The 57,671-nt window shown below is 33.6% G+C and carries 48 protein-coding genes and 1 tRNA gene (1 of these 49 running past the window's edge); 26 read left to right on the forward strand and 23 right to left on the reverse strand.

Annotation, left to right across the window (positions count from 1 at the left end):
- Nucleotides 1–237 precede the first annotated feature (237 nt).
- The gene (locus tag EM932_RS04560; protein WP_135875966.1) at nt 238–1,686 is read left to right on the forward strand and encodes a T9SS type A sorting domain-containing protein; all 1,449 of its coding nucleotides are present in this window, start codon (nt 238–240) and stop codon (nt 1,684–1,686) included.
- Between the two features lie 57 nt (nt 1,687–1,743).
- Nucleotides 1,744–2,760, forward strand: a complete 1,017-nt coding sequence (locus EM932_RS04565) for a T9SS type A sorting domain-containing protein (RefSeq protein ID WP_135875968.1) — start codon at nt 1,744–1,746, stop codon at nt 2,758–2,760.
- 72 nt (nt 2,761–2,832) lie between these two features.
- Here the strand turns inward: EM932_RS04565 and EM932_RS04570 are convergent, their stop codons facing one another.
- Complete coding sequence (locus tag EM932_RS04570) at nt 2,833–3,246, reverse strand: helix-turn-helix domain-containing protein (protein WP_135875969.1); 414 nt, start codon at nt 3,244–3,246, stop codon at nt 2,833–2,835.
- Nucleotides 3,247–3,648: 402 nt separating this feature from the next.
- Here EM932_RS04570 and EM932_RS04575 point away from each other — a divergent pair, with 402 nt between their 5' ends.
- The 15 genes from EM932_RS04575 (at nt 3,649) to EM932_RS04645 (ending at nt 29,792) form a co-directional block, all read left to right on the forward strand.
- Nucleotides 3,649–3,981: a hypothetical protein gene (locus EM932_RS04575; protein WP_135875971.1), complete on the forward strand. Its 333-nt coding sequence runs from the start codon at nt 3,649–3,651 to the stop codon at nt 3,979–3,981.
- Nucleotides 3,982–4,432: 451 nt separating this feature from the next.
- The gene (locus EM932_RS04580) at nt 4,433–6,676 is read left to right on the forward strand and encodes a ribonuclease R family protein (protein WP_135875973.1); all 2,244 of its coding nucleotides are present in this window, start codon (nt 4,433–4,435) and stop codon (nt 6,674–6,676) included.
- A gap of 138 nt (nt 6,677–6,814) precedes the next feature.
- A complete protein-coding gene (locus EM932_RS04585; RefSeq protein WP_246040893.1) occupies nt 6,815–7,033 on the forward strand; it encodes a heavy metal-binding domain-containing protein in 219 nt (72 codons plus the stop codon).
- A 239-nt stretch (nt 7,034–7,272) separates the two neighbouring features.
- A complete protein-coding gene (locus tag EM932_RS04590) occupies nt 7,273–7,947 on the forward strand; it encodes a head GIN domain-containing protein (RefSeq protein WP_135875975.1) in 675 nt (224 codons plus the stop codon).
- Nucleotides 7,948–8,093: 146 nt separating this feature from the next.
- Nucleotides 8,094–10,898, forward strand: a complete 2,805-nt coding sequence (locus EM932_RS04595) for a helix-turn-helix and ligand-binding sensor domain-containing protein (protein WP_135875977.1) — start codon at nt 8,094–8,096, stop codon at nt 10,896–10,898.
- A gap of 303 nt (nt 10,899–11,201) precedes the next feature.
- Nucleotides 11,202–14,390, forward strand: coding sequence for a glycoside hydrolase family 2 TIM barrel-domain containing protein (locus tag EM932_RS04600; RefSeq protein ID WP_135875979.1), 3,189 nt, complete (start codon nt 11,202–11,204; stop codon nt 14,388–14,390).
- 13 nt (nt 14,391–14,403) lie between these two features.
- Nucleotides 14,404–15,831, forward strand: coding sequence for a glycosyl hydrolase family 16 (locus EM932_RS04605; RefSeq protein ID WP_170179724.1), 1,428 nt, complete (start codon nt 14,404–14,406; stop codon nt 15,829–15,831).
- 57 nt (nt 15,832–15,888) lie between these two features.
- The gene (locus EM932_RS04610) at nt 15,889–16,713 is read left to right on the forward strand and encodes a glycoside hydrolase family 16 protein (protein WP_246040895.1); all 825 of its coding nucleotides are present in this window, start codon (nt 15,889–15,891) and stop codon (nt 16,711–16,713) included.
- 16 nt (nt 16,714–16,729) lie between these two features.
- Complete coding sequence (locus EM932_RS04615) at nt 16,730–20,026, forward strand: PKD domain-containing protein (protein WP_135875983.1); 3,297 nt, start codon at nt 16,730–16,732, stop codon at nt 20,024–20,026.
- A 107-nt stretch (nt 20,027–20,133) separates the two neighbouring features.
- The gene (locus tag EM932_RS04620) at nt 20,134–23,592 is read left to right on the forward strand and encodes a hypothetical protein (protein WP_407925211.1); all 3,459 of its coding nucleotides are present in this window, start codon (nt 20,134–20,136) and stop codon (nt 23,590–23,592) included.
- Between the two features lie 10 nt (nt 23,593–23,602).
- Nucleotides 23,603–24,892 carry a glycoside hydrolase family 17 protein gene (locus tag EM932_RS04625; protein ID WP_135875986.1) on the forward strand — a complete coding sequence of 430 codons (1,290 nt, stop codon included), beginning with the start codon at nt 23,603–23,605 and terminating at the stop codon, nt 24,890–24,892.
- A gap of 18 nt (nt 24,893–24,910) precedes the next feature.
- Nucleotides 24,911–26,398: a glycoside hydrolase family 30 protein gene (locus EM932_RS04630; protein WP_135875988.1), complete on the forward strand. Its 1,488-nt coding sequence runs from the start codon at nt 24,911–24,913 to the stop codon at nt 26,396–26,398.
- 31 nt (nt 26,399–26,429) lie between these two features.
- The gene (locus tag EM932_RS04635; protein WP_135875990.1) at nt 26,430–27,992 is read left to right on the forward strand and encodes an MFS transporter; all 1,563 of its coding nucleotides are present in this window, start codon (nt 26,430–26,432) and stop codon (nt 27,990–27,992) included.
- Nucleotides 27,993–28,011: 19 nt separating this feature from the next.
- Nucleotides 28,012–28,938 carry a glycoside hydrolase family 17 protein gene (locus tag EM932_RS04640; protein WP_135875991.1) on the forward strand — a complete coding sequence of 309 codons (927 nt, stop codon included), beginning with the start codon at nt 28,012–28,014 and terminating at the stop codon, nt 28,936–28,938.
- A 158-nt stretch (nt 28,939–29,096) separates the two neighbouring features.
- On the forward strand, nt 29,097–29,792 hold the full coding sequence (locus tag EM932_RS04645; protein WP_135875993.1) for a LysE family translocator: 696 nt from the start codon (nt 29,097–29,099) through the stop codon (nt 29,790–29,792).
- 437 nt (nt 29,793–30,229) lie between these two features.
- On the opposite strand, the gene EM932_RS04650 is transcribed toward EM932_RS04645, so the two are convergent.
- From EM932_RS04650 to EM932_RS04660, 3 genes are all read right to left on the reverse strand, one after another.
- Nucleotides 30,230–30,300, reverse strand: a tRNA-Cys gene (locus tag EM932_RS04650).
- 53 nt (nt 30,301–30,353) lie between these two features.
- The gene (gene folB, locus EM932_RS04655) at nt 30,354–30,716 is read right to left on the reverse strand and encodes a dihydroneopterin aldolase (protein WP_135875995.1); all 363 of its coding nucleotides are present in this window, start codon (nt 30,714–30,716) and stop codon (nt 30,354–30,356) included.
- Complete coding sequence (locus EM932_RS04660; protein ID WP_135875997.1) at nt 30,716–30,925, reverse strand: zinc ribbon domain-containing protein; 210 nt, start codon at nt 30,923–30,925, stop codon at nt 30,716–30,718. The genes folB and EM932_RS04660 overlap by 1 nt, the downstream gene beginning before the upstream one ends.
- Before the next feature lie 177 nt (nt 30,926–31,102).
- On the opposite strand from EM932_RS04660, the gene EM932_RS04665 reads away from it, so the two are divergent.
- The 4 genes from EM932_RS04665 (at nt 31,103) to EM932_RS04680 (ending at nt 35,500) form a co-directional block, all read left to right on the forward strand.
- On the forward strand, nt 31,103–33,139 hold the full coding sequence (locus EM932_RS04665) for a glutamine--tRNA ligase/YqeY domain fusion protein (protein ID WP_135875999.1): 2,037 nt from the start codon (nt 31,103–31,105) through the stop codon (nt 33,137–33,139).
- A gap of 77 nt (nt 33,140–33,216) precedes the next feature.
- Nucleotides 33,217–33,702 carry a DUF1761 domain-containing protein gene (locus tag EM932_RS04670; protein WP_135876000.1) on the forward strand — a complete coding sequence of 162 codons (486 nt, stop codon included), beginning with the start codon at nt 33,217–33,219 and terminating at the stop codon, nt 33,700–33,702.
- A gap of 70 nt (nt 33,703–33,772) precedes the next feature.
- Nucleotides 33,773–34,933, forward strand: a complete 1,161-nt coding sequence (locus EM932_RS04675; RefSeq protein ID WP_170179725.1) for a GNAT family N-acetyltransferase — start codon at nt 33,773–33,775, stop codon at nt 34,931–34,933.
- Nucleotides 34,934–34,996: 63 nt separating this feature from the next.
- The gene (locus tag EM932_RS04680; protein ID WP_211344255.1) at nt 34,997–35,500 is read left to right on the forward strand and encodes a hypothetical protein; all 504 of its coding nucleotides are present in this window, start codon (nt 34,997–34,999) and stop codon (nt 35,498–35,500) included.
- A 224-nt stretch (nt 35,501–35,724) separates the two neighbouring features.
- Here EM932_RS04680 and EM932_RS04685 read toward each other — a convergent pair whose 3' ends face one another.
- On the reverse strand, nt 35,725–36,252 hold the full coding sequence (locus EM932_RS04685; RefSeq protein ID WP_246040897.1) for a hypothetical protein: 528 nt from the start codon (nt 36,250–36,252) through the stop codon (nt 35,725–35,727).
- On the reverse strand, nt 36,245–37,174 hold the full coding sequence (locus EM932_RS04690; RefSeq protein WP_135876002.1) for an SPFH domain-containing protein: 930 nt from the start codon (nt 37,172–37,174) through the stop codon (nt 36,245–36,247). Before EM932_RS04690 ends, EM932_RS04685 begins: the two co-directional genes overlap by 8 nt.
- Nucleotides 37,175–37,252: 78 nt before the next feature.
- On the opposite strand from EM932_RS04690, the gene EM932_RS04695 reads away from it, so the two are divergent.
- Nucleotides 37,253–37,933, forward strand: coding sequence for an outer membrane beta-barrel protein (locus EM932_RS04695; RefSeq protein ID WP_135876004.1), 681 nt, complete (start codon nt 37,253–37,255; stop codon nt 37,931–37,933).
- A gap of 467 nt (nt 37,934–38,400) precedes the next feature.
- Here the strand turns inward: EM932_RS04695 and EM932_RS04700 are convergent, their stop codons facing one another.
- From EM932_RS04700 to EM932_RS04745, 11 genes are all read right to left on the reverse strand, one after another.
- Entirely contained in the window at nt 38,401–39,606 is a 1,206-nt protein-coding gene (locus tag EM932_RS04700; RefSeq protein WP_135876006.1) for a hypothetical protein, read from the reverse strand.
- 128 nt (nt 39,607–39,734) lie between these two features.
- The gene (locus EM932_RS04705) at nt 39,735–40,499 is read right to left on the reverse strand and encodes an outer membrane lipoprotein-sorting protein (RefSeq protein ID WP_170179726.1); all 765 of its coding nucleotides are present in this window, start codon (nt 40,497–40,499) and stop codon (nt 39,735–39,737) included.
- Between the two features lie 24 nt (nt 40,500–40,523).
- Nucleotides 40,524–42,899, reverse strand: coding sequence for an efflux RND transporter permease subunit (locus tag EM932_RS04710; RefSeq protein ID WP_135876010.1), 2,376 nt, complete (start codon nt 42,897–42,899; stop codon nt 40,524–40,526).
- A gap of 159 nt (nt 42,900–43,058) precedes the next feature.
- On the reverse strand, nt 43,059–43,655 hold the full coding sequence (locus tag EM932_RS04715) for a TetR/AcrR family transcriptional regulator (RefSeq protein ID WP_135876011.1): 597 nt from the start codon (nt 43,653–43,655) through the stop codon (nt 43,059–43,061).
- Nucleotides 43,656–43,790: 135 nt separating this feature from the next.
- Entirely contained in the window at nt 43,791–44,171 is a 381-nt protein-coding gene (locus tag EM932_RS04720; RefSeq protein ID WP_135876013.1) for a cupredoxin domain-containing protein, read from the reverse strand.
- 45 nt (nt 44,172–44,216) lie between these two features.
- A complete protein-coding gene (locus EM932_RS04725; protein WP_135876015.1) occupies nt 44,217–44,765 on the reverse strand; it encodes a carboxymuconolactone decarboxylase family protein in 549 nt (182 codons plus the stop codon).
- Nucleotides 44,766–44,891: 126 nt separating this feature from the next.
- Entirely contained in the window at nt 44,892–45,065 is a 174-nt protein-coding gene (locus EM932_RS20830) for a hypothetical protein (protein WP_170179727.1), read from the reverse strand.
- A 91-nt stretch (nt 45,066–45,156) separates the two neighbouring features.
- Complete coding sequence (locus EM932_RS04730; protein WP_135876017.1) at nt 45,157–46,005, reverse strand: helix-turn-helix domain-containing protein; 849 nt, start codon at nt 46,003–46,005, stop codon at nt 45,157–45,159.
- 123 nt (nt 46,006–46,128) lie between these two features.
- Entirely contained in the window at nt 46,129–48,255 is a 2,127-nt protein-coding gene (locus tag EM932_RS04735; protein WP_135876019.1) for a Tex family protein, read from the reverse strand.
- An 89-nt stretch (nt 48,256–48,344) separates the two neighbouring features.
- A complete protein-coding gene (locus tag EM932_RS04740) occupies nt 48,345–49,049 on the reverse strand; it encodes an OmpA family protein (protein WP_135876021.1) in 705 nt (234 codons plus the stop codon).
- A 34-nt stretch (nt 49,050–49,083) separates the two neighbouring features.
- Complete coding sequence (locus EM932_RS04745) at nt 49,084–49,557, reverse strand: lipocalin family protein (protein WP_135876023.1); 474 nt, start codon at nt 49,555–49,557, stop codon at nt 49,084–49,086.
- Nucleotides 49,558–49,841: 284 nt separating this feature from the next.
- Between EM932_RS04745 and EM932_RS04750 the strand changes: the two genes are divergently transcribed.
- Complete coding sequence (locus EM932_RS04750; protein ID WP_135876025.1) at nt 49,842–50,150, forward strand: hypothetical protein; 309 nt, start codon at nt 49,842–49,844, stop codon at nt 50,148–50,150.
- Between the two features lies 1 nt (nt 50,151).
- Here the strand turns inward: EM932_RS04750 and EM932_RS20835 are convergent, their stop codons facing one another.
- The 3 genes from EM932_RS20835 to metG all read right to left on the reverse strand — a co-directional run bounded on the left by EM932_RS20835 (nt 50,152) and on the right by metG (nt 53,154).
- The gene (locus tag EM932_RS20835) at nt 50,152–50,313 is read right to left on the reverse strand and encodes a hypothetical protein (RefSeq protein WP_170179728.1); all 162 of its coding nucleotides are present in this window, start codon (nt 50,311–50,313) and stop codon (nt 50,152–50,154) included.
- 75 nt (nt 50,314–50,388) lie between these two features.
- Nucleotides 50,389–50,907 carry a ferritin gene (locus EM932_RS04755; RefSeq protein WP_135876026.1) on the reverse strand — a complete coding sequence of 173 codons (519 nt, stop codon included), beginning with the start codon at nt 50,905–50,907 and terminating at the stop codon, nt 50,389–50,391.
- 117 nt (nt 50,908–51,024) lie between these two features.
- Nucleotides 51,025–53,154, reverse strand: coding sequence for a methionine--tRNA ligase (gene metG, locus EM932_RS04760; protein WP_135876028.1), 2,130 nt, complete (start codon nt 53,152–53,154; stop codon nt 51,025–51,027).
- 7 nt (nt 53,155–53,161) lie between these two features.
- Here metG and EM932_RS04765 point away from each other — a divergent pair, with 7 nt between their 5' ends.
- On the forward strand, nt 53,162–54,178 hold the full coding sequence (locus EM932_RS04765) for a S66 peptidase family protein (RefSeq protein ID WP_135876030.1): 1,017 nt from the start codon (nt 53,162–53,164) through the stop codon (nt 54,176–54,178).
- Between the two features lie 18 nt (nt 54,179–54,196).
- Here the strand turns inward: EM932_RS04765 and EM932_RS04770 are convergent, their stop codons facing one another.
- Nucleotides 54,197–54,769, reverse strand: coding sequence for a YceI family protein (locus EM932_RS04770; protein ID WP_135876032.1), 573 nt, complete (start codon nt 54,767–54,769; stop codon nt 54,197–54,199).
- 125 nt (nt 54,770–54,894) lie between these two features.
- On the opposite strand from EM932_RS04770, the gene EM932_RS04775 reads away from it, so the two are divergent.
- Nucleotides 54,895–55,740 carry a helix-turn-helix domain-containing protein gene (locus EM932_RS04775; RefSeq protein ID WP_135876034.1) on the forward strand — a complete coding sequence of 282 codons (846 nt, stop codon included), beginning with the start codon at nt 54,895–54,897 and terminating at the stop codon, nt 55,738–55,740.
- Nucleotides 55,741–55,752: 12 nt separating this feature from the next.
- Here EM932_RS04775 and EM932_RS04780 read toward each other — a convergent pair whose 3' ends face one another.
- Nucleotides 55,753–56,205 carry a DUF1569 domain-containing protein gene (locus tag EM932_RS04780; protein WP_135876036.1) on the reverse strand — a complete coding sequence of 151 codons (453 nt, stop codon included), beginning with the start codon at nt 56,203–56,205 and terminating at the stop codon, nt 55,753–55,755.
- 98 nt (nt 56,206–56,303) lie between these two features.
- Here EM932_RS04780 and EM932_RS04785 point away from each other — a divergent pair, with 98 nt between their 5' ends.
- Nucleotides 56,304–57,095, forward strand: a complete 792-nt coding sequence (locus tag EM932_RS04785; RefSeq protein WP_135876037.1) for a HEAT repeat domain-containing protein — start codon at nt 56,304–56,306, stop codon at nt 57,093–57,095.
- 181 nt (nt 57,096–57,276) lie between these two features.
- On the opposite strand, the gene EM932_RS04790 is transcribed toward EM932_RS04785, so the two are convergent.
- Nucleotides 57,277–57,671, reverse strand: partial view of a TerB family tellurite resistance protein gene (locus EM932_RS04790; RefSeq protein ID WP_135876038.1) — the 3' portion only. 385 nt of this gene lie beyond the right edge of the window; only the last 395 of its 780 coding nucleotides appear in the window; the start codon falls outside the window, past its right edge; the stop codon is at nt 57,277–57,279.

The raw sequence follows: 57,671 nt of genomic DNA on the forward strand, positions 1-57,671 counted from the left end.
ACAGTGTGCGTATTGGAATCCCAAACCTAGCACTGACCTCTTGGAATGTCAACTGCTCTTTTGCTTTTACTTTAAATAATCGCCGTCTGAAATCTAGTGAGTATGACATACTACAAGATACAAAAAATATGTCAAACTATAATGATTTAGCTATGTTACTATAAAAAAGTGGGGAAATAAAGAGGGTTTTACGATTTACAATCGTTTCATTCTAGTTAAACCTCATAAAATAATAACATGAAACAAAATCTACTTTTAATTTTTCTTATCCCCTTTTTTAGTTTTAGTCAAGTACAAATAGGTGGTAGTATTGATGGTGAAGCAAGTCTTGATCTATCTGGTTTTAGTGTATCACTTTCTGGTGACGGCTCCACATTAGCCATTGGTACTATAGGGCATAATTCTTTTTCGGGTCTTGTGCGAGTTTATAAAAACACATCAGGTGTCTGGACACAGATAGGTAGTGACATTTATGGCTTGGCTGGTAATTGGTTTGGGTATCGGGTATCTCTTTCTTATGATGGAACTATACTTGCCATTGGTGCTCCTTATAATAATAACGCTAATGGTAATAGTTCCGGTTATGTAAAAGTTTATGAATATAAATCTAATGTTTGGAGTCAACTAGGAGGCGATATTTATGGCAAAGCAGCCGATGACTTATCGGGTACAAGTCTATCGCTTTCCAAAGATGGTCATATTGTTGCTATTGGTGCCATAGCAAATAGCGATAATGGTAATCGTTCGGGTCATGTACGAGTTTACGAATATAAATCTAATACTTGGAGTATGATAGGCAATGAAATTAATGGCAAAGCAGCTGGTGATCTGTCGGGTACAAGTGTTTCACTTTCTTCTAATGGTCATATTATTGCTATTGGTGCTACGGATAATGATAATATTAATGGTGATAATTCCGGACATGTAAGGATCTATAAATATGAAAACACACTTAATAACTGGGAACAACTAGGCGATGATATTTATGGAGAATATGGCAATGATAAATCTGGTCTTAGTGTATCACTTTCTTCTAATGGCTCCATAGTAGCTATTGGGGCGACAGGTAATACAGCTAATTCTGGTCAAGTGCGCGTTTATGAGAATTTATCGAGCGGTTGGTCATTAATAGGTAATGACATTGATGGTAGCGCAATCGACGATAAATTTGGTTGGAGTGTGTCCCTTTCTGCTGCTGGCTCCATATTGGCTATTGGAGCCCCTGGAGGTAATGGTGGTGTAGATAGCTCAGGTCAAGTAAGTATTTATAAAAACATATCAGGCCTTTGGAAACAAATAGGCAGCAATATAAATGGTCAAAATACAGATCGTCAGTTTGGTCATAGTGTTTCACTTTCTGCTGATGGTTCTATGGTCGCTATTAGCACACCAAATAATAACAACGGCGGCTCTACAAGTGTTTTCGATTTAAATGCCATATTATCATCAGATTCTTTCGTTTTATCTCGGTTTCGTATATCTCCTAATCCAGCTACTTTTCAAACAACCATTAAACTAAACAAAGGTTTAATCTTAGAAAAAATATCTATTTATAATAATCTGGGACAGTTTATACTATCAACTCAAAAAACAGTTATGAACACTTCAAATTTAGCAACTGGTCTTTATTATGTTGAAGTAGTAACCGATAAAGGAAAAGCTACCAAGAAGTTAGTCATTAAATAATAACAGTTTTTTTTAATATAAATACCCTTTTTACCTCAAAAACCTTAATAAATTACTATGAACAAAATTTACTTTTTCACAACGATTCTTTTTTTAACCAGCATGAAGCTTATAGCACAAACCGATGTAATAACCGGATTAGATAGCCCATCCGGGCTTTTAATTAATGGAAATGACCTGTATATTGCAGAAGAAGGCGTTATTTCTAAAATAGATATTACCGATACATCTCCAACGGCTACAGATGTCGTAACCGGATTGATCGCTCCTTTTGCAATGGTACTTAATGGAAATGACTTGTATTTTACAGAAAGGAACAAAATTTCTAAAATAGACATTACCCTAATGACTCCAACGGCAATAGATGTGGTAACTGGATTGAATGGACCTTCTGGAATGGCACTTAATGGGAATGACCTCTACTTTAATCAAGGAAACAAAATTTCTAAAATAGATATTACCGCAACGACACCAACGGCTATAGATGTATTAACCGGACTAGGTTTTCCTTTTGGAATGACCCTTAATGGGGCTGACTTGTACTTTACACAAAGTGACAAAATCTCTAAAATAGATATTACAGCAACAACACCTACAGCAACAGATATAGTAACTGGACTAGATTTTCCTGCCGAAATAATACTTAATGGAAACGATATGTATATTACAGAAGGCACTAAAATTTCTAAAATAAACATTACCGAAGCTTTACCAACGGCTACAAATATCATAACAGGGCTAGATTTTCCTTATGGAATGCTGCTTAATGGAAATGATTTGTATTTTGCTGAAAATGGTAAAGATAAAATTTCTAAACTCGATTTAAGTACACTTTCAACAGGTGAAACCGCAGCATTGTCTAATGGAAAATTATATCCAAACCCTTCACCAGATTTTATTCAAATTTCGGGACTATCTAAAGCAGAAAATTATACCATTTATAGTGCTTTAGGAACCAAAATAAATAGCGGAACTGTTTCCGTTGATGAAAAAATTAATATTGAAAAACTATCCAAAGGGCCTTATTTCATAAAGTTTGAAACAAGACACACTTTTAGATTTATTAAAGAATAAAAGATACAATCTTTACTAATTAATAGCACTAAAATAGCAGTTAAACGCAATTATGTAATTTGTGTTTTTCTGCTATTTATCTATAACCGTCATATACTTTAATTCACCTTCTTTCCATTGTTCAATTTCGCGTTCACTTAGTGAAATAATAGAAATTATATCAAATCTTTTTTTAACATTACCATTTTCATCAACTTCATGTTTTTTGGTATCTGACTTTAATAATTTCAATCTAATTTTAACTAAATCATCTTTTAAAATTTCAATCGGAAAAATCTCTTGATAAGATTTTAAGCCTAAAGCTTTTGCTGCTCTAGCCATCATCCTCATATTATATTTAGATCTATTTTTAGGATTTTCTATTTGCCCCAAATATCCTTCAGATACGCCAATACGTTGAGCCAAATCTACCTGATCTATGTAAGGATCTGACTTTACTCTTAAATCTCTCAGCCTTTCAATAACATAAAAATCTATGTGAGACATTATTATTTCTATTACCATATTACATATATATAAGTAAGTAAACCAAATGATTTCATTAATCACATTCACATACTTATTGCTGTGTAATTTATTTTTGATATATTAGCATCAGATTATTTAAATTTGCGATTCTTCGTATAGAAAATATTTGAAGCTGTCGCTTAGAGTCTCTGAATTGAAAACTGGTAATTTTTGCAAAGAGATGATAAGCAGATTGGCTCACGTACCCGGGCGTGGGCTCTCTTATCTTTGCAAGGTATACCAGTACCCCAATTCAGCTAAGTTGAGTTCCACGCCTTTTTTGTTTCCATACATTATAGGTTTTAATGGGGTATTTACCTCATGTTTCAGGCAACTAAACTTTAAATTTTACTAACCAATAAAAAAGTAACATGTATTGCCATGGAAAAAACAGTAGCCGATTTATTACCAGATACTTTTGTAATGCCGCCCTATGCCGTTATAGTCACACTGATTTCGTTGTTGAACAGCTCTGGGTTAGCAGATGGCGTTGTAAAACATTGTATAACGGGGCTAAAGATTATCACTATCATGCACCTGTGTAAAAACCACGATATAGAAATCGATATTTTAGAGAAAAAGTATTTCGATGCGTTCTTTGAGAAACTTCCCCAAACATATTATAACAATAGGGAACTGATTACAGAAATTATGATTATTGAAAATATTGACCAATGCGTCAAAGCAAATAAAGTACTAGGTGTTGATAGCTAGAGCCAAACAACACCACTACTCAGGTGTTTTTGGCTCTTTTTTTTAAGTGTCATTCAAAGCGTAGCGAAGAATCTCATTATAATATTAAAGACAATAAACAATGCTAGATTCTTCAGTCATTCTGAGGAGTTTATCAGCCTGCACTGAGCGTAGTCGAAGTGTGAGAATCTTTTAAATTTAAATTAAACAGATTGCCACAGTCGTACCTCCTTCGCAATGACACTAAATTTTAGGTCTCTTTCTGTTTCACCTTCCAATGTTTCTCATAAAAACAAACTATTTTAACGCTCTAGAAACCTTTTCTTTTTTATTGCATAACGTAGAAAAAATACGGTTAAATATTTTAAATGTAACTTTGCACAAAACTTAATGCAAATCTTCACCACTCAATTAAGTTTAAAACAATTAACTCCTATATACTTTATGGGAACGATTATGAATTAAATTATAAATGACAAGAAAGAAAAAAGGGGGATCAAAAAAAGGAATCTCCAACTTAACAAATACCATTCTAAGTATTTTAAAAAAAGATAGAAACCAATCATTCAACTACAAACAAATTGCTGCAAAACTTGGTGTTAACGACGCCAGTAGCAGAAATCAAATTATAAAGACCTTAGCAAAACTAGCTGCTAAACAGGAGATTATACAGGTAGAACGAGGAAAATTTAAAGCAGTTATCAATACAGAGTACCATACAGGTATTTTAGATTTATCTGCTAAAGGCTCTGGTTATATTATCTGTGATGCATTTGATAACGATGTTTTTATAGCATCCAATAATATTAATAAAGCATTAAATGGCGATGAAGTAGAGTTCTATGTGTATAAACGTAGAAAAAGAGGGAAATTAGAAGGCGAAATAACCAATATTATAAAACGCGATAAAAGTGAGTATGTTGGCGTAATTCAGATACATAGCAACTATGCTTTTGTAATTGCTGATAGTACAAAAATGTATAAAGATATTTTTGTGCCAATTAACAAAACCTTTAAAGCCGAAGATGGCGACAAAGTATTAGTAAAACTTGAAGATTGGCCAGAAAACGCCGACTCTCCTTATGGAAAAGTAATTCAGGTACTCGGTAAACCTGGAGATCATAATACAGAAATTCATTCCATTTTAGCAGAATATGGATTACCTCATGAATTTCCGGAAGAAGTAGAAGCCTTTGCTAATAAATTAGATACCTCTATTACTGTTCAAGAAATCTCTAAACGTAGAGACATGCGCAAAGATTTAACCTTTACAATTGATCCTAAAGATGCAAAAGATTTTGATGATGCGCTATCTTTTGAAATCTTAGATAACGGATTGTATGAAATAGGCATTCATATTGCAGATGTATCCCACTATTTACAAGAAGGTACTGTTTTAGATGATGAAGCTTATGAACGCGCTACCTCTGTTTATTTAGTAGACAGGGTTGTGCCTATGCTTCCCGAAGTATTATCGAACAAAGCATGTTCGTTACGCCCGCATGAAGAGAAATACACTTTTTCTGCGGTATTTCAAATGAATGACAAATGCAAAATTAAAAACGAATGGTTTGGTCGTACAGTAACTTACAGTGATGCCCGTTATGCTTATGAAGAAGCACAAGCTATTATAGAAAATAACGCTGGCATTGTCATTCCTGCGCAGGCAGGAATCCAAAACATTGACAAGATCAATACGACCATACCTAAAAACATTTCGCTTACTGGCAAGGAATACCAAACACCTGAAGAACTCGCTTATGCCATTTTAAAAATGGACAAACTAGCTAAAATTATGCGTCAAAAACGTATGAGTTCTGGCGCTATTTCTTTTGATAAAGTAGAAGTCAAATTCAACTTAGACCAGCAAAGTAACCCAGTAGGTGTATTTTTTAAAACCAGTAAAGATGCCAATAAACTTATTGAAGAATTTATGTTATTGGCAAACCGAAAAGTATCAGAATTTATTGGCAAAAAAGACCCTAAAAAGACATTTGTTTATCGTGTACACGATGAACCAGACGACAGTAAATTAGCCAATTTGCAAGGTATAGTCTCTAAATTCGGTTACAAACTGAATTTTAAAGACAGAAAAACAACATCAGCATCACTTAATAATTTACTCAAAGAAGTTAATGGTAAAAAGGAACAAAACCTTGTTGATACTTTAGCAATACGAAGCATGAGCAAAGCCGAGTATACCACACATAATATTGGGCATTACGGTTTGGCATTCGATTATTATAGCCATTTCACATCGCCCATTCGTAGGTATCCAGATGTGATGGCACACCGGTTATTACAGCATTATTTAGATGGAGGTAAATCTGTAAGCGAAGAAACCTACGAAGATAAATGTAACCATTCAAGTGCAATGGAAAACCTCGCTACAAAAGCAGAACGAGATTCTATAAAATACATGCAAATTAAATTTATGCAAGACCATAAAGATGATGAGTTTGTAGGTGTTATTTCTGGTGTGACCGATTGGGGGATTTATGTTGAAATTATTTCTAATAAATGTGAAGGCATGGTAAGTGTTCGAGATATGAAAGACGATCATTACGCATTCGACCAAGACCAGTACGCTATGGTTGGCAGAAACACCAAAACAATGTATCAACTTGGAGATGAGGTTATTGTTAAAGTTAAAAATACAGATTTAGTTAAAAAACATCTTGATTTTAATTTAGTAGGTAAAAACGAAGTAGAATAATCAAATACATTCTTTTGTAACAATTATTAAAACCTTTAAACTAATAATAAACTAAATTATGGTTTTAACAACAACAAATTCGATTGAAGGACACACAATACAAGATTATTTAGCATTGTTACTGGTATAAATGTAAGCATGCCCAAAGCAACTTTTTCTTTTAGTATGAATAAGTACTATCAATCTTATGAAAAAAAAGTTGGCGAAGCTAAAGAAGAAGCCTTTCAAAAACTTAAGAGTAATGCTATAAATTTAAAAGCTAATGCTGTTGTTGGAATTAGTATTGACGTGGAAACAAATCCAACTTCAGGTTTAATTATAGTATCTATTACAGGTACAGCAGTAAAAATTATTTAATCGAAAAGAATTCTCCGACGATCTGCGTCGGGTTTCCATTGAAATTTTCATTCCCGTAAAAACGGGAATCTAAATACAAGAATTTTGACTTTTGCCTCCGAAGGAGAAAATGAAACGAGCGAAATAACTCTATGACTATGTCTCAAGAGTAGTTCGTTTCAAAAATTCTTTTATTTTTAAAAAAAAGGAATAATTATTGATAACTTTACGTTTAAATCAAAAAACTTAAAAATTCACACATGAAACGTCTAATAGTAGTATTAATAATTTTAGTTTCTACAATAGCAGTAGCTCAAAAACCAATAGAAAAGTCAATTGGAGAATTTACACATTTAAAAGTATATGATTTAATAGACCTTGAACTCATCAAATCTGATAGCGATAGAATCGTTATTACAGGAAAAAACAATAAAAATGTTCTTGTAAATAATAAAAACGGAACACTAAAAATTAAAATGAAACTTGAAGAAGCTTTCGATGGCAATAAAACAAAAGTGCAATTATACTATACGGCATTAGATGTTATTGATGTTAACGAAGGCGCAAAAGTGTCTTCTAAAGAGACTATCGAGCAATTTGAAATAGATTTGAACGCACAAGAAGGAGGAAAAATAGATGTAAATCTGAATGTAAAATATGCAAATATAAGATCGGTTACAGGAGCAAATGTTCAAGCCTCTGGAATTGCCAAACATCAAGATGTATCCATTTACACAGGAGGTATTTATGAAGGTGAAGATCTTAAAACCGAATTTACAGATGTATCCATCCGTATCGCTGGAGAAGCATCCGTTCATGCAAAAATCTTAGTAAATGCTAAAATAAGAGCCGGAGGGAATATCTTTATCTATGGAAACCCAGAACGCGTAGATGAAAGTAGAGTACTAGGCGGTAGGATAAAACGCATGAAATAAAAATATATTTCTTTTTTTTAAAAAAGAAACCCGCTACAGGAGCGGGTTTCTTTCTAAACAATATCTCGCCCACCCATACAAAAACCATACAACATCTCTTACAAGCGTTATTTTTAGTATCTTAGACATACAACAAATGACATTTTTTGACACGATTCAGTTTTTTGTTTTTCAGTATCTTTCTTTGGGTATGTAGTTTTCTACACTCACAAGAACACCCTCCTATTGAAGTTTTTTCACCAAAAGATTATGGCGCCGAAACTCAAAATTGGTCCATTTCTCAATCTAAAGAAAATTACATTTATGCAGCCAACAATAAAGGGCTCCTTGAATTTAATGGAGCAAATTGGCAATTATATCTATCACCTAACGAAACAATAATAAGATCCGTTAATGTCATAGAAAATTTAATATATACAGGCAGTAATAGAGAATTTGGATATTGGCAACGAAATGAATTTGGACTACTATACTATACTTCATTATCAAAAAAATTAAAAGTAGATTTCTTAGAAGACGAAGAATTCTGGAATATTATAAGTATAGACGATTATATATTATTTCAATCTTTAAAAAGAATCTATATTTATAACAAAACCGATGCTTCCTATAGTATTATAGATTCTGAAACTATTATCTACAAAATATTTAAAGTTGATGAAACTATTTATTACCAGAAAACCAAAGACGGTATATACAAAATCGAGAATGGCGAATCAAAATTAGTTTCAGATCATATAATTCTTAAAGAAAATAGGTTAGTTAATCTTTTTAATCAAAATGACAATCTTTTAATTGAAACTGAAAACAACGGATTTTATATTTTAGATAATGAAGCGCTTTATAAATGGAATATCCCTGCAAACAAAAAGCTATCAGAAGTCAGTGTATTTCGTAGTATTCAATTAAAAGATAATAGCTTTATATTAGGAACCAGATCTAATGGAATACTTCACCTAACTCCAAACGGTACTATAGACTATAACATAGACACCTTTCATGGATTAAGTAATAATACGGTACATGGCGTTTTTGAAGATGCCGAAAATAATATATGGCTGGCCTTAGAAAACGGCATTAATTGCATAAATATTAAATCACCATTTAAAATTTATCCCGATGAAAAAGGGAAAATAGGAACTATATATACGACTTCCGTTTTTAATGGTAATTTATATTTAGGGACCAATCAGGGGTTATTTCATAAGCCTTTGGAGAGACAAGAAAATTTCAAAGGGGTTGAAGGGGTTCAAGAAGCTGTTTGGAATTTAACTATAATAGATAATACATTGTTTTGTGGACACGACACAGGAACCTCTGTTATAAATAACAACATAGCTGAAAAAATTAAAGGTATACAACAAGGTACTTGGGATATAAAATCAATTAACAAAACAGATTTACTATTACAAGGTAATTATGACGGTTTATACATCCTTCAGAAAATTAATAACAAATGGGTATTTAGAAATAAGATAGAAGGTTTTGACCTATCAAGTAAATTCTTTGAGCTTTATAATAATCAAATTTTTGTAAGCCACGAATATAAAGGTGTTTTTAAAATTGATGTAGACAAAAATTTCACAAAAGCTCTAAACATTATAAAAGATCCAGATCTTGGAAAAGAACTAAACTCCAGCATTACTAAATACAATAATAAACTATTATACATTTATAAAGAAGGTGTTTTAGAGTATCATGCAGAAATTAATAAATTTTTAAAAGACACTGTTTTAAGTACGCTTTTCTCAAAAGAAGATTATACTTCAGGGAGACTAGAATTTAACAAAGAAACAAATACCTTATGGAGCTTTTCTAGAAGTAATCTTAATTATATCTCTCCAAGCAACTTAAGCAACACCCTAAAGGTTAACAGAATCCCTTTTTCCAAATCATTGCCGCGGGGTTTAACAGGTTACGAAAACATATCCTTCCTATATAACCAGAAGTATTTAATAGGAACCTCAACAGGTTTTGTTGTTTTAGACCTAGACAAAATATCTAATATACCTTATGAAATTTCAATTAATTCTATCACCAAACACAGTATCTCCAATACTCGGGAAACCATAAATAAAAATATTAACGGAAATTTTAAAAATAAGGACAACAATATAGAGTTCTCGTTTAGTGTTGCAGAATTTGATAAATATCTTGATACAGAGTATCAATATCAGTTAGAAGGTATGTATCCAAACTGGAGTAATTGGTCCTCCAAACCTACTACATTATTCGAAAATTTACCTTTTGGCGATTATACATTTAATGTAAGAGCAAAGGTAGGTAATGCACTTACTAAAAATGTAGCTTCCTATCGTTTCAATATAGAAAGGCCATGGTATCTTTCTAATATCATGATAGCAGCATATGTCATTTTTGTTTTATTGTTTTCATTAATGATGCACCATATTTACAAGCGTTATTATAGAAAACAAAGAGAAGCATTACTACAAAAAACCAAACGCGAACTAGAATTAAAGGAGCTTGCAAATAGGCAACAACTCATGAGTTTTAACAATGAAAAATTAAGACAAGATATAGACAACAAAAATCGTGAACTGGGTATTTCAACAATGAGCTTAATTAAAAAGAATGAGTTCTTGAATAGTTTAAAAAAGGAATTACAAAATGTTAATGACATTAAAAATGTAAAACAAGTTATTAAGATTATTGACAGAAATATAAATAATACAGACGACTGGAATGTCTTTGAAGAAGCTTTTAATAATGCAGATAAAGATTTTCTAAAAAAGATCAAACAGGAGCATCCTTCGCTTACTTCTAACGATTTAAGATTATGCACATATCTTAGGTTAAACTTATCCTCAAAAGAAATCGCTCCGTTACTCAATATCTCGCCAAGAAGCGTTGAGGTAAAACGATACAGATTAAGAAAAAAGATGAATTTGCAACATGAATCTAGCTTAACAGACTATATTCTAGAAATTTAAAAACACAACACACACCTTTTTTACCTATACAACACCACAACATTAGGGGTTTTTCCTACTTTTCGTGATTTATTTTTTTAGACGGAATTTCATAAAAAAATCTATTAAATACTGAGGTTTTCATAAAAAAACATCATTTTTTTTATCATGTATGTTTTTTGTAGGGGTATTTTTTGACGACCTCGCAATTAAATAGAGTAATTTTAAAAAAGCTAAAAGTCCATTTCAGTTCATTTACAAAATCTCCCCCAGTAAATGCCTCTGAATAAAAAATGACTAACTCAAATTAATTTAAACGAAACTATGAAAAACAATTTTCTAAGATTAGTACTCTTCTTATTTACGGTAACTGCATTTGCACAGTCAGATAAAGTATCCGTTGTAAGTAATGATGAAGGCATGAAATTAGTTGTCAATGGAAAAGATTTCATGATTAATGGTATGAATTGGGATTACTTTCCAATTGGTACTAATTACTCCTATAGTTTGTGGAAGCAATCCGATGCTGTTATTAAAGCAGCATTAGATGCCGAAATGGGCTTATTAAAAAATATGGGGGTTAATGTTATAAGACAATACACAGGTGTTCAGCCTAAATGGATTCAATATATCTATGAAAACTATGGTATTTATACCATGCTTAATCATTCGTTTGGTAGATATGGGTTAACAATAAATGGTGCTTGGGTAGCTGTGACCGATTATAGAGACCCCGCAACACAGAAGCTACTCATATCTGAAGTTTCTCAGATGGCTGAAACATACAAAAACACTCCAGGGCTACTCCTATTCTTATTAGGGAATGAAAATAATTACGGGCTGTTTTGGGCTGGAGCAGAGACAGAAGATTTTCCAGATGAAGAAGATAAAAAAAGAGAGGTTGGCGAAAAGCGGGGAAGACCTATGTATAAATTAATGAATGATGCCGTGCTTAAAATGAAGTCTATTGACGCTTCACACCCAGTAGCCATTTGTAACGGAGATTTATTGTTTGCTGATATTATAGCAGAAGAATGTAAAGACGTGGATATTTATGGTGTAAACATGTATCGTGGTAAATCGTTTGGTGATGCCTTTGAAAGGGTTAAAAACGAATTGAATAAACCTATCTTGTTTACAGAGTTTGGCTGTGATGCCTTTAATGCCATCACCAATAAAGAAGACCAAAAGATGCAAGCCTTTTTTATGGTAGAAAACTGGAAGGAAATCTATCAAAATGCTGCAGGTTTAGGAAAATCTGGGAACTCCATTGGAGGTTTTACGTTTCAATTTAGCGATGGTTGGTGGAAGTTCGGACAGACAAAAAATTTAGATGTCCATGATAATAATGCATCTTGGGCCAATGGTGGCTATTATCTCGATTTAGAGCCAGGAGAAAACAACATGAATGAGGAGTGGTTTGGAATTTGTGCAAAAGGACCAACTAACCAAAGAGGTTTATACGATTTATATCCAAGGGCAGCATATTACGCTTTAAAGGAAGCGCATAGCTTAGACCCTTATGCTAAGGATGTAACTTTAGATTTTGTTGACAATTATTTCAGCAATATAGAGCTAATGGATGCTGTACTTAGAGCCAGAGGTGATAAAGCCGCGCTTGGAGCAAATAGTGCAGGTAAAGTAAGATTAAGCAATTTGCGTGCCGAATTTACAACATTTAATACTGGAGGAAGCTTAATAACTACTCCTAGAAACGAAGATCCAAATGCTAATTCCTTCCCAAACAAATTAGGTTTTGATCATATGGAATCCTACTATGTTGGTGTTGAAGGGAACCCAAGCTCAAACATGCGAGCTAAAGTCAACTTCAATATTCTTGGTAATGTAGCCGAGAACCCTATCAATGAAATATTTTATGAAAATGTTGGAAGACCAGTGACAATTCAAGGCGTCGAAGCTGGAAATGATTTAGATGTTGAAATCAATGATTTTAATAGACTTCGCGTTTACAATGCAGAATTTGAGTGGAAAACTAAAAATGCCGATGTAAGAGGTTTTTACAGAATAGGACATTACCATTGGGGGTACGAAGGCGATTTCTTCGGTTTATATCCAGAAGCCAATTACGGCCCGAATCTAGATATATATAACGGTGAGATTCTCGGAATGGAGATTGATGGAAAAGGATCATTAAAAGGGCTTAAAGCCGCCTTTGGTCCACAACTATGGTGGGGTGCTAACCCGACTGTTCTTTTAAAATATCGAACAAATTTCAAACATTGGGATATTACAGGGATTTACCACAGAGATTTAGATACTAGTTTAGAATTTGATCAAAATGGCCGACGTGTTCTTGATCCGAATCAAGTACGAAGTGGTGTAATACCTCCTTGGCCCACAGAACGTGCTACCGTAGTTTTAGAAAGAGATTTTGGAGCTTTTGGTATATCCTTAGGTGGTATTTGGGGAGGGAAACCTCTCAATGGTAGTACATTTCAAGATGTAACAGGAGAATCAGGTAACTATGTGGTATATCAAGATAAAATAAACTCAGATGATAACTGGGGAGGAAAAGCCAAAATAACCTATGAAAAAGGACGATTTAATTTCTATGCACAAGCCGCATATATGGGATTGGTTGCCAATGGAGGCGCAGATGCTACACGAACATTTACGGGCTGGAAACTTAAAGATTCTGGAAGTGGTAACCAAACCAATATACTTTCTGGTTTTACATACAGCATTGGAGATTGGCAAATAGCACCAAACTTCCTTTGGCAAAAACCCTTAGTAGACCCTATGCCTAATGATGTGACGGCTCCTGGAAGATTAAGAAACTTTATAGACGACCCATTCGCTGTAAGAGGTAATAGAGAAACAACAGCAGGAGAACTACTCTTAACCTTTGACCCAACACCGGGATCTTGGTTTTATGAGTGGGACAACGACCGTGCTGAAGATGCAAAATTTGCTTTTAACCTTGGTTTTGTATTTAGGCATCAGCCAACAGCACAAGATGCACATATTGGATTTTTAGCAAATCGTACGTTTTTCGCTTTTCCTCAAGCTGCACCAGCACAAGATTTGTGGGAACTGAGTTCTCGTGTTGTTTCTAAAGTAAGTCCAGAATTGGGCATTATTGGAAATCTTTATGGAGGTAACGCTCAGGCAAATGGTGATAGTGACAGAACCATAGAACGCTTTGGCGGTGACATCAAAATGATATACAAAAAGTGGAAGGTAGAATACGGTTTCAAGGTTAACGATTGGGGTCCTTTTGATTACCATCGCGATTTCAACCTAACATTTCCTATTCAAAATATGATCGATATTTCTACGTCCTTAGGTAAGCCTGATTGGTTTATCCTTCCAGATACTAAGATTGGTATCCGTGGTACTTGGCGTTCCTTAAATGAAAATTCGCCAAGATATTCACCTACAGCTGTTCCAGCAAACACGTTTCCGGCTATACCACCAATAAGCCCTGTTGGATTTGATGATGGAAATGAATGGGAGATTAGAACATATGTACACATCAATATTGGTAAATAAAATAAGATTTAAGATGAAAAATATAAAATTTACATATACAAAGATCATATGCCTTTTAGCATTCATTTTTACAATCGCAGTAAGTTGTGAAAGAGAGTTATCTGATGAAGCCGTATTTGCAACATTTCCGACAACTGCAGAAGTGTTCATAGACGCTCCCGTTGGTATGGGAACTAATTTTTATTTTCCTTACAATGGGTCTAAAGCCACAGCTTGGTCTGTAGACAATGAAGTAAGCTACGAAGGTACGGCATCTATGCGTTTTGATGTGCCAAATGCTAACGATCCTGAAGGCAATTATGCTGGAGCCATCTTTAGAATAGATGGAGAAGGATCTGGTAGAGATTTATCAGGTTTTGATGCCTTAACGTTTTGGGCAAAGGCTTCTCAGGCTGTTACGATAGGTGAAGTTGGTTTTGGCGAAGATTTTGGTCAAAATAAACATGTCGCTACAAGAACAAATATAGACTTAACAACAAATTGGGTAAAATACATTATTCCTATCCCAGACCCATCTAAGTTGATTCAAGAACGTGGTATGTTAAGATACTCTGCGGGAGGTATAGGTCAAGTAGGTAGCGAAGTCGGTTATACCTTTTGGATAGATGAGGTTAAGTTTGAAAAACTAGGAACAATAGCACAACCTCAACCTGAAATTTTAAGTGGACAGAATGTTGAACAACAATCATTTAATGGAAGTGAAATAGACTTGGCAGCAAGCGGTCTCACACAGACTTTTAATGTAAACGGAAGTAATATAACAGTAAATACCACACCAGCATATTTCTCCTTTTCTTCATCAACCCCAAGTATCGCTTCGGTAAATGAAAAAGGGCTGGTTACAGTTCTTAATCAAGGCACAACAGTCATAACTGCTGTTTTAGCAGGTGTAGCCGCTAAGGGTTCTTTAAAAATAACATCGAGTGGTGATTTACCAGATTCCCCAACGCCAACAAGGCAAGAGGCTAATGTTAAATCTATTTATAGCGATACATACACAGCAGAAACTGGAAGTAATTTTAATCCAGGTTTTGGAGGTTCGACCACACAAACTACAGAAGCAACTTCAAACGGTAATAATGTTCAAATATATGCCAATAACAATTTTACAGGTATCATTTTTAATAATACCGTAGACGCATCAGCACTAACTCATCTTCATGTTGATATTTATACGCAACAATCAGATACTAGTGTTGAAATACAAATACGGGATATTGGTGGAAATGGAGAAATAGAAACAAATATTTTCAATGGTGCTCCCGATGGAGACGATAAAGATTTCAGGTTTACTGTTTCAGGTTTAACACAAGGTGTATGGACATCTTTCGATATTCCACTAGGCGGTGATATCGCGACTCAAAAGAATAATTTAGGTGCTCTTATATTAGCAGGTGGCCCTAATTTCATATTGGACAACATATACTTCTACACAGAATAAGCTAGATAACATAAATTTTAAAAAGAAATAATGATGAATAAAAAGCATACATATAAAATGAGAACAAAAACATTGTTCTTAATGTCCTTCTTGATGATTTCCTTTTTTGTGATATCTAGCTGTGAAACAGATGAAACACAAACTGTAGCTACGTTTACAGAACTGATTATGGCAGATGAGTTTGATACCGATGGGGCTCCTAATTCAACTATTTGGGGATATGACATAGGAACTGGAGAAAACGGTTGGGGTAATAATGAATTACAATATTATACAGACCGTACAGAAAATGTTACGGTACAAAATGGTGTGCTCATTATAACGGCAAAACAAGAAGAATTTGAACAATCTTCTTATACATCAGCAAGGCTTTTAACTAAAGGTAAGTTTGAACAAACCTATGGGCGTTTTGAAGCTCGTATCAGGTTGCCTTATGGACAAGGTATCTGGCCTGCATTTTGGTTATTAGGAGACGATTCTAACGGTACAGAAGTGTGGCCGCAAATAGGCGAAATAGATATCATGGAATATTTAGGAAATGAACCTTCCAAGATATTTGGTACCGTTCATGGTCCTGGGTATTCAGGTGGCGAATCCATAAGCAAACCGTATGTATTAGAAAACGATAGATTCGATACAGGGTTTCACATTTTCGGCATAGAATGGGCCCCGGATTATATTAATTACTACGTTGACAATGTGTTGTATAATCAAATAACACCAGACGATGTTCCCGGAGAATGGGTATTTAATCGAGGCCCTTTTTATATCATATTAAATGTCGCTGTTGGAGGTCAATTACCAGGTTCACCAAATGCAGAAACAGTATTCCCTCAAACTATGCTTATAGATTATGTTCGTGTTTATAGTAGAAGCAACTAACTCAAAATAAAAAACGATGAAAAAAATAATAAAAATAGTTAAGTATATATCAATTTTGATATTGGCATTATCCTTCAATGCATGTGAAGATGACGATACCGTATTACCAAGAGTTGAAGCTGGTTTTACTTATACAGTTGATATGAATACAGGAACCGTAACCTTTATCAACATATCAGAAAATGCAAATACCTATGAATGGGATTTTGGAGATAATGACACATCTACTCAAATTAACCCAGTAAAAGTTTATACCAATGGAACTTACACCATTACACTTAAATCCATAAATGTTGCAGGAGCATCTGATGCGTTTGAAGATGACATCGAGATATCAATTCCAGAAGCTGTTGCATTTCCGATTTCATTCGATTCGGACAATGTGAATTATGGTGGTGATGCTTTTAGTGGCGCTTCTTTTGCAATAGTAGACAATCCGGATACTTCAGGGTCAAATACTGATACTTCCAAAGTTGGAGCATTAACCAATAGCGGAGCTACTTTTGAAGGCGTAGCTTTCGAGTTAGGAACATCAATAGACCTATCGACAGAAAAAACCATAAAAATGGATTTTTGGTCAGACGCTCCAATTAGCGTACTGCTTAAACTTGAGATTTCAGAAAATGATTTTATCGAAATTACGGTTAATCATGGTGGTACAGGATGGGAAGAACTATCTTTTAATTTTTCCGATTCAGGAACATATCCGAAGCTTGTGATTTTTGTAGATGGCCCAGGCACAGCCTCAGGAACTTTTTACTTCGACAATTTAGAGCAAGTTGAAACAGATACTACTGGGGGAGCATGTACAGATACGCCTGTTGCAGCAACTGTATTCCCTGTAGATTTTGAAGCTTGTGAATCTTTTATAGACTCATTTGCAAACGATGGAAGTATTACGACAGAGCTTTCGGGCAACCCAGATAAAACAGGTGTAAATACCTCAGATAATGTTTTAAAAGTAGTTAAAGCTAACGGAACTAATAGATGGGCTGGGTTTCAAAACGCATTTCCTGAAAATTTTGATGCTACAAAAACACTTAAGGTGAAAGTATATTCGTCTAAAGCCAATGCTGTTATGAAATTTGAGGTAAATAGCAACCCCCAACCTGCTGGTTCTGGAAACCCTGGACCTCAATATGCGACTATAACAGATGCTAACACGTGGACTGAAGTAGAAGTAACATTTACAGGAATACCTGGTAATAATACAGGTCTTAATCAGCTAGTTATAAAACCAGATAATCCAGATGGTACAGACGGTACCTTAACAGATTCTGAAGAAACTTATTATTTTGATGATATTTTCTTTGGTGATGGTGGTGGTACATCTACAGAGCCAACAACGGCAGCACCAACACCAACTCAGGATGCAGCCAATGTGAAGTCAGTATTTAGTGATACATATACAGACATAGCGGGTACTAATCTAGATACCAACTGGCAAGGCGACCTTGTTTCAGAAACGGTGGCTATTCAAGGCAACGATGCCATAAAATATAGCAATGTGAAATTCATTGGGATGCAATTGGCTGGAGATACCGATTTCTCTGATATGGAATTTTTACATGTCGATATTTGGACACCTGATGCTACCGTGTTAGAAATAACTCCGATAAGCCCTCCAAACGAATTATTAGTGGACTTACCTAATTTAACACAAGGCGAATGGAAGAGTTATGACATTCCTGTAACTGATTTTACAGGGGTTGATTTTACCAAGATATTGCAGTTCAAAATTGATGCGCAAAAAGGTGTGAATCCTGCTGTAGTTTATATGGACAACCTATTTTTCTATAAATCAGGATCAACAGGTGGTGGCACAGAACCAACAATCGCAGCACCAACACCAACTCAGGATGCAGCCAATGTGAAGTCAGTATTTAGTGACACATATACCGATATAGCGGGTACTAATTTAGACACCAACTGGCAAGGCGATTTAGTTTCCGAAACAGTCGCTATTCAAGGTAACGATGCCATAAAATATAGCAATGTGAAATTCATTGGGATGCAATTGGCTGGAGATACCGATTTCTCTGATATGGAATTTTTACATGTCGATATTTGGACACCTGATGCTACCGTGTTAGAAATAACTCCGATAAGCCCTCCAAACGAATTATTAGTCGGCTTACCAAATTTAACACAAGGCGAATGGAAGAGTTATGATATTCCTGTAACTGATTTTACAGGGGTTGATTTTACCAAGATATTGCAATTCAAAATTGATGCACAAAAAGGTGTGAATCCAGCTGTGGTGTATATGGACAACCTGTTTTTCTATAAATCAGGACCTGCCCCTACAGAACCAACAATGGCAGCACCAACACCAACTCAGGATGCAGCCAATGTGAAGTCAATATTTAGTGATGCATATACAGACATAGCGGGTACTAATTTAGATACCAACTGGCAAGGTGACCTAGTTTCCGAAACAGTGGCTATTCAAGGCAACGATGCCATAAAATATAGCAATGTGAAATTCATTGGGATGCAATTGGCTGGAGATACCGATTTCTCTGATATGGAATTTTTACATGTCGATGTTTGGACACCTGATGCTACCGTGTTAGAAATAACGCCGATAAGCCCTCCAAACGAATTATTAGTGGACTTACCTAATTTAACACAAAGCGAATGGAAGAGTTATGACATTCCTGTAACTGATTTTACAGGGGTTGATTTTACTAAAATCTTGCAGTTCAAAATTGATGCGCAAAAAGGGGTAAATCCAGCTGTTGTTTTCATGGATAACCTGTATTTCTATAAATCGGGGTCAACAGGTGGTTCTAGTGGATGTTCTGGTTCGGCAATAGCTGCGACAGCATTCCCAGTAGATTTTGAAAGCTGTGAATCTTTCATTAGCACCTTTGGTAATGATGGAAGTATTACGACAGAGCTTTCAGCAAACCCTGCAAAAGGAAGAATAAACACTACAGATAATGTGTTGAAAGTAGTTAAAGCCAACGGAACGAATAGATGGGCTGGTTTCCAAAATCCTTTCCCTAGTAATTTTGATGCCACTAAAACATTTAAGTTCAAAGTGTATTCAACGAAAGCAAATGTTGTTATGAAGTTTGAAGTGAATAGCGACCCTCAACCTCCTGGTTCTGGAAACCCAGGGCCACAATATAGAACAATAACACAGGCTAATACCTGGACTGAGGTGGAAGTTGTATTTACGGGCATCCCTGGTAATAATACTGGACTTAATCAATTGGTTGTAAAACCAGATAACCCAGACGGTACAGACGGTACGCTTACAGATTCAGAAGAAACCTATTATTTTGACGATATAAGACTTGAATAAGGTTAATTCAAGAATAATAAATACAACATAATGTAGACAAAGAAAGGCTAGCACAAATGTGATCTACTAGCTAGCCTTTTTATTAAAATAAACTTTAAAAAAGTTAAATGAATAGTACAGTTTTTATAGACGAACCTAAAATTTCAAATCATATGAGTACTATAAAAGGGGACTTTGTGAGCTTTGAAAATGAAACCTATTATAAAATTTCTAGTAGCGATGCGATGCGCCCTTTCTTTATGAGCATAGTCAGCGATTCTAATCACTGGATGTTTATTTCAAGCAATGGAGGATTAACTGCCGGAAGAAAGAATGCAGAGTTTTCGCTATTTCCTTATTATACAGATGATAAAATAACCGAATCATCCGAAATTACAGGAAGTAAGGCTATTTTTCAGATACATAAAAACGGAAAGCTACACATTTGGGAACCATTTTCTATACGCCAGATGGGTATTTACAAGACCCAAACAAATCTGTATAAAAATATATATGGGAATAAAATTGTTTTTGAAGAGAATAACCTTGATTTAGGCTTAACATACAGATATCATTGGAACACTAGCAATGAATTTGGGTTTGTAAAAAAATCAACATTAATAAATAATTCTGATTTTAAAATTAATGTTAATGTTTTAGATGGGTTACAAAATATTTTACCCGCAAGCGTAACTGCTGATACGCAAAGCGGTAGAAGTAATTTAGTAGATGCCTATAAAAAGAGTGAATTGCAAACAGAAATTGGCTTAGGTATTTATGCATTAAGTGCGGTTATTGTAGATAAGGCAGAACCAAGCGAAGCCTTAAAAGCCAATATTGTATGGTCATCTGGGCTTAAAAACCCTACTCACTTATTGTCTTCACAACAATTAGACAATTTTAGGAAACATCAAGACATCCATCAGGAAGTTGATGTGAAAGCAGAGAAAGGCGCTTATTTTATATCAGCCGAAATAACATTAGAAGCAGAATCAGAAAAAAACTGGAGGTTTATAGCGAATGTTAATCAGTCAATTTCAGATATTGTTCAGGTTTCAAAAATCATTAAAAATGAAAAAGACCTCGCTGGTCTTATTCAAAAAGATATTGATGCCGGAACTAAAAACTTAATTCAGTTAGCTGGAGCCTCAGATGGGTTGCAATTAACCGCAGATCCTTTAATCAACACCAGGCATTTCTCAAACACACTATTTAATATCATGCGTGGCGGTATTTTTGATGATGGTTACACTATTGAAAAAGCCGATTTTATAAAATATATAGCCAAGGCTAATAAAGTGTTTTTCGATAAGAAGAATAGTCAGTTAAAAAACTTACCCGAAGCATTCACGCTTAATTATTTAAAAAATATTGCAGAACAAGATGTAGATGATGTTTTTAAGCGACTTAGTTTTGAATATTTACCATTAAAATTTAGTAGACGGCATGGTGACCCTAGTAGACCCTGGAATAAGTTTTCAATAAATACACATAGCGAAATTGATGGTTCTAAGATATTAGATTATGAAGGCAACTGGCGAGATATTTTTCAAAATTGGGAAGCACTTGCACATTCATACCCAGAATTTATAGAAAGTATGATTCATAAGTTTTTAAATGCAACAACATTTGAAGGCTATAACCCATATCGCGTCACAAAAGATGGCTTCGATTGGGAAGTTATTGAAGAGAACGACCCATGGTCTTATATTGGCTATTGGGGCGATCATCAGATCATTTACCTTCTAAAGTTTTTAGAATTTATAGAAGATCATTATCCTGGAAAACTTGAAGCTCAATTTGATCAGGATATTTTTGTTTATGCCAATGTTCCTTATAAAATAAAAAGTTATCAGGATACACTCATTAACCCAAAAGACACTATTGATTTTGACCACAAGTTAGACGCAAAAATTAATGAAGCAAAACAAAAATTAGGAGCAGATGGTGCATTGCTAAGAGATAAAAAAGACGCCATTTACAAAGTCAATTTAATTGAAAAGCTAATCACTACGGTATTAGCTAAAGTATCTAACTTTATTCCAGAAGGCGGTATTTGGTTAAACACGCAACGACCAGAATGGAATGATGCCAATAATGCCTTAGTGGGTAATGGTGTATCCATGGTAACCCTTTACTATTTATATCGTTTTCTAAATTTCTTCGAAAACATTATTGAAAAGTCCGAAACAAAACAAGTTGAACTATCTGAAGCATTAAAAATATGCTTTGATGAGGTGGTATCAACATTAGAAACGAATAAGCATACGCTTTCAGGAAACATATCAAACAAAGACAGAAAGACTATTCTCGATGGTTTAGGCCTAGCAGGGAGTAAGTATAGAAATACCATTTATAATGATGGATTTACAAGTAACAAATCCGTTGTAACCCAATCAGCACTTTTAGGTTTTATAACAACCACTAAAGCCTATCTACAACATACTATTGGTGCTAATAAGCGTAAGGATAATATGTTCCATGCCTATAACCTCATGACGGTTGAAAACGAGGAAGAAGTATCCATCTCGTATTTACCAGAAATGCTTGAGGGACAAGTAGCAGTTTTGAGCTCAGGTTATCTGTCTCCAAAAGAAGCTTTAAATGTATTAGATGGCTTAAAAAATAGTGCCCTCTTCAGAGAAGATCAATACAGTTATATTTTATACCCAGACAATGAACTACCTCGGTTTGATAAAAAAAATAACATCCCGTCTGAAAAAGTAGAACAATCAGATTTATTAAAGCAATTAATAAAAGATGGCAACAATCACATCGTCGAAAAAGATGTTTTAGGAGGGTATCATTTTAATGGTAATTTTAATAATGCCAATAGTTTAAAAGAAGCTTTAAAAAATTTATCTAAAAACGGTTACAAATCCCTTGTAGAAAAAGATACCGAGCTATTACTGACCATTTTTGAAGCCATTTTTGATCATAAATCATTCACTGGCCGTTCAGGAACATTTTTTGGCTACGAAGGTTTAGGGTCTATTTATTGGCACATGGTTTCCAAATTATTATTAGCCGTTCAGGAAAACTGTTTGTTAGCAATAAACACTAATAAAAATGAAAAACTCATTGGAAAACTTCTAGATCATTATTACGAAATAAATGCAGGCATAGGGGTACATAAATCACCCGAACTTTATGGAGCCTTTCCAACCGATCCTTACTCGCATACACCAGCCACCAAAGGTGCCCAACAGCCAGGAATGACAGGCCAGGTTAAAGAAGATATCCTAAGTAGAATTGGCGAATTAGGTGTTTTTGTAAAAAATGGCTGCATCACATTCAATCCATGTTTATTACGTAAAGAAGAATTTTTAAAAACGCCTAAAATTTTCAGCTATACGGATATTATAAAAGAGGAATGGGAAATGGTATTAGACCCAGATACACTTTGCTTTATGTACTGCCAGGTTCCAATTACCTATAAGCTTTCAGACAAAGATAGCCTACAAGTAGTTTTTAATAATAACAGACAATTGAGCTTTGATAATTTAAGCCTTGATTCACAAATTTCCGAGTCAATATTTCAAAGAAAAGGACAGGTAAATCAAATAAATGTATTGCTAAAAAGATAAAGGCAAACCGATGAAAACCAATTTAAAAAGACTCTTATTACTAACCATTTTAATTGCCACAACAGGATGTGCAAATAAGTCTAAAAAAGCAATAGAAAAAGTGACTGAAGAAAAACATATAACTGCAGCAGATATTTTAGGAAACCCAGAATATTTAGCCATTTCATATGGAGGTTACAGACAAATATCCCGAGATATTCAACCAACTATACCTCAGCTAAAAGAAGACATGAAAATTTTAGCGGCTATGGGAATTAAAATATTACGTACTTACAATGTACAACTGCAACAAGCCCCGAACATATTAAAAGCTATAAGAGAATTAAAAAGCGACGACCCAACTTTTGAAATGTACGTGATGCTAGGTGCCTGGATTGATTGTCAAAATGCATGGACAGACAAAGCACCCAATCACGACGTTGAAAGCGAAAACAATGTAGCCGAAATTGAAAGAGCAGTCGCTTTGGCTAAAGCATATCCAGATATTGTAAAGATCATTGCCGTAGGAAACGAAGCTATGGTAAATTGGGCAACAAGCTACTTTGTCCGCCCCAATGTCATTTTAAAATGGGTAACCCATCTGCAAGAATTAAAGAAATTAGGAGAGCTTCCAGAAGCTTTATGGGTAACCAGTTCTGATGATTTTTCCTCTTGGGGAGGTGGCGATACAAGTTATCATACTGAAGACTTGGAAAAACTAATCCAGGCAGTCGATTATATTTCCATGCATACCTACCCGATGCACAATACCCATTATAATCCTAAATTTTGGTTAGCTCCTGAGAGCGAATCTGGCCTTTCAGATCACGAAAAAATTGAATCGGCTATGCACCGTGCGCTTAATTTTTCCAAAGCACAATACGACAGTGTTTCAAACTATGTAAAAAGTTTGGGTGTAAACAAGCCCATTCATATTGGAGAAACAGGATGGGCAACCGTCTCAAATGGACACTATAGCAAAAACGGATCTAGGGCTACAGACGAATATAAGTCCGGTCGTTATCATGAATTGATGAGAGATTGGACCAACAAATCCAACATCTCCTGCTTCTATTTTGAAGCTTTTGATGAGCAATGGAAAGATGCCGCTCACAAATTAGGATCGGAAAACCACTTTGGACTCATCAATTTAAAAGGGCAAGCTAAATATGCCTTATGGGATATGGTTGATAAAGGCATATTCGATGGATTAACCAGAGATGGTAACCCAATAACAAAAACCTACAATGGAAACAAAGAAGCTTTAATGCAAGAGGTTTTAGTGCCTCCAACGCATGCGGAATTTAGTGTCACACATTAAAATCTATAATAAATGATTATGAAACCTTTAAAATATTATGTCTACGGTCTTTTATTTATGATGATGAGTTGTACGGAATCAGAAAACAAATTGCAAGCTGAAGTTTTTGAAACTTCGGCTAAAGGAAATCAACTGACCAAAATTAATGCGTTTCAAAAGTCAGATATTAAAGTGACTATACGCTTGAAACCAGACCAAACGTATCAAACCATTACAGGTTTTGGAGGTGCTTTTACAGAGTCTTCAGCCTATCTGCTAGACAAGTTAAGCAAGGAAAATCGTGACACTATTTTAAGAGCTTATTTTGCTAAAGAGGGTGCCAGATATTCGCTTACTAGGACACATATGAATTCCTGTGATTTTTCACTAACCAATTATTCTTATTCACCAGTAGAAGGCGATAAAAACTTAGAACATTTTACTATCGAAGAAGATATGGACGATCTAATCCCTATGATAAAAGATGCCTTGGCGATCTCTGAAGATGGGTTTAAAATATTTGCGTCTCCATGGTCTGCAGTGCCATGGATGAAAGATAATAACAGTTGGGTTGGTGGTAAGCTCCTTCCAGAATATTATGACACTTGGGCACTCTTCTTCTCTAAATATCTAGATGCCTATAAAACTGAAGGTATTGATATTTGGGGATTCACTGTTGAAAATGAACCGCACGGAAATGGCAATAATTGGGAGAGTATGCATTTTTCTCCCAAAGAAATGACTGATTTTGTTCAGTTTCACTTAGGTCCAAAATTAGAACATGACGGATATGGTGATAAAATCATTTTAGGGTACGATCAAAACCGAGCAGGACTGAAAGAATGGGTGGATGAAATGTACAGAGACGAAGCCTCCTCAAAATACTTTGATGGAACGGCCATACATTGGTATGAAAGTACTTATGACTATTTCCCGGAAGCCTTACAATATGCTCATAATAAAGCGCCTAACAAACTATTAATAGAAACTGAAGGTTGTGTGGATTCTGAAGTGCCTAAGTGGAAAGATGATGCCTGGTATTGGAACAAAGAAGCAACAGATTGGGGCTGGGATTGGGCCTCCGAAGCCGAAAAATATCTACACCCAAAGTATGCACCTGTAAACCGATATGTGAGAGACATTATCGGGTGTTTAAATAACTGGGTTGATGGATGGGTAGACTGGAATATGGTATTAGACAGGCAAGGAGGCCCTAACTGGTTTAAGAATTGGTGTGTAGCTCCTGTGATTGTTGACCCTGATGCCGATGAAGTTTACTTCACGCCTATTTATTACACCATGGCTCATTTTAGTAAATATATCAGACCCGGAGCAAAAGTTATCGGACTAGAAAACTCAGACAAAAAACTTATGGTCACAGCTGCTCAAAACCCAGATGGATCTATCATTGTTGTGGCTTTTAACGAAACCGAAATCCCTAAAAGCATTAACCTATCAATACATGGAAAAGTGAAAGACTTTGCAATAGACGCTAAAGCTATTCAAACTATTGTAATTTCTAATTAAATGAAGTTTAACTAACTAATAGCTAAAAGATATGTCAAATATAAAAACTGCAGCGAAAGATAGAGTCCCAATAGGGCAAAAAGCGGCCTTTGGAGCTGGTCATTTTGTCCTTAACTTATTGCCTGGGGCCTTAGGGTTCTTTATGTTCTTTTTACTTACCGCTTTTGGAATGGATCCGCTTTATGCAGGGATATTAGGAGCACTTCCTAGACTTTTTGACGCGCTTTCAGACCCTATAATGGGTTTCATTTCTGATAATACAAAGTCAAAATGGGGACGTAGAAGGCCTTACATCTTTATTGGTGCTATTTTAAGTGGGATATTATTTGCTTTATCATGGCAAATGTCACCAGAAAATTCCCAAATGTATAATTTCTGGTATTTTCTTACCCTATCCATACTCTTTTTAGCAGGTAATACGATGTATGCGACACCATTAGTAGGTCTAGGTTATGAAATGACATCAGATTATAATGAACGGACTAGACTCATGGCTTTTTCAAACACTATGGGTCAAATTGCTTGGATGATAGTGCCTTGGTTTTGGGTAATCATTGCCGATCCTCAAATATATGAATCTCAAGCTGTAGGAGTAAGACATTTATCCATAATTGTAGGTATTGCTTGTGTTGTTTTAGGCCTACTACCCGCTATTTTCTGTAGAGGTATTGATTCAGCAAATATGGAAAATAGAAAAGAAATTACGTTTAAAACACTGGCCTCAAACCTTAAAGATTTATGGGATGGTATTAAACAGGTTTCAAAAAACAAACCATTTATGAAGCTTTGTGGTGCAACATTCTTAGTCTTTAATGGCTTTCAAATGGTCGCGGCTTTTAGTGTCTATATCATTGTATTTTATATGTATAATGGAAGTTATGCAAATGCCGGTACATGGCCAGCCTGGTTCTCAACAATCACAGCAGTTATAACCGCTTTTATTGTGATTCCCATTATTTCTAAAATGGCAAACAAATGGGGGAAACGAAAAGCCTTTATTATATCAACAGTAATTTCAATAATTGGCTACATATTAAAATGGTGGGGATTTGATAATGGACTAAATGAAAATTTCAACAAAACAGAATTTGGTCAATCTCTAAATAGTGGCGTAGCTTCTTTATTTGAATCTTTAAATCCATTTTTAGAGAGTGTAGGCATGTCTTGGTTTAGTATTGATACAAGTCAAGGATCGCCATGGCTAATTTTTATGCCGATACCATTCATAGCCTTTGGTCTAGGAGGGTTGTTCACTTTAATGATGAGCATGACCGCAGATGTATGTGATTTAGACGAATTAGAAAACGGAATGCCTCGTAAAGAAGGAACATTCGGTGCTATTTATTGGTGGATGGTTAAAATTGGACAGTCCATCGCTTTGTTTTTAGGTGGCCTGGTTTTAAAATTAGTAGGCTTCATTTCAGATGCTGAAACGCAAAGTGCTGAAACCATGTATAGCCTAAGAATTGCAGATATAATAATACCTTCTTTAACTGCTGGGATAGCTATTTGGATTATGTATAAATATAGTCTAAATGAAAAAAGAGCCAGAGAGATTAAAGCAGAATTAGTAAGAAGGAGAGGAGAACTATAAATATTAAAATCAACAAACTATGTCGTACAGATCAGATAAAATTATGGCCCTATCTGGCCTTAACCTGGAAAATAAAACAATAAAAGGGTTGCAGAATACATTTAAGAGAGTTCTTAAAGGTGGGATGCATGGGTTGTGCTTTAGTCCTTACGAAGAAGGGCAGTCGCCTGGAGACCAAATAAGTGTTGAGCAAATTAGGCGACGTATGGAAATTATAAAACCCTACACTAAATGGATTCGGTCGTTTTCCTGCACAGACGGCAATGAATTGATTCCCATTATTGCTAAAGAGTATGGTATTAAAACTTTAGTGGGTGCATGGTTAGGTAATGATGCTGAAATAAATAAAAGAGAAATATCGGGTCTTATTAAACTGGCTAAGGAAGGCTATGTGGATATTGCAGCAGTTGGAAACGAAGTGATGTATAGAGGTGATTTAAAAGAAGATGAGCTTTTGGGTTTCATTTACCATGTAAAAAATAAAATTCCTGATACTCCTGTTGGATATGTTGATGCTTACTACGAATTTACACAACGACCAAAAATAACAGAAGCATGCGATGTCATTTTGGCTAATTGTTATCCTTACTGGGAAGGGTGTCATATAGAATATTCATTGATCTATATGAAGGATATGTTTAACCAAGCTGTAAAAGCAGCCAATGGTAAAAAGGTTATTATATCTGAAACTGGATGGCCTAGTCAGGGCGAGGGTTTAAATGGTGCTTTACCTTCATTTATAAACGCGATAACATACTTTATCAATACCCAACAATGGTCTAAACAAGACGATATTGATATTTTCTATTTTTCATCATTTGATGAATCGTGGAAAATAGGAGATGAGGGAGATGTTGGTGCATTTTGGGGGCTATGGGATAAATACGAAAAACCTAAATTCTATTCAACTCCTGTGCTTTTTAATAAAAACAAAACCTTCGTATAGGTATAAATTAAGAAATAGCAGTTTCATAAGTATTTAGTTTGTTTGATTCGCTAAGAAAGGGTGTGATTTTATTGTCACACCCTTTTGTTATTTGTGACTATCATACTTACATTAGTTACAAAATATTTCTTTACTTTGTGTAAACCTTCACTTAAGTTATGTTTGATGATATCTTAACCGCCATTCCTTTTGGAATAATACTAGCCTTTACAATTGGTCCCGTATTTTTTGTGCTTTTAGAAACAAGTGCCACAAAAGGTTTTAGAAGTGCTTTAATTTTCGACTTAGGGGTCGTTCTTGCCGATATTATTTTTATTGTTATCGCTTTTTATAGTACCAATAACTTAAGGGGTAAAATTAGTAACGATCCGAGTTTTTTAGTTTTTGGTGGTGTTTTATTAATTGTTTACGGTATCATTTCCTTCATAAAAACATCAAAATCTTTTAGGGCAATCGTTAAAGAATATCACAAAGTTGAAATTCAAAAAGACTACGGTAAACTTTTTATAAAAGGCTTCTTACTTAATTTTATAAATATTGGTGTTCTAATTGGTTGGCTAGGTTTTATGGTATTGGGAGATACATTAACCACATCGGAAAACGGCGATATTGTTTTTATTGTTACCATGATTGGATCTTATTTTGTTACGGATCTAATTAAAATCTTGGTGGCCAAAAGATTAAAAGCAAAATTAACACCACGGCTTATTTTTAAAACCAAAAAAGTAATCGCCATGGTTATTTTAGGTTTTGGAATTTTGTTATTTGTTCAGGGATTGTTTCCTGAAGCATATGAAAAAAATAAAGAAAAGTTAGAACAAATAAACCCCATAAAAGAAAAACTTCCGGAATAATCTGGAAGCTTTTTTGAGGTGTCTAGAAAATTAGAAAAACAAATCCAGATAGAAGGTTTTGCTTCTATTTAATGTGAGCTCGATATATTAAAACTTAACAATCAGTTGTTTAATTGTTTTAATAAAGAAACTATGTCATTCAGAACGCTATCAAAAACAAAATATATTTTGTTTGAAGATATAAAGCGAAGCTTGTGAGGAGGAATCCCATCTTTATGAGATTTCTCGAAAGTTTATCTTGAGTACTTCGACTACGCTCAGCATAAACTAAAGTCGAAAGGCTCATGCTTCGCTCTGTCGAAATGACAAACACTTGAAATTCATTGATTTAATATTATTTTTCATAAAAAAAATTAAATCGAAACTGACGTTATTTAATTAATTTTTCTAAAAACTTATCATAAAAAAACCCTCAAGAAAAACTTGAAGGTTTTTTGAGGCGTCGAGCGGATTCGAACCGCTGTAGAAGGTTTTGCAGACCTCTGCCTAGCCACTCGGCCACGACGCCATTTTTAATAGGATACAAAAGTAAAAAAAAATATAACTTTTCCTTACTTTAAATTACTTTTTACGCTTATCGGTCATTTTTATCGTTACCCTTTCAACATCGCCTCCAATAGGTGGGTTTAATTTACTCACCCAAACCGTTGCTTTTTTTACCAATTTATCTTCATTAAAAATTCTATCAAGTATACGCCTGGCTACAGTTTCAAGCAAATAAGAAGGAATTTCCATTTCTTCTTTAATAATTCGGTTTAAAAACACATAATCAACCGTATCAGATAACTTATCTGTCTTTGCTGAATTTTGTAAATCGGCTTTAACCTCCAGATCAACACGATAATCACTGCCTATTTTAGTTTCTTCTTTAAGACAACCATGATAGGCAAATACCCTAATATTTTCAACTTTTATAATACCCATTAATTTGTAAAGAAATCAAAAACGTTGCTTAATGCACTCGTTTTGGTTTTGTAAAATTCTGTATAAGTGCAACGCTCACATGTAACAGAAGTAAATTTCTGATTTTGTATATCAAAAATCTTAGAAAATGTTCCACCTGTCGCCCTCATTTGACCTATTTTATAGTTTTTGTTATGACATTTTGGACACTCATAATTTAAATTTTGCATGGGTTAAATATTTAAGAAGTTAATACTATACACCATATAAGTCTATGTAATTAAAAGTTTGTTACGCTTCTTAAATATATTATCCCAAATGTATTTCCAAATGTTCTTAGTATTGGGCTAAAATAACTCGAATTTCCGTAATTTTGGGGTTTATTTAGCTGAAATAAATTAGAAAAAATGTCTGAAGAAAGAAAACCACTCAATTTTATTGAGCAAATTATAGAAGAAGATTTATCTAATGGCGTATCAAAAGACGAGTTGCGTTTTAGATTTCCTCCAGAACCTAATGGTTACTTGCATATTGGTCACACAAAAGCCATTGGTATTAGTTTTGGTTTAGGTGAAAAATATAACGCACCAGTTAATCTTCGTTTTGATGATACAAACCCAGCAAAAGAAGAGCAGGAATATGTAGATGCTATTAAAAAAGATGTTGCTTGGTTAGGTTACAAATGGGATAAAGAATTATTTTCTTCAGATTACTTTCAACAACTTTACGATTGGGCCATTGTTCTTATAAAAGAAGGAAAAGCCTATATAGATTCACAATCTAGTGAAGCTATGGCAGAACAAAAAGGAACGCCAACTCAACCAGGGGTTGATGGTCCTTTTAGAAATAGGAGTATTGCTGAAAATTTAGATTTATTTGAACGCATGAAAAACGGTGAATTTGAAGAAGGTTCACATATCCTTCGGGCTAAAATAGATATGCAGCACCCTAACATGCTCATGCGTGATCCGATTATGTATCGTATTTTAAAAAAACATCATCATAGAACAGCAAACGATTGGTGTATTTACCCTATGTATGATTGGACTCATGGAGAAAGTGATTATATAGAACAAATATCACATTCGCTATGTTCTTTGGAGTTTAAGCCTCACAGAGAGCTTTACGATTGGTTTTTAGACCAAGTTGTAGACACATCGCTTATAAGACCTAAGCAACGTGAATTTGCACGTTTAAACTTAAGTTACACGATTATGAGCAAGCGTAAGCTGCTCCAATTAGTTAATGATGGTGTTGTAAGTGGATGGGACGACCCACGTATGCCTACTATTTCTGGTTTACGTCGTCGCGGTTATACTCCATATGCTATTAGAAAATTTGTAGAAACTGTTGGTGTTGCAAAACGAGATAATGTTATTGATGTGTCTCTTTTAGAATTTTGTATTCGTGAAGATTTGAATAAAATAGCGCCGCGAGTGATGGCTGTTCTAGATCCCGTAAAGTTAGTAATTACTAACTATCCTGAAGGTAAAGAAGAATGGTTAGAGGCTGAAAATAATCAAGAAGATGATAGTGCGGGGTTTAGAAAAGTACCTTTCTCTCGCGAGCTATATATTGAAAAAGATGATTTTAAAGAAGCAGCTGGTAATAAATTTTTTAGACTGAAATTAGGAGGTGAGGTCCGTCTTAAAAACGCCTACATCATTAAAGCTGAAAGTGTTAAAAAAGATGTCGATGGAAATATTATTGAAATACACTGTACCTATTCCGAAGACACTTCTAGAAAAGTAAAAGGAACATTACATTGGGTATCCATTAAACATGCTATAAAAGTTGAGGTTAGAGAATACGATCGTTTATTTATGGACGAAGCTCCAGATAATCATCAAGACAAAGACTTTATGGATTTTATAAATCCAAACTCCTTAAAAGTTATTCCAGCTTTTGCTGAACCAAGTTTAAAAGAAGCTAAAATAGGCGATAGGTTTCAATTTCAACGTTTGGGGTATTTTAATGTGGATAACGATACTACCTCAGAAAGAATTATATTTAACAAAACTGTTGGATTACGTGACTCTTGGGCTAAACAAACCCGTGCTGAGCATAGTCGAAGCAAACCGACTCAAAATAGTTCGAATCAAAAACAACAAAACAACAAATCGCAACAACCAAAACGAAAAGCGATTGATGTTATTCAACAGTTAGGAAAAAAGTACACAAACTTACCAGAAATAAAACAGCAAAAAATAAAAGCTGAGATTCAGGAACTTGCTAAAAATGTGACTTACGAAGAGCTAGAACCTTTGTTTAATACCGCAGCTAAAAAGGTGGGTACTAGAATTGCAGTAGTACTTACTTTGGGTGTATTATTAGAAAACGGACAAGGCAAAAACGGTATTATAAATGATTTTATTACTAAAGCTCTAGAAGATAAAAACGAGTTGTTAGTAACTGAGGCTGAGCGTATTCAAAACATAATCTAAAATTCCTAAATCAGGAAAAAATAATAGCCGTATTATATTTTTACATATATTTATATTCTAACTATAACTAATTTATTATGGAATTCTTAAACTTTCCAGCAATTATCGTTGCTGCAGTTTCGGCATTAGTTGTCGGATTTATTTGGTATAACCCAAAAGTATTTGGAAATGCTTGGATGAAAGCAGCAGGCATGACAGATGAGCAAGTAAAGGGTGGAAATATGGCTAAGATTTTTGGCTTAGCACTCTTATTCGCTTTCTTATTAGCTACAGCACTTCCTGGCATTGTGATTCATCAAATGGGTGTTTTTAGTTTAATTGGTGGCGATCCTTCTGTTGCGTTACCATCTTATGATGCTATAATGAATGATTATGGTGATGCTTTTAGAACGTTTAAACATGGCGCTTTACATGGTGTTTTTACCGGTATTTTTATTGCACTTCCTATTATAGGCACGAATGCTTTATTTGAGCGTAAAAGCGCCAAATATATTTTTATTAATAGCGGTTATTGGATTGTAACCTTAGGTGTTATGGGAGCAATTATATGTGGATGGAAATAATCATTTTGTAAAGTTTTAACATATTTAAAGACTGAAAATTGTAGTTTTCAGTCTTTTTTATTTTTCCCTATTGAATATAACATCTCACATTTATTATTCTGCTAACAACCTTCCAGAAGGTTGGGATGCATTTGTAAAGCATGATATCTTTTTACAAATAAGTTATTTAAAAGCTTTAGAAGAAGCGTCTCCAGATAATATTCAACTTTTTTATGTTGGTGTTTTTAATGATGGGCTATTAGTTGGTGTTGCTATTATTCAACGCGTACAACTATATCTAAAAGACATGTTTAGAAAAGCAGAAGTGTCTTGTTTAAAAGAGTTTTTTCAAAATATCATTTCAAAAATTCTTAAAGGGAATATATTAGTTGTTGGAAACTTAACCCATACAGGGCAGCACGCTTTGTTTTTTGATGAAAACAAGATTACACAATCAGATTTTTTCAATGTTATTTTTGAAGGATTAGATATGCTAAGAACAAAAATAAGAGAGACTCAAGGAAAAAAAATAAGAGCACTGATGCTTAAGGATTTTTTTCTTGAAGATCCTATTCATAAAGATAAAACTACTTTTAATGCTCATAAATTGCACGATGTGTTTGTGCAACCCAATATGATTATGCCTACACGTTCTAATTGGGTAAAAATTGAAGATTATAAAGCAGATTTAAATAAAAAATATAGAGATCGATATAAACGTGCAAAAAAGAAATTAGGTGCTATAAAATGCATTGAACTTGATCTGGAATCTATTAAAACCAATTCAAAAAAACTTCACAGTTTATATTTAAACGTTTCCAACAATGCCAAGTTTAACACATTTATTTTACCAGAAAAGCATTTCTATATTTTAAAACAAAATTTAAATGAACACTTTAAAGTGTTTGGCTATTATCTGGATGATAAATTGGTAGGGTTTTATACATTAATTTTAAATGATAAAAATTTAGAAACCTATTTTCTAGGTTATGATAAAGGGCTCCAATATACTAATCAATTGTATTTAAACATGCTTTATAATATGGTGGAATTTGGGATTGAAAATAAATTTTCATCTGTCGTATATGCCAGAACTGCGATGGAAATTAAAAGCTCTGTAGGAGCAAGGCCCAAAGCTATGCTGGTATATTTAAAACATACCAATAGATTTATGAATACAATCTTGAAAGGTATATTTGGACTCATGAACCCTACTAAAGATTGGGAAGAACGGCATCCTTTTAAAAACTAAATTGGATTGCTTTTGTTTGGATGCGTTTATTTTTTCGACCTAAACCATATAAAAACAAATATTATGAAAACACTAACGTTGATTTTATTAGTCTTACCGTTCTGCATTTTTTCGCAGAATATGGATAACGAAAAGCTTGATACAATTTACACGACGGTTAGTGATTCCATTCAAGGAAACCCAGGAGCATGGCAATTTTTTGTTAAAGAAATTCCTCTTATGTGTATTACAGATACAAATCATAATAGAATGCGCATTATATCTCCAATTGCAGATTCTAATAGTTTGAGTGATGAACTTATTAAGGCAGCTTTAGTTGCAAATTTCCATACGGCTTTGGACGTTAAATATGCTGTTTCAGATGGTGTTTTATGGTCTGTATTTATTCATCCATTAAAGGAGTTATCTGAAAATCAAGTAAAAGATGCTGTTAGTCAAGTATATTATGCACATATTAATTTTGGGACAACATTTGCGAGTACTGCTTTAACATTTCCAGGTAGGATAAATAGTAGAGATGACGATGTTGAAAAAAAGAAAGAGCAACCTAAATTTAAAAAATTATAAACCTGAAAAAGTAAGAATGCTTCTAAAAAGTATATATTTTGTCATTCAGAGCATAGCGAAGAATCTCACTGTTTTACTTCAAATGAAGATTGAATTAAAAAAAGAGCTTTCTGGTTTCAGGCTTTCATCCATTTTTATTTCTTGATAATAGTATTTATAAGATTCTTCAGTCGTTCCTCCTTCTGAATGACAAAATATATACTTTTTAAACAGCCTCCTTTACCTCATATTTCTTCGGTAGTCATTTCGTCCTCGGGAACCTTCAGGCTTGTTTTAAAATTAGGAAATACTAAATCCATCATAGCTTCATTTTTTAATTGTTTGGCTTCCATGAAATACCAAAATTTTGCTTCACTATTATAAATTCCAAACAAGTAACTTTTAGATTTTATTCGTTTATCACTTACAATCATCTGATTAAAACCTTCGACATAACAGCGATATTGATCATCTTCAAAAACAACATCTGAAACTCCTAAAATTTCGGCTTTTTCAAAAACAAAACCGTCTTCTTTCATAGAATCAAACGTCGATTTTAACAAATCAATGGCCTTTTCTTTTCCCCCCATAAGTTCCAAAATACTTGGATAAGTATAGTCTAAAAGTTTATCAAAATCCATTTTGAGGGTTGCCTGAGATGCTATTTTAGCGTCTCTTAGTGCTGATGCTTTTAATTCTTCGGTAGATTGTGCAAAAGAAATGCTACCACAAAAAAGTAGTAGCATTAAAGCAGTTGAAATTGTTTTATTCATCTTTATCCTCGTCTTTTTTAGCGTTCTTCATTGCTTCACCAATTTGATTACTAGCCGTAAAACTAGCAACCATATCATTCAACATTTGGCTTCCTGCCTGTGGTGAATTAGGTAATAAAATTAAGTTACTATTGGTTTCTTGCCCTATAGCCTGTAGCGTATCATAATGTTGCGTTACTACTATAAGTGCAGATGCTTCTTGCGAGTTAATGCCAACTTTGTTAAGCACTTCAACAGACTCTTCTAAACCTCGAGCAATTTCACGACGTTGATCTGCGATACCTTGACCTTGCAAACGCTTGCTTTCTGCTTCTGCTTTTGCTTTTTCAACAATTAAGATACGAGCGGCATCACCTTCATATTGTGCAGCAGTTTTTTCTCTATCAGCAGCATTAATTCTATTCATAGCCTCTTTTACCTGAGCATCTGGATCAATATCGGTTACTAATGTTTTAATAATATCATAACCATAATCTTGCATAGCATCATTTAATTCAGATTTTACAGCGATCGCAATATCATCCTTTTTTAAGAAAACATCATCTAAAATCATCTTAGGTACTTCTGCACGTACTACATCAAACACATAACTCGTAATTTGATCATGTGGATAATCCAATTTATAAAAAGCGTCTTCAACCTTAATTTTGATTACTTTATATTGTACAGACACTTTTAGACGCACAAATACATCATCTTTTGTTTTTGTTTCTACAATAACATCTAATTGTTGAATTTTTAAACTCAATCTGCCAGCAATTCTATCAACTAATGGAATTTTTAACTGTAAACCTGATTGACGAATGCTTTGAAATCTACCGAAACGTTCTATGATAGCTGCGGTTTGTTGTTTTACAATAAAGAATGACGAGATTAATATTATTAATCCGAATACAATAATGGGAATAATGAGATAATTCATGGTATTTATATAAAAATGTTAGAAAATAACGAGTTACTAATTTAAGTTATATTTGCACACTTATCCCTATAAATAGTTATGAAAAAACAACTTCTCTTATTAGTAGTCATAGCAACCTGTTTTGTTACAACAAATTTTGCTCAAAAAGGAAATTATCGAATCTCTAATGGCTTTGGTATTAATGGTGGTATTACCAAGTTTGATATCACTACCAACAACTTTGTTACCAAACAAGGAGATGGTTTTTTAGGTGGTTTATCAGCTATGGTTGATATTCCTCACATATGGTATAATATAAGCTATGGTATGCAACTATCTGAAAGTACTATTGAAATTTTAGGACGACCTGATATAGCTAGTACAGAAGATTCTTTTATTGAATATAAAATGTTTGCTGCCCAATTGGTGTTTTTGGGTCATATAAAAGTAATTCCTAAGTATTTCACTATAGATTTAGGTCCTATGCTACAATATAACAGTAAATTAGAGTTTAAAAATAAAGACCAAAAAGGTTATTATATAAATAACTACACAAATTTATCTGCTGAGGATATTACTAATATTTCTCAATTTAATTTAAATGGTGCCATAGGTGCTTCTGTAGGTATAAAAAATGTAAAACTTAAAGCGCAATACCTTTATGGTTTTACAAATATTCTGAATAAACTTGAAGACCAGGACCTGGATGCTACAGGTGGTAATGCCCGTTTTAAAGGGAATCAAACCATGTTGATTTTTGGTGTGATTGTTTCTTTTTAACATTTTGTCAATCTTGTCATCTAATGTTTTTACCTGCTCTTGAGTTTAGGATATGTTTTTAGATTTTACAACGGTTTCTTTTTTATAAGCATCAAAATGAGTGCTATCATAAAAAAGTAGCGCTCATTATAGTAAAGTACTAAATTTTCTTTATAATTTAACGTGAGATCGATATATTAAAACCTAACAATCAGTTGTTTAACTGTTTTAATAAAGAAACTATGTCATTCAGAGCGCAGCGAAGAATCTCTAACTTTAAATAGCAACCATTAAGAAATAACCATTGGGCTAAAGCACGAAATTAAAGTATTCCATAATTAAAAGAAATATAATTTTTTGACCAATAGGAAACAATGATGTCATTCAGAATGATGAACAACCGAAGCGTCTAAAATTACTTTGCCTTGTTAGGCATAACAATAATTAGGTAAGAGATTCTTCGCGTTGCTCTGAATGACAGTAAAGTATCAAAAAAACTTCGAGAGGCTAAATCGTAAAAAGCTGTCTTCTTGAAAATTAGATAGTATAAATTCGTTGGCATCTATAGAACTAAAAATTCTGGCTTCAATTTCTGCTGTCCAACTGCTTCCAAAACGTCTGGAAGCTTCAATACTAAATATTTTACTGCTCGATTCTAAATCTGAAATCCCACCAATTAAAATCGACGTATCCTGAGTATCGTTAAAAGCGATTCTACTTCCAAAAAACATATCGTTTTGTAATGCATTTAAAGCCAATTCATCACGCTCATCGTAAAGGTATTCTCCTAGTAAACCAATGTCTAATCCATTACCATCAATATTGCTAAAGGTAAACTCCAAGCCCACAACCATGGCAAAAAAATCTTGTGCTTTAGCTGTTCTGTAAATAGACTCAAATTTCCATAGAAATGCATTGTGGGTAATCTGTAAATCGAGCCCTGTTTGATTGATTACTGGGTAAAATGCGTTGATGTTCCCTTGTTGATCAAACGTAAATAGGGGTTCTCTTCCGTTTCCATAAAAATGCGTCAGTCCAACATCAAAAGCTCCAAAATAGTGTTTCCATCTAAAGGCTAGATCTTGACGCCATTCCTCGGCACCGCTTTCATATTGAAGATCGTCTTTATCTATAAATACAGGAAACCTTAAGCGTCCTTTTGCTCCCGAGAATGTTCGTTTTCTGTGATAGGGCAAATAAAAGAAATCAAAACTACCCAGTTTATTAGTTGTATAAGTAAACTGTACCATGGGTTGTCCTAATTTGTCTTCACCATCAAAAGACTCCACGGCATCTGTTTGGTTTATAATGTCTACCAAATGATTGCTCTCGGCGACGCCCCAATATATTTTTTTAAGCCCTATGCTTAATTCCCAGCTTTTTTTTGCTTTTTGATAATATAGCTCTCTTATATCCCAATGGGTTCGTTCATCGTCCACATCTAATCTAAAAAATCCTGTAACATTAAATTGTTCATAGCCTTTGTTCCAATCTACTGAATACTCTGGTGTAAAGGCTATGGAAGGAAAGTGTTGTTTTTGATTACTAAATGTGGCATCATTATAAAAATATCGGTATTCAGCTTCAACTTCTAACTCGAAGTCCTGATTCGTTTTCTTTTCTTTATTTTGAGCATGAATAGTGCTCAAAAAAAGAATGAAAATAATGCTATTTAATATTATTTTTTGGTTCATTGTGTTTCATTAAAAAAGCAACACCAAAAGGCTATCATTAATCCAGGCTATTAATCAAATCAATCAAAAACTTAGACAATTAGGATAACTCCAGCCTATGGCATTGCTTTACTCGAGTTAGTCTAACGTTAAGATCTTTTTAATGCAACTTGAGTAAAATCTTCTTCAGATAGATTTGCATCAAAATTATAGTCGCTAAAATTTAATATGGTTTCTTTATTACTCTGATGATTTTTCATAATAAAGGTACTGGCTCTCCAAAATTTGTTTTTGTATAGTTTATAATTACTATAAACCAATGTTTTTAATAACGCATTTTTTCTATCGTAAAACTCTACTTTTTCAAAACGATAGCCTTTATCTTTATTATATGTGACTAAACGTCTTGTGTATCCAGACTTAGGGTCTACAGGGTCTTGTTCTACAACCAGAAGACTTCCTTTTTCTTCAATAAACTTGTAAGTGTATTTTTCAACTTCTTGAGACGATAAATCTTCGTATGCAAATTCACTTCCTACAAAAGGTCCAGATTTATTGTTAGATGAAATTCTTTTTACACGCTTTATTGAAGGTAAGTACAACCATTGATCGTCTGAACCAACCTTGTGTGTAAATGTTAATGTTGAAGTGCCTTTAACATCTTTAGGGCTATTAAAAACTATTAAAGATTTGTCTCCATCTTCGGTAAGCTCCAATGTTTTTGTTGTTAGTGATCGTTCACTGGTTTGACCATTTTTATTTTTAAGGGTCATTTTTAAATTCACTGTAGAACTATTAAATCCTAGATCTGCTTGTTCTGCTGCCTTAGCAATTTGTAATCCATGCTCTTCTGGTGTTTGTGCTTGTATTCCTAAAGTGATTAATACGGTTAGTATCAAAATTATTTTTTTCATTTTTTTATGTTTAATATTATTAATTTATTTATCGAAAGCTATTTGTCCTACTTTTACCTTTTCAACAGCTTCTTCTTTTCTACTTGTAAGAATCAATAATGATGGTAGTAATATAAAGTCTATTATGAGTGCTGCTAAAATGATGATAACTGTTATTCTAGCCATATAACTATTTAAAGCGAATGACGATGTAGAGAGTACTGCAAAACCAGCCAATAACACAATGGTTGTTGTTACAAGTGCTTTACCTACTGTTTCAAAAGCGTATACTACAGCTTGTTTGGCATCGTAACCTAACTCCCGTCTGGCTCTTAAAAACTTACTCATAAAGTGTACGGTATCGTCAACAATAATTCCTAGTGTCATCCCAAAAACAATGACCATTCCTGTATTTATTTGGGCTTTATATAGCGTCCAAATACCAAAGCCTACTAAAACTGGTGTAACGTTTGGAATGATACTTAAGAGCCCTAGTTTGAAATTTTTTAAGGCCAACATAAGCACTAAGGAAATTAATATGAGTGCAATAATATTTCCTTTAAACATACTGTCTGCTTGTCTGAAACCTAGTTTAGAAAACATTAAGGTTGGGCTTACGCCCATGGCATGCATGGGCTTTGGCGTATTATTTCGCAACCAATCTTCTCCTTTTTTAGAAAAAGCGATCATATCGGCACTCTTAATATTATCGACAGTCACTGTGACTCTGGTTTCAGATTTATCTACATTAATTTGATTGTTTAGATCTAATCCGAATGGTAAAGACAGTTCGTAAAGCAATAGGTATTGAGCTGCTTCATCTCTATTATCTGGAATACGATAAAAACTTTCGTCGTCCCCGTGCATGGATCTGTTTACGCGTCGGGCTACTTCACTAAACGCATTAACGTGTATGACTTCTGGTTGATCATTTAGCCAATCTTCAAACGCATTCAAATGCTTCAGGTATTCTGGATTGTTTATACCGCCGCTTTCTCCACTTCCTATAGAGTATTCAATGTTATAAATACCTGTTAGGTTATCTCTTATATAATCGGTATCTGTTCTAAATTGAACTGTTTCATCAAAATAATTTATAAATTCATCATTAAACGTATTTTTAGTAGCGAGATAGGTAAGTCCTCCTATAACTAAAAAGGAGATAATTGTTAATCTTACGGGCTGTTTTACAACATAATTGCCAAGGCTTGTATACCAGTTTTTAGGTTCTTTTACTGCTTCTTTTTTAACTTTAGATTTAACAGGGAAAATGGCCATTAATGCTGGTAACACTGTCGTTGAATAAAGGAACGCCATGACCATACCAAAAGCTGTGATGTTTCCTAAATCCCAAAACGGAGGGACATCGCCAAAATTCATAGTTAAAAACCCTATTACCGTTGTTAAACTTGTAATAAAAACGGGCATGAAATTTAATCGCATAGACTCCTTTAAGGCGTCTACTTTATTAAGTCCATCTTTACGCATTTTTTGAAGCATGGTAACCAGTATGTGAATACTGTCTGCAACGGCTAACGTAAGAATCATGGTTGGAAATACTGCTGAAGGCGGCGTCATTTTAATATCCATTAAACCAACAAAGCCCATGGCACTCATTATAGAAAACATGACTACGACCAAAGTGGCTAAAGTGCTCCAAATATTTCTGGTTAAAATAAAGGTTGTTATTATGACTATAAATAACATAATCATGGTTAGGCCCATATCATTCATTGATGATTCAAAGAAAGCCGTATTCATTGGTATTAAACCCGAAGTGTGCACTTGGAAATTTGGGTGTTTCTCCTTAAAATCAGAAATCATATTTCTAATAAAAGGGGTGACCTCACCTGGGATCTCATTAATATCTTCTCCTGGAAGTCTAACGGTTATATTTACTGCTGCTACACTCCCTGCTTGATTAATAAGTCTGTTAACAAGTAATGGTTCTTTTAAAGCTTTTTCTTTAATCTCTAAAATCTCGGCTTCGGTCTTTAAAGACGATTCGTAAGACAGGTCATCTACATATAGATCATCGCCAACGGCACTTGTATGCTGGAAATTAGTTACTGCATCTACTCTCGACGAATATGGGGTATTCCATGATTCTGCGGTTAGCGCTTCTATAGCGGTAAGATTCTCTTTAGTAAATATATTACCATTAGATGGAGAGAGTACGATAACAACATTATCGTCTTTGGTATACTTTTCCTGTAAAGCGTCAAAAGCTTCTAGTTCCGGATTCGATTTACTAAAGAAAACATGGTAGTCTCCATCAAACTCCATATTACCTTGAGACCCTAATCCTAAGGCTAATATTAATGTAGCTAATAATACGGGCCATTTAAATTTTATTACGAAGTTGGCCCAATTCCTGGTAAAAACATTGATGGCACTTTTTGCCTTTTTGATTGTATTCATATAGTGATTTTAAAAAAGTTGACCAGTCAATTATAAATTGAGATGATCGGTGGTTAATAATTAATTCTTTTATATTAAAGACGATTTATATATCTATAAGAGGGACAAATAGTTGATATTTTAATAGTTGACCAGTCGACTATTTATATTTTTAAAAAATTATTTTAATAGTATCTCTTTAACCATAGTCATAAAATTGTCAATAGGTACAGCACTTTTCATTTCTTTCATACTAATCATAGATCCTTTTCCGGCATCCTCAATAAAAGCTGCAATAACCTCAGCTTTCATAGTGTTTTTAATTTTTCCTAAATCTTGAGCTTCTTGAATTACACTTGTTATTAATAATAATATGGTTTGCTCCTTTACCAGAATAGCGGTTCTTATCTTTTCATTATGCTCTGCCATTTCACTAGCAAGGTTGCAAGCCATACAACCCAATTTACACTCCATTTCACCTTTTAAAAGACTCGCTCTAAATTCATAAAAATCTAAAAGACGTTTCATTGGATCTATAGATGTGTCTTCTAAAATTGCTCTTGCAGGAGCAAAATGTCCATTAAAATACTTTTCTATAGCTTTAACTGCAAAATCTTCTTTAGATTCGAAATAAAAATAAAAAGATCCTTTTGGTACATCGGCTGCCTTTACTATATCATTCACACTTGTACCATTATACCCTTTGCTCCACATAATCTCTATTCCCTTTTCTAAAAGGAAATCTGCTTTGGCATCATGTTTAATGGTTTTCGGCATATAAATAAAATTGGATACAAAAATATGACCACTCGTCTAGTAAGTCCAAATTTTAAATGTTAAATTTTCTATAAACTCAAAAAAGGTTGTCTGTTTAGGACAACCTTTCGTACTATTAATTAAATCAAAAACTACTTATTTAACTGTAAGTGTGTATTGTGGGGTTGGATTTAATGGACAGAAATAAACATACTCTCCTTTTGTTAACTTGGTAACATTCGTTTTTTCAACCTTACCGTCTTTAACAACTGTTGTTACATATGCTGTTTTAATATGGTTTTCCGGTTTACTGGCATCTTTACCTTTAGGTACTAATACTAAACCGACCTCTTTTGCTGCATGATTATTTGATACTGCAAATACATAAGACCCTTCACTTAATGTTAAAGCTTTTTGAGTAAATTCTCCTTTAGTTTGCTCTAAGGATACTGTCTTTACATTATTCATGGTGTCTTGAGCATTCGTGTTCATTGTAAATGTTAATGCAATTACTAAAATTGAAATGATTTTTTTCATGATATTTAAAAATTTATTAGTGTGATTATTTATTAATTATTCTTGTTATCCCGCTACTGCTTCTAATGGTTGTGCCACTGGAAAATCTACAGGTACTTGTGTTGTTTGGTGAACGTAATTAGAAATTGTTTTATCTCCTACTAAAGAAATAGTATCTATTAAGTTACCTTTTGTATATCCTGCGTTAAAGAAATTTTCTAAAACAGCTTCTTCTGTCTTCCCTCTGTTTTCTGTAATGTTTTTAGCTAAATGTGCTAAAGCGTTTAATTTGGAATCGAATGACGCATAACCAGCTCTTAATTCTAAGATTTGTTCGTCGGTAAAACCATTCATTTTCCCTATAGCAGTGTGAGCTGATAAACAGTAAACACATGCGTTAACTTCACTTACGGCTAGGTTAACAACTTCTTTTTCTTTTGCTGATAATGATGTTTTTGCATTTGAAAAATTTAAGTAGTTTTCTAATGCTGTATCACTATGTGCGTAAGTTGCATATAAGTTTGGTACAAAACCTAAAGCTTTGTTTAAATTATCGAAAATAGCTTGGTTATTTTCGCTTACGTCTTCTCTTTTTGGTACATTAAATGTGCTCATAATTTTAATTTTTTAATATCTATTATTTTGAAATTTTGTTATTTGTAATTCTGGTACAAAGATGCAATCAAATAAAAGGCTATACCATGTAAGTTCTTCCTTAATGATTGTCAATTTTTCCCTTTCCTATTTTGAAGAGAAAATATTAGCATCTATATGAGGTCGCTCTGCATCGCAATAGAAATCGTGAATATGTTTTTGTTCACAGTGTGTTTTAGGGCTTATTATATGAAGCACTTTTTTTCTATTATTACTGAATATTTCAATTAAATTGAAAATGGATATGTGTTTTAAGTTCATAACTTTAACTGTTTAAATTATACGCTACAAAGATGCCTTATAACAAGGTGTTATAAAATAAACGTATTTCCCTAAAGCTTGTCAATTTTTCCTAAGAAGCAGATTTGAGCTGTTTTTTAAACTCTGAAGGGGATAAAGCGGTGTGTTTTTTAAATAATCTACTTAAATGTGAAGCGTCTTCAAAACCAATTTCAAAAGCAATTTCTTTGGCTGTCTTATCCGTGTAAACCAGTAAACGTTTTGATTCAAGAATAAGGCGTTCATGAATTATTTTTAGCGGACTGGTGTCTAATTTGGCAAATGTATTTGATAGGGTTTTTGGGGATTTAAAGAGTTTATCTGCATAAAAACTTACACTATGCTCTTGCCTAAAATGAGATTCTAATAAAACATTGAAACTTCTTAATAATTCTATTTTTGAATCTTTAGAGGGTGGTATTGTTCCTGTATCATTCTTAGCTTTAAGTATACGTGTGCTTTTAATAATAAATCTAGCCATAAGCATACGCAACATTTCTGCCTGAATATTATCTTTAGTTTCTAACTCATCAACAAACACCTCATGAAGTACGTCAAACTTATTCTGCTCTTTTTCATTTAGATGAATAAGAGGCATATGTTCGTTTCCAAAAAACAATAACCCTGCACAACCAACTTCTTGATCATGATCTTTAATACAATAAAACTCTCTGTTAAATTGATATACAACCAAATCTTTGCCTTCAATAAATTGTAAATATTGAATAGTAGTTAATGCTAATATACTATGAGGTTTTATAGTATGAGGAATACTATCCACAACAATTTTTGCATTAGAATTATTGGTTCTAATAAACATAAATAACCCTGCTTGCTTAGTTTGTTTGTATGGTTTTAAAAGAGACTCATCTCCCACATTTAAAACGGCATTGGTAGAGAATTCTGTAAATGTTTTTAGCATTTCTACTTAGTCTTTTGTTTTTGAATAACATTACAATACTCTTAATAATTTTAAAAACGCACAAAAAGACTACAAAATACTAACATGTAAATATTGATATATAACAAAAATTAGACATTAACATTACTTATGTAATTTTAATTGAATACGCTTTCGCGGAATATCAACCTCTAACACTTTTACTATAATTTGCTGATGTAAACTTACGTGCTCATTAACATCTTTTACAAAGGAATCTGATAGATTAGAGACATGAATCAATCCACTTTCTTTTATACCTACATCTACGAAACAGCCAAAATTGGTAATATTGTTGACAATTCCAGGTAGTAATTGCCCTTCTCTTAAATCTGAAATCGTTTTTATATTCTGATTAAAGGTGAATACTTTTGCTTGTTCTCGAATATCTAACCCAGGTTTTTCGAGTTCTTTAACAATATCTTGTAGTGTTAATAACCCAACAGATTCTGTACAATATTGTTTTAAATCTATTTTTTTAAGAAGCTCTGCATTACCAATAAGGTCTTGAATACTTTTTCCTAAATCTTTAGCCATTTTGGTAACCACAGCATAACTTTCTGGATGCACCGCAGAATCGTCTAACGGATTTTTAGCCTCTTTAATTCTTAAAAAAGCAGCCCCTTGCTCAAAAGCTTTACCTCCTAAACGTGGGACTTTTTTAATATCGTTTCTTGATGTAAATACGCCATTTTCATTACGGAAATTAAAAATATTCTCTGCTAATTTCGGACCAATACCAGACACATAGCTTAATAAACTTTTACTTGCTGTATTGATATTTACTCCAACAGAGTTTACACAATGTTCTACAACAGTGTCTAACGATTTTTGAAGTTTTCCCTGATCTACATCATGCTGATATTGCCCAACGCCAATTGACTTTGCATCAATTTTAACCAATTCTGCTAAGGGATCTTGTAAACGACGTCCAATAGACACAGAACCTCTTACCGTAACATCGTAATCCGGAAATTCTTCGCGTGCAATTTTTGATGCCGAATAAATACTAGCACCCGCCTCGCTTACTACAAAAACCTGAACATCATTTTTAAAATGAATCTTTCTAATTAAGGCTTCTGTTTCTCGTGATGCTGTCCCATTACCAATAGCAATAGCTCCAATTTTATAAGCATCCGCCAACGAACTTATTTTTTTCATCGCACCCGTTGCATCACTTTTTGGAGGGTGCGGATATATAGTTTCATTGTATTTTAATTGTCCTTGTGCATCTAAACACACCACTTTACAACCTGTTCTAAAACCTGGATCGATAGCCAAAACTCGCTTTTCCCCAAGTGGCGACCCTAATAATAACTGTTTTAAATTTTTTGTAAACACATTAATAGCAGATTCGTCTGCTTTGTCTTTAGCTATTTGTAAAGCTTCATTACTTAATGATGGTAATAATAAACGTTTATAAGCATCTGTAATAGCTAACGCTATCTGGTCTGCACATTCATTATTACTACGAATCATTCTACTTTCTATTTTGTTTAAAGCTCTATCATTATCAATTTCTATTTTAACACGAATAAAACCTTCATTTTCTGCTCTTAAAATAGCTAACAGTCGATGCGAAGGGATTCGGCTTAAACTCTCAGACCAATCGAAATAGTCTCTGAATTTTTGAGCTGCTTCATCTTCTGCTTTTGTTTTTACCACTTTTGTAGAAATCATAGCAAAACGCTCTAATTGATAACGGATATTATTCCTAATATCGGTACGCTCGTTCACCCATTCTGCTATAATATGTCTCGCGCCTTCTAAAGCTTCTTCAACCGAATTAATGTCGCCTTTTATATATTTAAATGCTATAGATTCTACATCATTAGCATTTTGACTCATAATGATTTTTGCTAAAGGTTCTAATCCACTTTTACGAGCAGTTTCAGCTTTTGTTTTCCTACTTTTCTTAAATGGCAAATAGATATCTTCTAATGTTGTTAAATCTTGAGTAGATTCTATTTTTTGTTTTAATTCTGATGTTAGAACACCTTGTTCTTCTAAAGCTTTTAAAATGGCTTTTTTTCGCTTTTCTAAAGCCTCATATTGCTCTTTATATTTTACAATGTCTCCAATTTGAACCTCATCTAAATTGCCCGTTCGTTCTTTTCTGTAACGCGAAATAAAAGGGATTGTGCAATCCTCATTAAGTAATTCAATCGTATTTTTTACAGATTGTTCTGGGAGTTGGGTCTGAGTCGTTATAAACTTTAAAATATCAATCATTTAGTAATTCGAATTAATTGAAGGCACAAAAAAATCTCGTTTTCAAAAATAACATTGAAAACGAGATTTATGCAAGTTTATTTACAATTTTAGTTATTCGCCTGTGCTTTAGCTTCTTTAATCATTTTTTCATTAGGCAAAATAGCAATATTTACACGTCTGTTCTTTGCTCTTCCTTCTACGGTTGAATTATCATGCTTTGGTTGAGTTTCTCCAAACCAATTTGTAGTAAATCTACCAGAACTAAGTCCTTTATTTTTAAAATAACCAGTAACAGCATACGCTCTGTTTTTAGACAAAGTCATATTATAATTAGCATCACCTGCGCTATCAGTATGTCCTACAACTAAAATGTTAGTGTCTGGATATTCTTTAAAAACACCTATCAACTTATTTAATGTTATTTGAGAAGCTGCATTAATATTATACTTATTAGTATCAAAATAAACGCCACTACCTTCATCAAACGTTATGACAATACCATCATCTACACGTTCAACTTCTGCTCCAGGGATTTCTTCTTCTATTTTTTGAGCTTGCTTGTCCATTTTATTTCCAATAAGCACACCAGCTCCACCACCAATGACACCGCCAATAACAGCTCCTAATTCACCATTACCTCCTTTGCCAACGTTATTACCAATAATAGCACCTAAAATAGCACCTCCTGCAGCTCCTATTACCGCTCCTTTTTGTTTATTATTAGCATTTTTTACTGCTGTGCAATTAATAAAACCAAATACAACTATTACGCTTAAAAATGTTATTACCGACTTCTTAATATATTTCTTCATTTCTTAAAATTTTTGAAATTGTTATAATTTAATTTTACTGTAGTTTAACAAAATTCATGCTTATTGTAAACGGTTCACCATCTACGGAAACTGTTTGTTGCCATTGCATGTTTGTATTGGATAACTCACTAAGTTCTATTCTAAACCCTCGGTTTGTTTCAGACTTACCTTTTATATCTGTTGGTTTTAATAAGAAATGATATAATCCTGTTTCTGCATCAACTTCTTGAACAGTGAAATTAAAGTATCTATCACCTGTTTCACATGTCCCATTATTGATTGCATAGATTCCTGTATTATTGTTAGATACAAATTTCCAGGTACTACCTTCAAAACACTCTTTGGAAACGTCGCTCAACAATTTTATCTTGTAAGTTCCAGGTTTATCATAGCTTATTGAACTTAGTGACCAATCACCTTTAATTACTTTTTTTGAAGTCCTTACGGTTTTTGATGTCCCACAGGACATCAAACTAATTATAATTAAAAAAATAAATGTGTTTTTCATAGAATTAAAATTTAATAAATGTCTAAAGTATTTACGAACTCATCTTGTTTTCAGACGTTCTTCATCTGTTTTTTCTGAAAAAATTTTCAGCCTATATGTTTGACACAAATTAATTAAATAGGTCACTTGTTTTCTACAATCACTTAGAGAATAATAAGTCAAAAAAGACGAAAAAATTGTATTGAAGTTTTAAAAATTTTGGTTCAAACAATTATAGGTATAATTAACCCTTCGATATTCCGTTAATAATAAACCACTTAACACAAACGATAAGCATCTACGATATGAAAAATTTGTTTTGTTTGCTTTTGGTTTTCCAAATTTATAATGTGTCTTTTTCCCAAGAAAAAACGAACAATAATATTATAGAGGCAGGAAAACCAAAAGCCGATATATTTAAGTTTCATCCTAACCCGACAGATAATGAATTATTTGTAATAGGCACTAATAAAATTAAGAACATTGAAATTATTGACGTTCTGGGAAATACAGTTGCTTCCTATTTTTTCAATAAGAGTATTATAAAAATAGATGTTTCACAAGTAAAAAATGAAAATAATAAAGTGGAAACTAAGAAGTTAATTATACAATAAGTTAAGCCACTTTTTTAAGCAAATCAAAACAAGGGCATTTTTTACAGCGTTTATTTTCGCCTTTTTTAAATTTTTTACAACAACTTGTTTTTACTTTGTCAGTAGTAATAATACCGATTTGTTGTAATTTTTTAATTGCCTTTTTTTTCTTCTTTTTGCCCAAAACAGAATCTAAAATTTAGATAACTTGGCAAAAATACTTATTTTTATTTAATCTAAATAAAGTTTGTTATTAAAATTATTGAGGCGCGTTGGTAGCTGCTGTAGTTACGGTTAAATTTTCAATATCTCTATCGAATAAATACAGACCTCCTTTGTCATCACCAATCATATTAATCTTATCAAGAATAGTACGAGCTACCGCTTCTTCTTCTATTTGTTCTGCAACATACCATTGTAAAAAGTTGTGCGTTGCATAATCTTTTTCTTGAAGGCTAATATGTACTAACTCATTAATACTTTGAGATACAAACACTTCATGTTCAAATAATTTTTCGAACATTTCTTTAAAAGATTTAAAGGTTACGTTAGGTGCTGTTAACTGAGAAATCTTTGCATGACCGCCACGCTCGTTAACAAACTTTATTAATTTTAGCATGTGTTCACGTTCTTCATCAGATTGTGCATACATGAAATTAGAGACACCTTCCAAACCTTTTACCTCAGCCCAGCATGCCATAGCCAAATAAATTTGGGAAGATTCTGCTTCTATTCTTATTTGATTATTTAATGCGTCTTCTATGGTTTTTGATAACATGATATTTCTTTTTACGTAAAGTTAAATAATTCTTTAATGTCTGTAATAATATTAAGATAAAATTAAGTCAATACAATGTGTGTTTTACACAAAATACTTTATGGCTATATAAACCGATTAACTTATCTGCAACCCATTCGTTACAGCGGTATCATCCGGATTTACAAATACCAATTTCCCATCGGGTGTTTCGGTCATTAAAATCATACCTTCACTCTCAACACCTCTTAATGCTCTTGGTGCTAGATTCACTAAAACGGTGACGCGCTTTCCAACGACTTCTTCGGCTGTAAAACTTTCTGCTATCCCAGAAACAATGGTTCTTACATCAATACCCGTATCTACTTTTAAAACGAGAAGTTTTTTGGCTTTTGGCATTTTTTCAGCTTCTAAAATAGTTCCCACACGCATGTCTAATTTTGTAAAATCATCAAATGTAATGGTGTCTTTTTGAGGCTCTACGACAGCATTAGCAATTTCATTTGCTTTTTTGCTAGCTTCTAATTTATCCAACTGTGCTTGTATTGTTTCGTCTTCTATTTTAGAAAATAACAATTCTGCTTTTCCTATTTGATGACCAAATGGAATTAAAACTTCTTTTGTTTTAACTTCGTTCCAAGTGGATTCCGCATCAAGTGAGGAATGACAAAGAATATCTTTTAATTTTTTTGATGTGAATGGTAAAAATGGTTCACTCAAAGTTGCTAAAGCGGATGCTATTTGAAGGGCAACGTACATAATTGTTTTCGTGCGTTCTTCATCTACTTTTATGACTTTCCAAGGTTCTGCATCTGCTAAATATTTATTACCTAGTCGTGCCAAATTCATAAGCTCTTGTTGTGCTTCTCTAAAACGGTAGCGTTCAATAGAACTAGAGATCACATCTGGATAGGCTTTTACCGTTGCCAATGTTTCTTCATCTACCTGAGATAATACATTTGGAGTAGGGGTCACACCATCATAATACTTGTTAGTCAATACAACAACGCGGTTAATGAAGTTCCCAAAAATGGCAACCAACTCATTATTATTTCTTGCTTGAAAATCTTTCCACGTAAAATCATTATCCTTTGTTTCTGGTGCATTAGACGTTAAAGCATAGCGTAAAATATCTTGCTGACCAGGAAATTCTTCTAAGTACTCTGGTAACCAAACGGCCCAATTTTTTGAAGTAGATAATTTATTACCTTCTAAATTTAAAAACTCATTAGCAGGTACATTTTCTGGTAAAATATAAGAGCCCTCAGCTTTTAGCATGGCTGGAAAAATAATACAGTGGAATACTATATTGTCTTTTCCTATAAAATGAACCAATTTGGTATCCTTATCTTTCCAATAGGGTTCCCAATTTTTCCCTTCGCGTTCTGCCCATTCTATAGTAGATGAGATATATCCTATCGGTGCATCAAACCAAACATAAAGTACTTTCCCTTCGCCTCCTTCTACTGGCACAGGAATTCCCCAATCTAAGTCTCTGGTTACGGCACGTGGACGTAAGCCATCATCAATCCAAGATTTACATTGTCCGTATACATTAGATTTCCAATCTTTTTTATGGCCTTCAAGAATCCATTCTTTTAAAAAGGCTTCATGCTTATCTAAAGGTAAAAACCAGTGTTTTGTTTGTTTTAAAGTAGGTATATTTCCTGTTAAAGCTGACTTTGGATTTATTAAATCGGTCGCATTATGACTGGTTCCACAATTTTCACATTGGTCGCCATAGCTTTCTTCATTTCCACATTTAGGACATGTCCCAATCACAAATCGATCTGCTAAAAATTGATTTGCTTCTGCATCATACAATTGTTCTGTTACTTCTTCAATAAACTCACCTTTATCATTTAAAGTTGTAAAAAACTCTGAAGCTGTCTTATGATGAATCTTCGCAGATGTACGTGAATAATTATCAAAAGTGATCCCAAAATCTTCGAATGACTTCTTAATAATGGTATGGTATTTATCTACAATATCCTGTGGTGACACACCTTCGTTTTTCGCTTTAATCGTAATAGGCACACCATGCTCATCACTCCCTCCAATAAGTATAACGTCGTTTCCTGTTAATCGTAAATAACGTGCATAAATATCTGCTGGAACATAAACTCCTGCTAAATGTCCAATATGAATTGGTCCGTTTGTATAAGGAAGTGCTGTGGTAATCGTATATCGTTTAGGTGCGCTCATTTCTTTTTTAAATAAGGGACAAAAGTACGCATTTTGACTACGATTTAGAAAAAAAATGTACATTTACATTATGTCAAAAATCTCATTAATTACTGCGTTGTGTTGTATTGTTTTTTTCTTTGGAGGAAAACAGCTTTCAGCTCAAAATGCATCATCAACTAAAACAAATACATTGATACAACCACCATACTTAAAAGCAGGCGATACGGTTGCAATAGTTGCACCTTCAGGCGTTTTAAAAAATAGAACTAAAGAAGTTCAACAAGCTAAAGCACTTTTGAAAAGTTGGGGATTACATACCGTTGTTGGCAAACATGTTTTTAGTCAAGCTAATCATTTTGCAGGGACTGATGATGAACGCTGTGAAGATTTCCAAAATGCTTTAGACGACCCTAAGATAAGTGCCATATGGTGTGCTCGCGGTGGCTATGGAACTGTTAGAATTTTAGATAAATTAGATTATAGCAAATTTAAACAAAACCCAAAATGGCTTATTGGTTACTCTGATATTACAGCACTGCATAATCAAGTTCATAATGTGGGCGTACAGTCTATTCATGCTATGATGTGCACTAGTTTACAAGACGATTTAGGAGTTATTAAAGAAACACTTTCGACATTTAAAGATGCTATTTTTGGAAAACCCTTAAGCTATACTCTGGAAGGCTCTACATATAACAAAACAGGAAATGTCTCAGCTCCTATTGTGGGTGGCAACTTAACCATGTTGCACACTATGTTAGGCTCTGAAACGAGTATTGACACTTCTGGGAAAATTTTGTTTATTGAAGAAATTGGTGAATATAAATACCATATAGATCGTATGCTACAAAGTTTAAAACGTGCTGGTTTTTTTAAAAACTGCAAGGGTGTCATTGTTGGAGATATGACCAACCTCAGAAAAAACACGACACTTTGGGGCTCCTCAATAGAACAACTTGTTTTAGATGCTTTATCTGATTATGATTTCCCTATTGCTTTTAATATGCCTGCTGGGCATGAAAAGGACAATCGGGCTATGATTTTTGGGGGAACAGTACAGTTGACAGTGGGCACTAGTCAATCTACAGTTGTTTTTCAAAACTAATAGCATGCCTGATTCTTTTTAATTGAATTTCAAATCGACTTCAAATTCAATAGCATCAGAAATAATATCATCTTTAATATTAGCAAATAAACCTTTCGATTCGTATTCAATATCCCATAGAGTTCTATCGATAATGAATTTTGAATTCATTTCATATGTTCCATCTATAACTTTAAATGTTATATTAAAATCAATCTCATTAGTAATATTTTTAATAGTTAGGTTCGCTTTCACCTTAATGGTATTCACATTTTTATGAACAACTTCGGTAAATTTTATTGTTGCAATCAGGTATTTTTCAACATCAAAAAAATCTTGATTTTTTAAATGCTTCACTAACATTTCATTATATTTTCCATCGGTATTTACAATGGTATTCATATCAATTTCAAAACGACCTCCAAGTATCACATCATTGGATTTAATAATATGTCCGTTTATAAATTTTACAGTACCAAAATGCTTATTATACTTAAACAAATTAGACCCTGTCCATTTTACAACGCTTTTAGTAGTGTCTATTTCAATACGCTTTTGAGCATTTATAATGCATGTAAAACAAATAATAACTACGTAAAATAATTTTTTCATGATTTATATTTTTGAGTAAAACTAGACGCATAACATTCAATTTTTGTAAAAAAAGTGTGAAAGAAGTGTGAAACGGATGTGAAAAGTTGAAAATTTTCATTTATTTGAGTATTCTAAATTTTCTCATGAAAAAACTAGCCATTCCTTTATTGCTCATATTATTCTTTACGCTGCTAGGGTGCATAAATGATACGTCTCAGAATCATTTTTCTGAAACCGTGAAAGTAGCTTTACGAGATGCTGGCAATACACTATTGCTTGCTAATAACGATTCTACATCATTGATTTCACCTATTACTAAATTAGATGAGAACAGATATGAATTGGCATTTCAAAAAAAACTCTCTATCACCCCAGATAGCTTAGTCGCTGCTATAAGCAATAGCTTGAAAGCCGCTAAGCTTCCAAAACAATATATTGTTGAAGTTTTTAATTGTAACAATGAAGATGTATTTTATAGTTTTCAAATTAAAGGCAGTACCGAAAGTGATATTATTCCATGTAAAGGCAGAAACTTACCCACAGGTTGCTACACGATTCAGATACTATTTCTCGAAAATAACTCAACACTTAAAACATATATTACTCTTTTAGTATTATTAGCGAGCATGCTTCTTTTTGGTTTTTTCTATTCTAAAAAAAGAAAATCAAAAACAAATAGAAAAGAAGTAACTTCCTATTCAAAAATTGGTGATTATAGGTTTTACAAAGACCAAAACAAATTAATTAAAGAAGCTGTTGAAATAAAACTATCTGCTAAAGAGTGTGAGCTCATGACGATGCTTAGCACGAATCTAAATCAAGTTGTAAAACGTGAGGTTTTAGTCAAAGAAATATGGGAAGATCATGGTGTTTTTGTTGATAGAAGTTTAGACACCTTTATATCGAAACTTAGAAAAAAATTCAAAGACGACCCTTCTATAAGTATTGTAAACGTTCATGGCGTTGGCTATAAATTGGAAGTCCTTTAAAAGGCTTCGCCTTTAAACTCCAAATTGATTTAAATGATGATCTATATGCTTGTAAAACATATTATTCCATTCTTGTTTAGATAATTTACCAAAAGAATGCGATTCCCTATTATCAAAATACGCTTCTCCTAAGTTTTGTGTTTTATTTAAGTAATTGATCAATCGTTTTTTTTCTATCTCAAAGTTTTTTGAATCAGTAATTAAAAACTCAGGTGCTGTTCTGCCGTTTTTCTTGTATGGTTTTTCGTTGACTACTATAGATTTAACAAATAACTTTAATAGTGCTTTTTTAAAACCACTAGGTTTAGGGTGAATATTCTCATAAGCCAGCTCATAAGTCACATTACAATGTGCTAACATTTGATCCACACTCATTTTCCCCCATTTTGGTTGGGTTGTTGTTTCTAGATTATTAATTCTGTCGATAACAGCATTGGTTTCGTTTAAATCAAAAATATTTTTCATCTTATGTTTAATAATTTTATTTGTTAGCTAACACGCATGCAATTTATTCATTTTATTTATACCTTGAAAACTGTTTTATCAATCTTGAAAACTATTTTATGGGGTTTTACGATTTATCAAAAGAAGTACGAAATCAACTTGTTGAAAAAATCGATCGAGACATTGCTCATAATTTAGCTTCGAGTGAAATTGAAAATATTATTACATATTTTTCAGATGAAGACACTTATATTCGTAAAACAGCTTATTTAGCTATCGGCAAACTTTTTTATTCTAAACCAGAACTACAACCCACCATACTTTCTACATTACAGGCTCTACTAAAATTGGACGCTTCGACTACACTTACTAAAAGTCCTGAAAAAGTACGCCAAACTGTAGTAAATGCTGCTGGCGAAATTGGTAAATTTCATTTTGAAAAAGTGCAATCTTTTTTTGATACTGGATTATTTGACGAACATCATTCTGTTAGAAATGCGGTTATTGGTTCTGTAAAGAAAATGGGGGAGAAAAACCCAATCCCTGTTCTAGCTTGGGCAAAAACTTATTTAAAACATCCCGAAAAAGAAATTCGTCGTGAGATTTGTCACGGTATTGAGTTACGAGGTCGTACACATCCTCAAGACATCCTGCCTTTATTAAAAACGTTGGAATTTGACGATACTAAACGAGTTTCGGATACTTTAATTCATGTTTTAGGACAAATTGCTTATAAAAATGGTTGCTTAAAAACAGTTGTTGCTCATCTTAACACTTGGGAGAACAAACCTCTGGTTGAAAAAGCTTTAGATGAAATTGTTGATGTACATGACCGTTATAAAAAGTTTGCCGTTTTATCTCAGCAGGAGGCTATTGATTATATTGATGGGTATTATAAGCCTGAAAATTAGAATAGGTTACTATTTTTAATGACTATATAACTGAAAAGGTATCTAAAATACACAGAAGCTTGTCATGTCAAAATGAGGCACGATTAAGACATCACATATTATTTGTAAAATAATAGATTATGTGATTTCTCCTAACGTCGAAAAGACTATTGTTTTCATAATAAAGTAAAGAATTTCTTTTTTAAAACCCTCTTTCCTTCTGTAGTTGTTCATAAGCAACTTGTACCTGTCTAAACTTCTCTTCAGCACCTACTTGATGCTCTTTCCCTAAGTGAATTACCTTATCTGGATGGTATTTTTTAGCCATTTTTCGATAGGCTTTTTTAATGTCATCATCAGTCGCACTTTTGTCTATTTCTAAAATTTTATAGGCATTATCACTACTTTTATAAAACATGGCTTTAATACTATCATAATCGCGCGAATTAATCCCCAAATATCCTGCCATCGTATAAATTTGTCGCTCTTCGTCATCTGTTACCGTACCATCAGCCTTTGCAATACCAAATAAGAAATGCATAAGCTGTAAACGTGATGGATGATCCATCATCTGTTTAATTTGTAAACACACCTGTC

The organism is Flavivirga rizhaonensis, assembly GCF_004791695.1.
Classification (GTDB): Bacteria; Bacteroidota; Bacteroidia; order Flavobacteriales; family Flavobacteriaceae; genus Flavivirga; species Flavivirga rizhaonensis.

Excerpts from the sequence above, each read along its gene's own strand:
- EM932_RS04560 (WP_135875966.1), top strand. The coding sequence starts at position 238 with ATGAAACAAAATCTACTTTTAATTTTTCTTATCCCCTTTTTTAGTTTT.
- EM932_RS04565 (WP_135875968.1), top strand. The coding sequence starts at position 1,744 with ATGAACAAAATTTACTTTTTCACAACGATTCTTTTTTTAACCAGCATG.
- EM932_RS04570 (WP_135875969.1), bottom strand. The coding sequence starts at position 3,246 with ATGTCTCACATAGATTTTTATGTTATTGAAAGGCTGAGAGATTTAAGA.
- EM932_RS04575 (WP_135875971.1), top strand. The coding sequence starts at position 3,649 with ATGGAAAAAACAGTAGCCGATTTATTACCAGATACTTTTGTAATGCCG.
- EM932_RS04580 (WP_135875973.1), top strand. The coding sequence starts at position 4,433 with ATGACAAGAAAGAAAAAAGGGGGATCAAAAAAAGGAATCTCCAACTTA.
- EM932_RS04585 (WP_246040893.1), top strand. The coding sequence starts at position 6,815 with ATGCCCAAAGCAACTTTTTCTTTTAGTATGAATAAGTACTATCAATCT.
- EM932_RS04590 (WP_135875975.1), top strand. The coding sequence starts at position 7,273 with ATGAAACGTCTAATAGTAGTATTAATAATTTTAGTTTCTACAATAGCA.
- EM932_RS04600 (WP_135875979.1), top strand. The coding sequence starts at position 11,202 with ATGAAAAACAATTTTCTAAGATTAGTACTCTTCTTATTTACGGTAACT.
- EM932_RS04605 (WP_170179724.1), top strand. The coding sequence starts at position 14,404 with ATGAAAAATATAAAATTTACATATACAAAGATCATATGCCTTTTAGCA.
- EM932_RS04610 (WP_246040895.1), top strand. The coding sequence starts at position 15,889 with ATGAGAACAAAAACATTGTTCTTAATGTCCTTCTTGATGATTTCCTTT.
- EM932_RS04615 (WP_135875983.1), top strand. The coding sequence starts at position 16,730 with ATGAAAAAAATAATAAAAATAGTTAAGTATATATCAATTTTGATATTG.
- EM932_RS04620 (WP_407925211.1), top strand. The coding sequence starts at position 20,134 with ATGAATAGTACAGTTTTTATAGACGAACCTAAAATTTCAAATCATATG.
- EM932_RS04625 (WP_135875986.1), top strand. The coding sequence starts at position 23,603 with ATGAAAACCAATTTAAAAAGACTCTTATTACTAACCATTTTAATTGCC.
- EM932_RS04630 (WP_135875988.1), top strand. The coding sequence starts at position 24,911 with ATGAAACCTTTAAAATATTATGTCTACGGTCTTTTATTTATGATGATG.
- EM932_RS04635 (WP_135875990.1), top strand. The coding sequence starts at position 26,430 with ATGTCAAATATAAAAACTGCAGCGAAAGATAGAGTCCCAATAGGGCAA.
- EM932_RS04640 (WP_135875991.1), top strand. The coding sequence starts at position 28,012 with ATGTCGTACAGATCAGATAAAATTATGGCCCTATCTGGCCTTAACCTG.
- EM932_RS04645 (WP_135875993.1), top strand. The coding sequence starts at position 29,097 with ATGTTTGATGATATCTTAACCGCCATTCCTTTTGGAATAATACTAGCC.
- folB (WP_135875995.1), bottom strand. The coding sequence starts at position 30,716 with ATGGGTATTATAAAAGTTGAAAATATTAGGGTATTTGCCTATCATGGT.
- EM932_RS04660 (WP_135875997.1), bottom strand. The coding sequence starts at position 30,925 with ATGCAAAATTTAAATTATGAGTGTCCAAAATGTCATAACAAAAACTAT.
- EM932_RS04665 (WP_135875999.1), top strand. The coding sequence starts at position 31,103 with ATGTCTGAAGAAAGAAAACCACTCAATTTTATTGAGCAAATTATAGAA.
- EM932_RS04670 (WP_135876000.1), top strand. The coding sequence starts at position 33,217 with ATGGAATTCTTAAACTTTCCAGCAATTATCGTTGCTGCAGTTTCGGCA.
- EM932_RS04680 (WP_211344255.1), top strand. The coding sequence starts at position 34,997 with ATGAAAACACTAACGTTGATTTTATTAGTCTTACCGTTCTGCATTTTT.
- EM932_RS04685 (WP_246040897.1), bottom strand. The coding sequence starts at position 36,252 with ATGAATAAAACAATTTCAACTGCTTTAATGCTACTACTTTTTTGTGGT.
- EM932_RS04690 (WP_135876002.1), bottom strand. The coding sequence starts at position 37,174 with ATGAATTATCTCATTATTCCCATTATTGTATTCGGATTAATAATATTA.
- EM932_RS04695 (WP_135876004.1), top strand. The coding sequence starts at position 37,253 with ATGAAAAAACAACTTCTCTTATTAGTAGTCATAGCAACCTGTTTTGTT.
- EM932_RS04700 (WP_135876006.1), bottom strand. The coding sequence starts at position 39,606 with ATGAACCAAAAAATAATATTAAATAGCATTATTTTCATTCTTTTTTTG.
- EM932_RS04705 (WP_170179726.1), bottom strand. The coding sequence starts at position 40,499 with ATGAAAAAAATAATTTTGATACTAACCGTATTAATCACTTTAGGAATA.
- EM932_RS04710 (WP_135876010.1), bottom strand. The coding sequence starts at position 42,899 with ATGAATACAATCAAAAAGGCAAAAAGTGCCATCAATGTTTTTACCAGG.
- EM932_RS04715 (WP_135876011.1), bottom strand. The coding sequence starts at position 43,655 with ATGCCGAAAACCATTAAACATGATGCCAAAGCAGATTTCCTTTTAGAA.
- EM932_RS04720 (WP_135876013.1), bottom strand. The coding sequence starts at position 44,171 with ATGAAAAAAATCATTTCAATTTTAGTAATTGCATTAACATTTACAATG.
- EM932_RS04725 (WP_135876015.1), bottom strand. The coding sequence starts at position 44,765 with ATGAGCACATTTAATGTACCAAAAAGAGAAGACGTAAGCGAAAATAAC.
- EM932_RS20830 (WP_170179727.1), bottom strand. The coding sequence starts at position 45,065 with ATGAACTTAAAACACATATCCATTTTCAATTTAATTGAAATATTCAGT.
- EM932_RS04730 (WP_135876017.1), bottom strand. The coding sequence starts at position 46,005 with ATGCTAAAAACATTTACAGAATTCTCTACCAATGCCGTTTTAAATGTG.
- EM932_RS04735 (WP_135876019.1), bottom strand. The coding sequence starts at position 48,255 with ATGATTGATATTTTAAAGTTTATAACGACTCAGACCCAACTCCCAGAA.
- EM932_RS04740 (WP_135876021.1), bottom strand. The coding sequence starts at position 49,049 with ATGAAGAAATATATTAAGAAGTCGGTAATAACATTTTTAAGCGTAATA.
- EM932_RS04745 (WP_135876023.1), bottom strand. The coding sequence starts at position 49,557 with ATGAAAAACACATTTATTTTTTTAATTATAATTAGTTTGATGTCCTGT.
- EM932_RS04750 (WP_135876025.1), top strand. The coding sequence starts at position 49,842 with ATGAAAAATTTGTTTTGTTTGCTTTTGGTTTTCCAAATTTATAATGTG.
- EM932_RS04755 (WP_135876026.1), bottom strand. The coding sequence starts at position 50,907 with ATGTTATCAAAAACCATAGAAGACGCATTAAATAATCAAATAAGAATA.
- metG (WP_135876028.1), bottom strand. The coding sequence starts at position 53,154 with ATGTACATTTTTTTTCTAAATCGTAGTCAAAATGCGTACTTTTGTCCC.
- EM932_RS04765 (WP_135876030.1), top strand. The coding sequence starts at position 53,162 with ATGTCAAAAATCTCATTAATTACTGCGTTGTGTTGTATTGTTTTTTTC.
- EM932_RS04770 (WP_135876032.1), bottom strand. The coding sequence starts at position 54,769 with ATGAAAAAATTATTTTACGTAGTTATTATTTGTTTTACATGCATTATA.
- EM932_RS04775 (WP_135876034.1), top strand. The coding sequence starts at position 54,895 with ATGAAAAAACTAGCCATTCCTTTATTGCTCATATTATTCTTTACGCTG.
- EM932_RS04780 (WP_135876036.1), bottom strand. The coding sequence starts at position 56,205 with ATGAAAAATATTTTTGATTTAAACGAAACCAATGCTGTTATCGACAGA.
- EM932_RS04785 (WP_135876037.1), top strand. The coding sequence starts at position 56,304 with ATGGGGTTTTACGATTTATCAAAAGAAGTACGAAATCAACTTGTTGAA.